This window comes from Streptomyces nanshensis, from assembly GCF_001751255.1.
Classification (GTDB): Bacteria; Actinomycetota; Actinomycetes; order Streptomycetales; family Streptomycetaceae; genus Streptomyces; species Streptomyces nanshensis_A.
Genome location: NZ_LJGW01000520.1, coordinates 1 through 44,810 on the forward strand (window position 1 = coordinate 1; position 44,810 = coordinate 44,810).

At 67.7% G+C, this 44,810-nt stretch carries 29 protein-coding genes and 2 pseudogenes; 15 read left to right on the forward strand and 16 right to left on the reverse strand.

What is annotated here, in order from left to right; genetic code table 11:
- From AN218_RS29335 to AN218_RS29345, 3 genes are all read left to right on the forward strand, one after another.
- The coding region (locus tag AN218_RS29335) for an SDR family NAD(P)-dependent oxidoreductase (RefSeq protein WP_141747739.1) at nt 1–4,283 on the forward strand (4,283 nt) is incomplete at its 5' end.
- A 1-nt stretch (nt 4,284) separates the two neighbouring features.
- Nucleotides 4,285–6,609: an ACP S-malonyltransferase gene (gene fabD, locus AN218_RS29340; protein ID WP_070020113.1), complete on the forward strand. Its 2,325-nt coding sequence runs from the start codon at nt 4,285–4,287 to the stop codon at nt 6,607–6,609.
- A gap of 208 nt (nt 6,610–6,817) precedes the next feature.
- Nucleotides 6,818–8,059 carry a cytochrome P450 gene (locus AN218_RS29345; RefSeq protein WP_171908837.1) on the forward strand — a complete coding sequence of 414 codons (1,242 nt, stop codon included), beginning with the start codon at nt 6,818–6,820 and terminating at the stop codon, nt 8,057–8,059.
- Nucleotides 8,060–8,185: 126 nt separating this feature from the next.
- Here the strand turns inward: AN218_RS29345 and AN218_RS29350 are convergent, their stop codons facing one another.
- Nucleotides 8,186–8,917 (reverse strand): 4'-phosphopantetheinyl transferase family protein, encoded by a 732-nt coding sequence (locus AN218_RS29350; RefSeq protein ID WP_070020114.1) that lies wholly within the window; start codon nt 8,915–8,917, stop codon nt 8,186–8,188.
- A 232-nt stretch (nt 8,918–9,149) separates the two neighbouring features.
- Nucleotides 9,150–10,088: an AraC family transcriptional regulator gene (locus tag AN218_RS29355; protein ID WP_070020115.1), complete on the reverse strand. Its 939-nt coding sequence runs from the start codon at nt 10,086–10,088 to the stop codon at nt 9,150–9,152.
- Nucleotides 10,089–10,182: 94 nt separating this feature from the next.
- Here AN218_RS29355 and AN218_RS29360 point away from each other — a divergent pair, with 94 nt between their 5' ends.
- Complete coding sequence (locus tag AN218_RS29360; protein ID WP_070020116.1) at nt 10,183–10,854, forward strand: SDR family oxidoreductase; 672 nt, start codon at nt 10,183–10,185, stop codon at nt 10,852–10,854.
- 134 nt (nt 10,855–10,988) lie between these two features.
- Here the strand turns inward: AN218_RS29360 and AN218_RS29365 are convergent, their stop codons facing one another.
- Together AN218_RS29365 and AN218_RS29370 are read right to left on the reverse strand one after the other, a co-directional pair.
- The gene (locus AN218_RS29365) at nt 10,989–11,204 is read right to left on the reverse strand and encodes a hypothetical protein (protein ID WP_070020117.1); all 216 of its coding nucleotides are present in this window, start codon (nt 11,202–11,204) and stop codon (nt 10,989–10,991) included.
- A 64-nt stretch (nt 11,205–11,268) separates the two neighbouring features.
- Nucleotides 11,269–11,472, reverse strand: coding sequence for an aromatic-ring hydroxylase C-terminal domain-containing protein (locus tag AN218_RS29370; protein WP_141747740.1), 204 nt, complete (start codon nt 11,470–11,472; stop codon nt 11,269–11,271).
- A 44-nt stretch (nt 11,473–11,516) separates the two neighbouring features.
- Here AN218_RS29370 and AN218_RS29375 point away from each other — a divergent pair, with 44 nt between their 5' ends.
- The gene (locus AN218_RS29375) at nt 11,517–12,026 is read left to right on the forward strand and encodes a hypothetical protein (RefSeq protein ID WP_070020119.1); all 510 of its coding nucleotides are present in this window, start codon (nt 11,517–11,519) and stop codon (nt 12,024–12,026) included.
- A 706-nt stretch (nt 12,027–12,732) separates the two neighbouring features.
- Here the strand turns inward: AN218_RS29375 and AN218_RS29380 are convergent.
- Entirely contained in the window at nt 12,733–13,794 is a 1,062-nt protein-coding gene (locus AN218_RS29380; RefSeq protein ID WP_141747741.1) for a hypothetical protein, read from the reverse strand.
- Nucleotides 13,795–14,257: 463 nt separating this feature from the next.
- Between AN218_RS29380 and AN218_RS29385 the strand changes: the two genes are divergently transcribed.
- From AN218_RS29385 to AN218_RS29410, 5 genes are all read left to right on the forward strand, one after another.
- A complete protein-coding gene (locus AN218_RS29385; RefSeq protein ID WP_070020121.1) occupies nt 14,258–15,412 on the forward strand; it encodes a hypothetical protein in 1,155 nt (384 codons plus the stop codon).
- A gap of 490 nt (nt 15,413–15,902) precedes the next feature.
- Nucleotides 15,903–17,558 carry a hypothetical protein gene (locus AN218_RS29390; protein ID WP_070020122.1) on the forward strand — a complete coding sequence of 552 codons (1,656 nt, stop codon included), beginning with the start codon at nt 15,903–15,905 and terminating at the stop codon, nt 17,556–17,558.
- A gap of 127 nt (nt 17,559–17,685) precedes the next feature.
- The gene (locus tag AN218_RS38570; protein ID WP_244900818.1) at nt 17,686–20,967 is read left to right on the forward strand and encodes a PDDEXK family nuclease; all 3,282 of its coding nucleotides are present in this window, start codon (nt 17,686–17,688) and stop codon (nt 20,965–20,967) included.
- A 1,021-nt stretch (nt 20,968–21,988) separates the two neighbouring features.
- A complete protein-coding gene (locus tag AN218_RS29405; protein ID WP_070020125.1) occupies nt 21,989–22,645 on the forward strand; it encodes a hypothetical protein in 657 nt (218 codons plus the stop codon).
- Nucleotides 22,646–22,858: 213 nt separating this feature from the next.
- The gene (locus tag AN218_RS29410) at nt 22,859–23,053 is read left to right on the forward strand and encodes a hypothetical protein (protein ID WP_070020126.1); all 195 of its coding nucleotides are present in this window, start codon (nt 22,859–22,861) and stop codon (nt 23,051–23,053) included.
- Here AN218_RS29410 and AN218_RS35765 read toward each other — a convergent pair.
- From AN218_RS35765 to AN218_RS39120, 7 genes and pseudogenes are all read right to left on the reverse strand, one after another.
- A complete protein-coding gene (locus tag AN218_RS35765) occupies nt 23,043–26,171 on the reverse strand; it encodes a tetratricopeptide repeat protein (protein ID WP_171908838.1) in 3,129 nt (1,042 codons plus the stop codon). The genes AN218_RS29410 and AN218_RS35765 overlap by 11 nt on opposite strands.
- Nucleotides 26,172–26,203: 32 nt before the next feature.
- Nucleotides 26,204–26,542, reverse strand: coding sequence for a trypco2 family protein (locus tag AN218_RS29425; protein WP_070020129.1), 339 nt, complete (start codon nt 26,540–26,542; stop codon nt 26,204–26,206).
- A gap of 103 nt (nt 26,543–26,645) precedes the next feature.
- Nucleotides 26,646–29,126 carry a trypsin-like peptidase domain-containing protein gene (locus tag AN218_RS29430; protein WP_141747742.1) on the reverse strand — a complete coding sequence of 827 codons (2,481 nt, stop codon included), beginning with the start codon at nt 29,124–29,126 and terminating at the stop codon, nt 26,646–26,648.
- Nucleotides 29,127–29,139: 13 nt separating this feature from the next.
- Complete coding sequence (locus tag AN218_RS29435; RefSeq protein ID WP_070020131.1) at nt 29,140–29,448, reverse strand: trypco2 family protein; 309 nt, start codon at nt 29,446–29,448, stop codon at nt 29,140–29,142.
- A 195-nt stretch (nt 29,449–29,643) separates the two neighbouring features.
- On the reverse strand, nt 29,644–30,018 hold the full coding sequence (locus AN218_RS29440) for a GDP-mannose 4,6-dehydratase (RefSeq protein WP_107421604.1): 375 nt from the start codon (nt 30,016–30,018) through the stop codon (nt 29,644–29,646).
- A 71-nt stretch (nt 30,019–30,089) separates the two neighbouring features.
- Nucleotides 30,090–30,774 (reverse strand): annotated as a pseudogene (locus AN218_RS29445) (hydroxymethylbilane synthase).
- Nucleotides 30,775–30,991: 217 nt separating this feature from the next.
- Nucleotides 30,992–31,228: pseudogene (locus AN218_RS39120) on the reverse strand (NUDIX domain-containing protein); the annotation flags it as partial.
- Here AN218_RS39120 and AN218_RS38575 point away from each other — a divergent pair.
- Nucleotides 31,223–32,602 carry a hypothetical protein gene (locus tag AN218_RS38575; RefSeq protein ID WP_070020133.1) on the forward strand — a complete coding sequence of 460 codons (1,380 nt, stop codon included), beginning with the start codon at nt 31,223–31,225 and terminating at the stop codon, nt 32,600–32,602. The pseudogene AN218_RS39120 and the gene AN218_RS38575 sit on opposite strands and share 6 nt — an antisense overlap.
- Nucleotides 32,603–32,976: 374 nt before the next feature.
- On the opposite strand, the gene AN218_RS29455 is transcribed toward AN218_RS38575, so the two are convergent.
- Nucleotides 32,977–34,470 (reverse strand): 5'-methylthioadenosine/S-adenosylhomocysteine nucleosidase family protein, encoded by a 1,494-nt coding sequence (locus tag AN218_RS29455; protein ID WP_070020134.1) that lies wholly within the window; start codon nt 34,468–34,470, stop codon nt 32,977–32,979.
- A gap of 154 nt (nt 34,471–34,624) precedes the next feature.
- Here AN218_RS29455 and AN218_RS29460 point away from each other — a divergent pair, with 154 nt between their 5' ends.
- The 4 genes from AN218_RS29460 (at nt 34,625) to AN218_RS38585 (ending at nt 37,964) form a co-directional block, all read left to right on the forward strand.
- Nucleotides 34,625–35,161: a hypothetical protein gene (locus tag AN218_RS29460; protein ID WP_070020135.1), complete on the forward strand. Its 537-nt coding sequence runs from the start codon at nt 34,625–34,627 to the stop codon at nt 35,159–35,161.
- 164 nt (nt 35,162–35,325) lie between these two features.
- Complete coding sequence (locus AN218_RS38580) at nt 35,326–35,601, forward strand: helix-turn-helix domain-containing protein (RefSeq protein WP_244900820.1); 276 nt, start codon at nt 35,326–35,328, stop codon at nt 35,599–35,601.
- A 176-nt stretch (nt 35,602–35,777) separates the two neighbouring features.
- Nucleotides 35,778–37,559: a serine/threonine-protein kinase gene (locus AN218_RS29470; RefSeq protein WP_079132714.1), complete on the forward strand. Its 1,782-nt coding sequence runs from the start codon at nt 35,778–35,780 to the stop codon at nt 37,557–37,559.
- 156 nt (nt 37,560–37,715) lie between these two features.
- The gene (locus AN218_RS38585) at nt 37,716–37,964 is read left to right on the forward strand and encodes a helix-turn-helix domain-containing protein (protein ID WP_244900823.1); all 249 of its coding nucleotides are present in this window, start codon (nt 37,716–37,718) and stop codon (nt 37,962–37,964) included.
- Nucleotides 37,965–38,272: 308 nt separating this feature from the next.
- Here AN218_RS38585 and fxlM read toward each other — a convergent pair whose 3' ends face one another.
- From fxlM to AN218_RS29485, 3 genes are all read right to left on the reverse strand, one after another.
- Nucleotides 38,273–40,351: a methyltransferase, FxLD system gene (fxlM, locus tag AN218_RS29475; protein ID WP_070020137.1), complete on the reverse strand. Its 2,079-nt coding sequence runs from the start codon at nt 40,349–40,351 to the stop codon at nt 38,273–38,275.
- Between the two features lie 16 nt (nt 40,352–40,367).
- Nucleotides 40,368–41,645, reverse strand: coding sequence for a lanthionine synthetase C family protein (locus AN218_RS29480; RefSeq protein ID WP_244900821.1), 1,278 nt, complete (start codon nt 41,643–41,645; stop codon nt 40,368–40,370).
- The coding region (locus AN218_RS29485; RefSeq protein WP_216311820.1) for a lantibiotic dehydratase at nt 41,642–44,810 on the reverse strand (3,169 nt) is incomplete at its 5' end. The genes AN218_RS29485 and AN218_RS29480, both read right to left, overlap by 4 nt.

Consider the following 44,810-nt stretch of genomic DNA (forward strand, 5'->3'; position numbering starts at 1 on the left):
TGAGTTCCTTCGGTTTCGGCGGCGCCAACGCCCATATCGTCCTGGAGGAATACCAGCCCCCGGCCGGTACGCAGACCGATACCGACACCGATCCCTCAACCACCGCCCACAACAGCCCTGTTGCCGTCCTGCTCTCCGCGCGTGAGCCCGAGACGCTGCGCGCCCGCGCACGGCAGCTCGTCGACTGGCTCGACAAGGGCGAGGCCACCGAGGCCGATCTGCCGCGGATCTCCTACACCCTCCAGGTCGGCCGGGTCGCGATGCCGGAACGACTGGCCTGTGTGACGGAGTCACTGGCCGAACTGCGCGCCCAGCTCCAGGAGTTCCTCGACGGCGAACGGCCCCGTGGCGTACGGACCGGGCGTGCCGAGCGGCGCGGCATCTGGAACGACCTGGCCGACGACGAGGACATCACCGCCGCGGTCGACAACTGGATGGCCAAGGGCAAGCTCGACCGGCTGCTCAAACTCTGGGTCGCGGGCGCCGAGTTCGACTGGCGGCGGCTGTGGGGCGAACACCCCCCGCGGCGTATCCCGCTGCCCGCCTACCCCTTCCGGCTCCAGCGCTACTGGATCGCCGACGGCACAAGCGGCCGGTCCACACGGCGGCCGTCGACCGCGCGCGAGGGAACGCCGTACGAAGGCACCCCGCGGGACGCGGAGTACCGCGAACTGCTGCGCGGCGACGAGTACTTCCTGCGTGACCACCGTGTGGGCGGCGTGCCCACGCTGCCCGGTGCCGCCTGTCTGGAACTGGTCCGCGCGGCCTGGGCCCACGCCGACCGTGCCCCCGACACCGCCCCGCTGCGGCTGCGCGACGTGCTGTGGCTGCGTCCGCTCCAGGTCACCGCGCCCCGTACCGTCGCCGTCGCCCTCGACCCGGCCGACGGCACGTACGAGGTGCGCGCCGTGGACGGCGACGAGCGCGAGGTGTACGCACGCGGCACCGTCACCGCCGACGGCCCCGACACCGCCGGCAGCGACCGCCCGGACGGGACCGCCGAACCGGCGGAGCCCGTACCGGCACACGACATCGCCGCCCTGCGCGACCGCTGCCTCCACCGTCTCGACGCCGACGGCTGCTACGACCGGTTCGCGGACCTGGGCCTCGCCTACGGCCCGGCCCTGCGCGCCGTCGAGACGCTGCACTACGGCGCGGACCTGGCGCTGGCCCGTCTGGTGCTGCCGGAGGCGGCGGCCGGGGAACGGGCGCTCAACCCGAGCATGCTGGACGCCGCCTTCCAGACCACCCTCGGCGTGCTCCTCGGCGAGCAGGCCCAGGCCCAGGCCCAGGCGGTGGACGGCGGCCCCGCCGGTGCGGACGGTACGAAGGACGTCGCGGCGCTGCCGTTCGCCGTGCGCGAGGTACGCATCCTCGCCCCCACCCCCGCCGAGGGCTGGGCCGTGGCACGCGCCGCGGAGGGCGACCGGCCCGGCGGGACGGTACGCACCCTGGACATCGACCTGTGCGACACCTCCGGGCGGGTCTGCGTACGCCTCACGGGGTTCAGCACCCGTACGGTCCCCGAGGACGGTGCGCCCCAACTCCCCGGGGAGCCGCCCGTGTTGATGATCGAGCCCGCCTGGCGCGAGGCGGAGGCGGCCTCCGTGGCGGCCATGCCGGAGGACCACCGGGTCGTGCTGTGCGAACTGCCCGGCGTGGACGCGGCCGAGCTGGCCGGCTCCCTCGGCGGCGACTGCGAGACCTGGCAGGCCGAGGGGGACGTCGCCGCCCGCTACACCGAGTACGCCCGGCGGCTGCTGGAACTCCTCCAGGAGGAGGCCCGCAGCCCGGCCCCGGCCCCGGCCCCCGGCGGGGTTCCCGGCGGGCGGCTCGTCCAGCTCGTCACCCCGTCCTCGGCACCCTGGCTCGGCGGTCTGAGCGGCATGGTGCGCACCGCCCGCCAGGAGCACCCCAAGCTCCTCGTCCAGTGGATCGAGGCCGAAGACGACTGCTCCGCCCACGAGTTGGCGGTGCTGCTGCGCGGCGACGGCGCCGACCCCGCCGAGGTGGCGGTACGGCACGGCGGCGGACGGCGCAGGGTCTCGCGGTGGCGGGAGACGCCGCCGCCCGCGCCCCGCGTCCCCTGGCGCGACGGCGGGGTCTATCTCGTCACCGGCGGCTCGGGCGGTCTCGCCGCGCTGTTCGCCAAGGACGTGGCCCGTCGCGTACGGCGGCCGTCGCTGGTCCTCTGCGGACGCGGCGCGGCCGGTCCCGAACAGCGGGAGCTGGTCGCGGAGTTGGAGGCGCTGGGCGCCCGCGCGGAGTACCGCGTACTGGACGTCTCCGACGCCGGGGCCGTCAGCGCGGCGGTCCGGGAGGTGGTCGCCGCACACGGCGCCCTGCACGGCGTCGTCCACGCGGCGGGCGTGCTGCGGGACGGCTTCCTCGCGCGCAAGAGCGCCGAGGAGTTGCGGCAGGTCTTCGCGGGGAAGGTCGCCGGGCTGCGCCATCTCGACGAGGCCACGGCGGACGTGGAGTTGGACTTCCTCATCGCCTTCTCGTCGATGGCCGCCTTCGGCAACGCCGGGCAGGCCGACTACGCCGCCGCCAACGCGTTCCTCGACGGCTACGCCCAGCACCGCGAAGCGCTCCGCGCGCGCGGCGAGCGCCACGGGCGGACCCTCTCGGTGAACTGGCCGCTGTGGGAGAAGGGCGGCATGCGCGGCGGCGCGGGCACCGAGGCCGTGCTCCAGGGCGTGGGCATGCGCCCGATGCGGGCGGAGACGGGGCTCGACGCCCTGTACCGGGCGTGGGCGTGCGGTCTGACGTCCGTCCTGGTGCTGGAGGGCGACCACGAGCGGATGCGCTCCCGGCTGCTGCCGGAGCAGCCCCCGCTGCCCGAGGCCCCGCACCGGCCGGATGCACAGAAGCCGCTGGACGCACAGAAGCCCCTGGACGCACCGGAGTTGCCGGACGCGGCGAGGGCGGGCGGCGGCGTGCCGGTGCGCTCCGGCTCCGCGGACGTCGCCCGTCGGGTCACCGCCGTCCTGGCGGACCTGCTGGAGATCGACGCGGAGTCCCTGCGGCCTGACGTGCCGCTGCGCGAGTACGGACTCGACTCGATCTTCCTCACCCAGTTCCTCGGCACGGCGCGCAAGGAGTTCGACCCGGCGCTCACGCTCGACGTCATAGCGGGCTGCGAGACGCTGACGGACTTCATCGACGCGATCGAGCGCGCCGCCGCCCCGCCGGCCGCCACGCCTCCGGCGCCCGCATCCGCGTCCGCACCCTCACCCTCGTCCGGTACGGAAGGGAAACCGTCAACGCGCCCCGCCCCGGAGCCGGATGGCGTACCGGTGGTGCGTCCCGTCGCCAAGGCACCCGAGGAGTTCCCCGAGCTGATCCCCATGAACGCCGTACGGGAGGGCCGCCCGGTCTTCTGGGTCCACCACGGCAACGGCGGAGTCGAGTCGTACGCGGCGGTGGCCGAGCGCTGCGGACGCCCCTTCTACGGCATCCAGCCCCGCGGCTGGACGGGCTCGGAGGACATCCTCACCGGCCAGGAGGCCATGGCCGCCTATTACGTGGACATCATCCGCGCCGTCCAGCCGGAGGGCCCGTACGACGTCGGCGGCTTCTCCCTCGGCGGTCTGTTCGCCTACGAGGTCGTACGCCAACTCCAGCTCCAGGACGCCACGGTGGACACCCTGGTGATGCTGGACACCCTCGACGCCGCCTCGACCAACCTGGCCAACTCCCTGATGACGGGCGGCCGTCAGGACGACGCCGACGTGGTGGCGAAGGTCAGCGCCTTCCGCGCCGTCAATCTGATGCTGGGCAACGACAGCCTCGACGCGCGCGAGGGCACCTCGTCCGTCCTGCACCGGGACGAGGTGGACACCGCGCTCGACCCGGACGCCTTCCTGGACTACCTCGTGGAGGCCGCCGTCGCCCGCGGCATCCACAAGACCCCGGCCCAACTGCGGACGCGCGTACGGCAGTTGGCGCGGTACTTCGACGCGGTGCACGGCGAGCGGCACGTGGTGCACCCGCTGCCGCGGCGCGAGGAGGTGCGCTGCTACTACCTGCGCAACGCGGGCGGGCAGTTCTTCGGCCCCTTCGAGGAGTACATGGTCCTCTTCCCCGAACCGGACCTCCCGGCGGTGGACGGCACCCCGTACTGGCGCGAATGGGCCGACGCCGTCGACGACTTCTTCGTCATCGACGTCGACACGGAGACCCACGCGCAGGTGATGACGGAGCCCGCGGCGCTGAAGAAGGTGCTGCGGCTGTGCGACCGGCTGTACGCGCCGGAGCAGCACGCGCAGGGAGGCCGGTGAGATGGAGGCGGTCGTCTTTCCCGGGCAGGGCGCGCAGCGCCGCGGCATGGGCCGCGAGCTGTTCGACGCCTTTCCCTCGCTCACCGAGCAGGCGTCCGACGTCCTCGGGTACTGCGTACGCGAGTTGTGCGTGGCGGACCCCGAGCGCCGGCTGCGCAGCACCGAGTACACCCAGCCCGCGCTGTTCGTCGTCGGCACCCTCGCGCACCTCAAGTGGCAGGAGGAGACGGGGCGTTCGGCCGCGTACTTCGCCGGGCACAGCGTGGGGGAGTACACCGCGCTGCACGCCGCGGGCGCCTTCGGCTTCGAGACCGGGCTGCGCCTGGTGCAGCGGCGCGGTCTCCTCATGTCGCAGGCGGAGGGCGGCGGCATGGCGGCCGTACTCGGCCTCGGCGCCGGGGAGTTGACGGAGCTGCTCCGCGAGGGCGGCTTCGTCTCCCTCGCCCTCGCCAACGACAACACGCCCGATCAGCAGGTCGTCTCCGGCGCCGCGCACGAGATCGACGCCCTGGAGGCGTATCTGTCCGCACGCGGCGTGCGGGGTGTGCGGCTGAACGTCTCGGGCGCCTTCCACTCGCCGCTGATGCTGCCCGCGCAGGAGGAGTTCGCCGCGTACGTACGGGACTTCACGCTCGGCGACCCGGAGACGCCGGTGATCTCCAACGTCACCGCGCGGCCCCATCCGCCGGGCGGTACGGCCGAGTTGCTCGTACGGCAGATCTCCAGCCCCGTGCGGTGGACGGAGAGCGTGCGCCATCTGCTCGACCTCGGCGTGGAGGAGTTCACCGAACTCGGCGGCAGCGTGGTCGCGAAGCTCGTACGGCAGATCCGTGAGGCGCACCGCAGGGACGCGGACGCCTCCGGCCCGGCGCCCGCAGCGCCCGCAGCGCCTGCGGCTCCCGTACGGCCCGAACCCGCCGCACCCGCCGCACGGTCCGCGCTCGGCAGCGCGGTCTTCCGCGAGCGGCTGGGGCTGCGCCATTCCTATGCAGCGGGCGGCATGTACCGGGGCATCGCCTCCCCGGCCATGGTGGTGCGCCTCGCCCGCGCCGGGATGCTCGGCTTCCTCGGCACGGGCGGCCTGACGCCCGAGGCCGTCGAGGAGCGCATCCTCCAGGTCCGGCGGGAGCTGCGCGAGGGCGAGCCGTTCGGCGTCAACTTCCTTGCCGACCACGACGATCCGGCCGCCGAACGCCGCGTCGCCGAGATGCTGATGCGCCGCGGCGTGACCGTCGTCGAGGCGGCGGCCTTCATCGGCATGACCCCGGCCCTCGTCCTCTACCGCGCGCGCGGCATGCACCGCGGACCGGACGGCGCCCCGCGCTGCGCCCACCGCATCGTCGCCAAGGTCTCCCGCCCCGAGGTGGCCGGCGCCTTCATGGCACCGCCGCCCGGGAAGGTGGTCGACGGCCTGCTCCGGGAGGGCGCGATCACCGGCGAGCAGGCCGAACTCGTACGGCAGGTCCCCATGAGCCACGACATCACCGTCGAGGCGGACTCCGGCGGCCACACCGACGGGGGCATCGCCACCGTCATGCTGCCCGCGATGCTCGGCCTCCGGCGGCAGGCCCAGCGCAGCCACGACTACGCGGAGCCGCTGTGCATGGGGCTCGCCGGCGGCCTCGGCACCCCGGAGGCCGTCGCCGCGGCCTTCATGCTGGGCGCCGACTACGTCCTGACGGGCTCCGTCAACCAGTGCACCGTCGAGGCGGACACCAGCGACGCCGTCAAGGACATGCTCCAGACCATCGACATCCAGGACACGGGCTACGCGCCCGCGGGCGACATGTTCGAGATGGGAGCCCGGGTCCAAGTGCTGCGCAAGGGCGTCTTCTTCCCGACCCGGGCCAACAAGCTGTACGCGCTCTACCAGCACCACGACGGCCTCGACGACCTGCCCACGAAGACCCGTGCCCTGCTGGAAAGGTCGTACTTCCACCGCACCTTCGACGAGATCTGGACGGAGGTACGCGAGCACTACCGCGCCAAGGGACAGCCCGAGGTCACCGACAAGGCGGAGCGGCAGCCGAAGGTGAAGATGGCGCTGGTCTTCCGCTGGTACTTCGCCTACTCGGCACGGCTGGCACTGACCGGGCAGGACGGCGACAAGGTCAACTTCCAGATCCACACGGGGCCCGCGCTCGGCGCCTTCAACCAGTGGGTCAAGGGCACGGCCTGCGAGTCCTGGCGCGCCCGGCACGCCGACGCCATCGGGCTGATGCTCATGGAGGGCGCGGCCGAACACGTCGCGGCGGCCTGCGAGTCGTGGGGCGGTACCTCCCGCTTCGCCCCCGCGGAGGAACGCGCCCTGGCCGCCCGCACCTGACCCCGTACCGGCCTCGACGGCGGAAGCCCGACCACCCGCACCGGACCGTCCGGACCACGTACCCCGGCCACGGCCCACGGCCCACGTACCACGGCCCACGGCGTGAAGTCCGCGTCGGCGCAGGCCGGTTCACGTTCATGACAGCCCCCGCACACGCACCACCACCGCACCGGATACCGCGCCGCACGGCGCCATGAGAGGACACGCAGTGACCACCCACCTCACCACCGACATCGACGAGATCGTCACGGACGTCTTCCAGTCCACCGAGGGGAAGAAGAACCCCTACCCCCTGTACCGGCGCCTCCAGGAGCTGGGCCAGGTGCACCGCTCCGAGCAACTGGGCTGGGTCGCCACGGGATACGACGTGTGCAGCGCCGCGCTGCGCGACCCCCGCGTCATCAAGGGCCCCGAGCAGATCCAGCCGGGCCGCCCCGACCCCGCCGAGCACTCCGCCGAGGCGTTGCTGCGCGGCACGATGCACCGGCTCGACCCGCCGGACCACACCCGGCTGCGCCGCCTCGTCAACGGCGCCTTCACACCGCGCAGCGTCGCCGCGCTGGAGCCGGACATCCAGGAACTGATCGACGACCTGATCACACCGGCCGTCAAGAAGGCGGAGGCGGGCGAGCCCGTCGACATGATGAGCGGCTTCGCCTTCCCGCTCTCCGTCGCCGTGATCGGCCGCATGCTCGGCGTGCCCGCGTCCGACTGGCACCGCTTCCACGACGTCGTGCTCGACCTGTCCTCCATGGTCGAACTCGGCTTCACCGGCGACGAGTTGCCCAAGGCCGACGCCGCCGCGGACGAACTGATCGCCTACTTCCGCAAGTTGGGCGCCGAGCGCATGCGCAACCCCGCCGACGACCTGACCTCCACGCTCGCCAACGCGACCGAGGCCGGTGACCGCCTCACCGAGCAGGAACTCGTCACCATGCTGATCCTGCTGTTCATGGCCGGTTTCGAGACGACGACCCACTCCATGGGCAACGGCATGTTCGCCCTGCTGGAGAACCCGGAGCAGACGCAGTGGCTGCGCCGCAACATGGACGCCATGCCCGCGGCCGTCGAGGAGCTGATCCGCTACGACTCCCCGGTGCAGTTCATCGCCGGCTACACCAAGGAGCCCGTGGAACTGGCGGACGGCACCGCCGTCCCCGCGGACGAGTATCTGTTCCTGATGATCGGCGCGGCCAACCGCGACCCGCGCGTCTTCTCCGACCCCGAACTGCTGCGTCTGGACCGCGGTGAGGCCGCGCCGATGAGCTTCGGCGGCGGCATCCACTACTGCCTCGGCGCGGGCCTGGCCCGGCTGGAGATCCGGAAGATCTTCACCTCGCTGCTCACCCGCTTCTCCGCGATCGAACTGGCCGAGCCCGAACCGGAACGCCGCAGCGGACTCGCCCTGCGCGGCTACGCCCGCATCCCGATGTGGCTCACCCCGGCGTAACCCGCCCCGCCCGTGACCGTACGAAGGCTCCCCGCCCCGTTCCGCCTCTCCCGCGGAACGGGGCGGACGCGTACGGGACCGGGAACGGTGAGGTGACGCGAGCGGCAGGCGGCGCGGCCGGAAGCGTCAGGCGCCAGGCGGTAGATGAGCGGCCGTCCCGGCCCCTGTCCCGGTGCTGTCGCCCGTCGCCGGACGCGTCCCCAGAAGGACGGCGGTGGCCAGCAGCCCCCGCCGTGCCGCCCAGCGGCCGGTGAAACCGCGCAACCGCTCGCCGCCGAGCACCGGCCCCTCCACCAGGAGCCGAGCGGAGAACGTGCCCGCGTCCGCGTCGATGGTGATCTCGGCCTCGGAGAAGTCGAGTTCGCGTGAGGTGAGCGGATACCAGACCTTGAAGACGCTCTCCTTCGCGCTGAACAGCAGGCGGTCCCAGGCCACTTGGGGATGCGCCGCCGCCAGCGCGCGCAGGTGTTCCCGTTCGGTGGGCAGGGAGATCACGCCCAGAACGCCGTCCGGCGTCGGCTCTGCGGGTTCGGCGTCGATGCCGATGCCGACCGCGTCGGTGCCGCGCGCGACGGCCGCCGCCCGGTAGCCGTCGCAGTGCGTCATGCTGCCGACGACACCCTCCGGCCACTGCGGGGCCCCCCGGTGCCCCGGCACCAGCGGCACGGGCGCCACACCCAGCCGCCCCAGTGCACTCCGCGCACACGCCCGTACGTCCGCGAACTCCCGCTGCCGCTTGGGCACCGCCCGGGCCACGGCGACCCGCTCCTCGGGAAAGAGCCCACTCAGCGTGTCCTCCTGCCCACTGACGAAGATCTCCTCGGTGCTCACCCACCCCGGCAACATCCGCCCGATCACCGCCGGCCCCCACCGGCGACGCCCCGTCCCTGCTCCATCAACTCGCCTTCTCCCACGGCCGTTTGAGCCACGCCGTACGGCTACGGCCACTCGCGCGGCACAGTACACGGCACGAACACGGGAGCCTGCGGCCTGTAACAGACCATGGGCGACCGAGCCGTGGCTGGCGCCTGGATCGCTTGACCAAGAAAGCGAGTTGCTCGTCGTGGTGGCATTCCTGGGTGACGGGACGCTAGACGTTCAGGCGAGCCGCGGCAGTGCGGGATGTGGCGCGGAACCGGCCGGGCGGTATGCCTCGTGCGCGGCTGAAGGCGCGACTGAAGGCGTACACCGAGGTGTAGCCGACCTCCTGGGCGATCTGCTCGAGGGAGTCGTCGGTGTCGCGGAGGCGTCGTGCTGAGAGGTCGAGGCGTCGTCGGGTGAGGTAGGCGGCGGGTGTCTCGCCCAGGGCTGCGGGGAAGCGGCGGGCCAGAGTCGCGCGCGAGACGTCGGTCGCGCGGGCGAGTTCCGTGGTCGTCCAGCCGCGGCCGGGCTCCCCGTCGATCAAGGCCATCGCCGTGCTGACGACGGGGTCGCGGAGGGCGTGCAGCGGGGACGCCGAGCTGTCGTCGTCGCGTTCGAGCCAGTCGCGCAGCGCCTGCACCAGCAGGACGTCGACGAGGCGGGCGAGGACGACCTGGCTCCCCGGCCGTGGCGAGGTCAGCTCGCGCCCCACGAGGCGGACCGTCTCGGCGAGTCCGCCGCCGTCACCTCGGCTGCGGAGCAGCACGGTCTCGGGCAGCGCCGCCAGAAGGGACGCGGAGGCCGTGGGATCGTGCGTGTAGTGCGCGCAGAGGATGTGCGTGTGCACCGGCCCGTGTCCCATCTGCACCGTGCCGTCGCCGGCGATCGTGTAGGTGTCGGAACGCCCGGGCGAGGTGCGGGCGATCGCCTCGGGGCCGCTTGCGAGCGCGTGTGCGTGGCCGCCCGGGAGCAGGAGGACATCGCCGGCCAGGAGTTGCAGCGGATCGGAGCCCTCGGGGGCGATCCACACCGTGCCCGAGGTCACCGCGTGGAACGCGGCCCCGGGCCCCTGCGCCGACCACCACCCCCAGTCGTCCCCGGCGGCGATCCGAGCGCCGAGGACGCCGCGCACCGCCTGCGCGTCGATGAGTCCAGTCAGAGCATCCATGCTCTCAGCATGCCTCCCAAGTGAGCGGTATGGATATGGAATTGAGTCAATGTGTCATTGAGACTCGCATTATGCGCGCCCTACGGTAGCTGCCATGAACATCGAAGGAAGCGTTGCACTCGTCACCGGCGGCAACCGCGGCATCGGCCGGCACTTCGTCCAGCAGTTGCTGGAGCGGGGTGCGGCGACGGTGTACGCCGCCGCCCGGAACCCACAGACAGTCGACGTGCCCGGCGCGATTCCGCTGGCACTCGACATCACCGACCCCGACTCGGTGACCGCTGCTGCGGCCGTCGCCGCCGACGTGACCCTGTTGGTCAACAACGCCGGCACCGCCACGGGAAGCGACCTCGTCACCGGTGACCTTCCCGCGATCAAGCGGGAACTCGACACGAACTTCTACGGCCCGCTTGCGATGATCCGCACGTTCGCGCCGGTCCTTGCCCGCAACGGCGGTGGCGGCATCCTCAACGTGAACTCGCGTATGTCGTGGCTCTCCTACCCGGGAGCCAACGCCTACGCCGCCTCGAAGGCCGCCGCATGGAGCATGACCAACGGGGCGCGCCTGGAACTGGCCCGGCAAGGCACCCAGGTCACCGGCCTCTACCTCAGTTCGACCGACACCGACATGATGGCCGCCTGGGACGTCCCCAAGAACGATCCGGCCGACGTCGTGACCGTCGCGCTCGACGGCCTGGAAGCCGGCGCGCCGGAGGTGCTCGCCGACCAGGAGACCAAGGAGACCAAGGCGTCTCTCGCCACGTGAACCGATGCCGGACGCCGTAAGAGCAACGACAGCCCTCACGCGAAGGGTTGATACGACTGTGCCTCGTGCGCCACTGCACACGGCGCTTGTCACCGGGCCGACGAGCGGCATCGGTCGAGCGACCGCGCTCGCGCTCAGCAGGGCCGGCCTGCACGTCGTCGTGCGAGGCAGAAGACCGCATTGGCCGGCTCGACGTACAGGTCGACAACGCGTTCCCGTCGCAGCAATACGTGCCCGGCGCGCAGAACGTGGGAGCCGACCTCGACCGGTCCGTCGCTGTGACGGGCCGAGCGCTTCTTCGGCGTGCACTCGCCCTCCTGGCGCACACGGCCGACGAGACTCAGACTCATGCCGGGCCGGCAGAGGACTCTTGATCGAGCTTGGCCGGTGGCAGTCGCCGGGGCCGGCGGCCCGTCAGGCGGCGACGAATGTGCCGAGGGCCGCGGGCAGGGCGGTGGTGTCCTGGTCCGTGCCGGCCCAGGCGACGTGTCCGTCGGGGCGGATCAGGGCGGCGCGGACCTCGCGCCGGGCGGCTGGGGCCTGGTGGTTGTCGAGGGCTGCGCGTGGTGATCTCTCCGCCCGTGGCGCACCCGCCACCCGCCGACAGAAGCGGGTCATCGCGCTCTGAATCGTCTGGAGGCACCCGCAGGTAAGGTCCCCCTATGTGGCTGACCCACTTCACCGTCATCGCGCTGCCTCTGCTACTGATCCCCACAGCAGCGCTGCTCGCCTGTGCCAAGTGGGGGATCGCAGCCCTCGCCGGCGGAGTTCCCGCTGATGTGAAGGCTTTGCTGCCCGAGTTCACCGCTGCGGAGCGCCGACGCGGTGCCGTCTTCTCCGCGATCTTCCTGGTCACGCTGCTCGGCGCGGTGTTCGTCGCCACCTACACCTGGATCGACGGCGCCGACGCGTCGGGGCTCTTGCAAGCGTTCGGGATGGCGTTCGCCACGTTCTTCGCGTTCTGCCTGATCGACCTGGTGGTCATCGACTGGGGCCTGGTGTGCTGGTGGCGACCGTCCTGGATCGTGATCCGCGGAACCGAACAGGCCGAAGGGTGGGGCGACTACATGTTCCACGTCCGGGAGCAACTGAGCCCGAAAGGCTTGGCGGCGATGTTCGGACTGCCCGCCGTGATCGCCGGCGCAGCAACGGTGACCCGCCTCCTGCTGTAGTGCGCAAGCGGCTCCTCCGCCACCTGGAAAGCGTCGACGGGCCCGACGCGGACTTGGTCCGCGACATCGACGAACGACGGGCCGAACTCCGCGCGGAACGCGACAGACTGCAACGGCAACTCGACGCGCTCCAAGAGACGACCGATGCAGTGGCACAGACGAGCCGAGGTGCAGCGGTCACCTCACTGGACTCTCGAAGGCCGGCCAAGATCACAAAGGAGGACGAGATGAAGCCTGCTGCTGAGACCTCACCGCGTCATCCTTCTGTGTGGTGCCCCCGGCAGGATTCGAACCTGCGACACCCGCTTTAGGAGTGGGATCAAATCCATGCTGACGGGTGCCTGTTGATGCTGGGTGATTCTGTCTGTGCAGGTCAGCTTCATCCAGCATTTCTCCTGATCCGGCTCGTGATGGTCAGTGCTCGACCGTCCGCTCACGCGTCGCTCACGCACAATTCGCCCCCACGCAGGGGCGACCACCGAGTACACGATCTTGCTACCCCTCGCAAGAGGCGATGAGGACCGGCCAATCCCGGCATAACTGCTGCGCGCGGGCATGCGGCCCTACGACGGACCTGGCACGGCACGCTGAGGCGGCTGGCTCGGAGCCGCCTGTGGCGGCGAAGTGGTGCGAGACGCGCGGCTTTCACGCCGCGTGGCCGCGTCCAACTCCCCTCCGGCCGAAGGCGGCAGCAGAGAGTCGCTCCTCAGCCCTGAGAAGGCTTCCTGTCAGAGGTTTGGTGGTGCATGCGTCGGCGCCGCACCTCGCGGAGCACCTCCTCGCGGGGGGCTGAAAGCCCAATGACATGGACTACGTCGTCGTCCACAGCGACTTCCTCAATGGTCACAAAGCCTGCGGCTTCTTCCACGGTGATCGGCTCGTGCGCGAAGAACGACTCCAGACGCTCCAAGCGGTCGAAGCCCGGAGCGTTGCTCTGGCTCAGCGACTGGACGACTTCGGACAGGGCAACACCTGGGGCGGAGTCGTGCCAGGTTTCGGTCCAACCCCCTTGCGGGAGATGCCGGGCGGTGGCCCCCTGCCGGTATCCAGACATCTGATCCAGAACGTGCCGCTCGACGGTAAGAGCTGCCTCACGGTTCGGGACAATCACCGTTTCGATCAAGGAGCCGCCCCGAGCCAGGTGCGCCTTGATCCTGTCGTGGCGACGGCCCTCGGTGTTGGTGATCCCAACCTTGGTCAGCTCCAACTCTGCGAAGTGGATGAGGTACACGAGGTGGGGAAGGTCGGGGTCAACCGCCTCGGCGCACCGTGGGCACGGCGACGCATTCTGGGCCAGTGCCGAGAGGGAGACCTTCCGTTCCGTTCCACAGCCCAGGCAGACGGCCGGGACTGGTTGCGTGAGCTTCGCGTAGCCGTCGAAGTTTCTCGCTAGGCCGTGAGCGGCGAAATACTCGGTGTGCTGGCGGACGAGACCCGCCCAGTCCAGGTGAGGGCAATGGTCCCCACCGCGCCATGAACTGGCCAGCACATGAACGACGCTTCGCCGAAACTGCTCGCCACAGGTTGCGCAGCGCACGTCCACCATGTCCCACACGTCCGTGAGCATGGCCGCAGCCGCTTCCCCGCCCACCGTCTCACCGGCCGTGCCCATCATGGTGTAGCCGGCCTCGCGGAGCACCGCTACGGCGTCCTGCGTTGTTGTCACCCAACGCTCCGGATCGTGTTGCAGGCCTGCCTCGTAGACCTCTCTGAGTGAACACGGCTCGCAGGCCGAATAGCTTTGATTGCGAATCTGGTTGTATGCCACCGATCCTGTCCGCCCGCACGCCAGGCATCGGTACTCGCGCAGGGCTGTCGGGGATTGGTGAGGCTCGCACGGCCGGACGCCGACGCGTCGGAACTGCTCATCAATGCACTCGCGGCAGGGGCCGGGCTTGCCCATCCGGTTGGCACTCTCGTTCCGGCCACATTTCGAGCAAGCGCGCATGGCAGCCACAGCAGTTCTCCGTGAGGTCATCATGGTCAGCGACGAGCCTAAGGCTGGCCACTGACAAGCCCCGAGGCCGAGCAGCGGACGCGCTCGTAGAGTTTGTCGTGGAAGGTCAGAGCGCCTCCACAGAGGAGGTACGCGCGTCCCGTTGAGCCCCACCATGAGCGCTCACGCATGGGGGCAGGCACCGCCACCGCTGGTACGCGTGTGCCTGCCCTGTGCTCCGAGGCTGATTGGCCCTGCTGCCGCATTGGGTGGCTCGTGCTGGAAGGCTTGGTGCGTGACGTACGCGGTGACAGTGGACACGAGCATCCCGAGCGGTGCTCCCCAGATGGATGAGTTGCAACGGGCCGGTGCCGGGGCTCTGTTGGAAGAAGGTCTCAGCGCGATCGAGTCGCTCGAAGGGCCGGACGGGGTCGAGGTGGAAGTCGACGACACGTTCGTGGGTGTCTATCCCGGTGGGGCCCTGCTGAAGGTGTTCGTGGATGCGTCGGCGCTGGAGTTCGCCGAGCAAGCGGTCCGTTCGCTGGTGGAGGAGGTCCTCGAACGTTCGGAGCCTCTTGCCGATTGGACAGTGGAGCGGTGCGAGGTCGAACTGCACCCGGAGTTGGCGAAGGAGAGCCTTGAGGCAGCTGATGGTCCGGCGGCACCCCCGGTCGATATCGCTGCCCGGCGTGCCCAGCTGGCTGAGTCGGCTGCCGGAACCCCCGCCGACCCTGCCCGCATAGCTGCCGAGTCGAAGGCAGCGGAGACCAGGATGCGCGCCATGGCTGCCCAGTTGCGGGCTTTCGGACCAGGGATGTTCGGCGCAGTCGACGAGGAAGACGAAGACTACGACCCGGAACCCTCCTATTCTGCGGTGTCGCCCGAGGATGCGGAACTGGCCGCCGGGGCGCTGGTCTGGGCCTCGGATGTCCTTCTGGATGAGCTTTTCCAGGACGCTTTCACCTTGGCCCAGCGGAAGACCAATGTCGCTGAGTGCGAGGAGCCCCTGTGGCTGCTTGAGGACTTGCCTCCGCGCTATGCGCTAAAGTACGACGCTCGTTTCGCCCGCAGGTTTTTGGTGACGGCCGTCGCCCTCACCACACGTTTCACCGAGGGCAGCTTCGAGCAGCTGAGCTGCGTCGCGGAGGAGCTGACCTTGAGGCTGCTGCTGACCACGACCGAGGTCACGTTGGAGACGTTCGGGCTGCTTGATCCGGGGGTCGCGGAGGCGTTGGTGTGCTTCTCCGACCTGATCTACGAGGACATGGACCACGAGTGGCTGTACGACGACTCGAAGGACGGCATCGAGGAGAGTCCGGTGGGTGAGTATCTCGGTGTCGCGCCCATGGGCCTAGAGAGTTGGTTCAAGCCGTTCAACGAGGGCCGGTACGTCCATCCGTACGCTGCCGACGAACTGCGCGACGATCCGGACGGACAGTCGGCCACCTGACGTCGCTTCGCCCGCCCAGGCGTACCGGCCCTCTGAACCCCTCGCGAATTCGCGGAGCTCGACCGGGAGGCGGGGCGTGATGCTGGGACGGCGATGCCGAGTATCTCACCAGCCGGCCCGCAGGTCGGCGCGGCGGACATGCGACATCAGGTAAGGGTTGAGACCGGTCGGGGGAGCAGCAGTGCACGAATCGAACGCTCGTGGCCGCGACGTATAGGACTCCGCCCTCGACGAAGGGCTCCCCTGGATCGCCTGATCCAGCGCAGCTCTGCCTGCAACAGCTACTTCCCCGTTTCCGCGTCCCACTCGAGAAGGACGGCACTGACCGCGCTGCCCACCGCGAACCCGCGTGGCTGTGAAGGCACCCCTCCCGGACCTGTGAGGCCATTGGGCGGTCAGTCGCCGTCGCCAACTGCTTCTGCAACCAGCTCAGAGGAGTCTGCTCGACAGGAAAGTCCCACTCCCGTCGCCATGGGAAGGAAAGGATCATATGCAGATGGAGCAGGGGCAGAGTCGCGGGGATGTACTGGTCACCGTCCGGGTGGAGGCCGCGCTCACAGGACCCGTCGAACACCGGACAACCGCCCAAGCATCGTTCGAGCAAATGGGTTGGGAAGTACTGCACGCTGAAGAGACGGACCCGGCGCTTCGCACCCCGGGCGGAGTTCTCCCGGACGAGGCGATCCACATCTCGTTCTACACGCTTGACATACCCGTCGGCCGTGATGCCCGTCGACCGGAGCGGTGGGCGGTCCAAGAGGTTAAGGACCTCGCAGACAATGCCCACCTGGACCTACGACCGGTGAGCGCGCGGATGCTACGCAGACAGCGTCGCCAGGAACCCCACTGGTTTGTTTGTACACCGCGCAGTACGCACTCGTATCCGTGGGTCCGGTGGCTGTTCAATCTGGAGCGGAGCATGGGGTTCCACGACACCGGGACAGTGCTGTTCGGTCCCTACGAGGAGGCTCAGCGACGCGCAGGTGAGGGACGGGTGCGTCCCCCGTTTCCGCGACGGGTGCAGGCCCATGACGAGTTGCGCCGGACCAGGGTTGGGGAAGGCCGCAGGCGGGTGCTGAGGGCAGTGGCGCTGAGCTGGGCGGCGGGCATACTCGGCCTCCCAGTGGCGGCGGGCCCCTGGTGGCTGGCTCTGCCTGCGCTGGCGACCTGGGCGTTGCTTACTTGGTGGTGCGCCACCGTCATGCTTCCCCTCGCCCGCCAACGTCACACGGTCCAACGTCGCCGTACCGACTCTCCGGCGCTGGATAGTGGTCGCACGACAACCGGGGACGGGAACCTTGCCCAGCCGGACGAGGACGAAGAAGTAATTGTCTACCGGCACCAGCGGGCGCGCGCATGGCTGGCAGCGGTGGCAGTCAGCGGAGTGTTCTTCGCGGTCACCGCCTGGATGACCTGGAATACGAATCCAGCGAGCGCTGTCGCTTGGCACCTACTCCTGGCAGGCACGGTATTCGTAACGCCTGGCATCCGACACCTGGCTCGCGCCGGCAGCCGGAGGCCGTTTCTCGTGGCGTTTCTCGTGGCGCTGCTCCCGGTGGCCGTTCCAGCACTTGGCGGGCTCAGCCCTGTCCTCTTCACGTTCTATGGCGCCGCGTTTCATACCCGTGCCGAGGAGATAGACGTTTCTAACGTTTGGCAGTTCCTGGCCTCGACGTACGTGCTCGGCATCTCTACAACGCTGAGTCTCGTCTTCCTCGCCAGTTGGGGCTACCTGCGACCGCTGTTTCGCGACCGTACGCTGCGCCCATTCCTTCCAATCGTCGCCATCACCGGGGCCATGGCACTCACCCTGGCCTGGGCAACGACCGTACTGGATACTGCCTCGGCGGCCGGCGATAAAGCGGTTCGGCAATGGCGATCCGGCCAAGTACCAGACCACTATTACGGCGCCAACCCCCAACCAGTCTGTGTGACTCCGATCGGTCCCTTGGACGAACTCCCCCTGGACGGACACCAGCTTGACCCTGAACAGGTGTACGGCAGCTTTGGTGCAGTCGGTGGTCAGGTAAATCTGTGGGATCCCACGTCGGGTGACGCCTTCCCGGTGCCTTCCGATGCGGTGCAGGTGCTCCCAGCCGGGGACAGCGAGCCCGGTGGTTCGATACCCCGAGCTTGCCCCTCCTGAGCTGACGTAGATCTCCCAGCGATGTGGCCAGAGAGGCCACCGGCCACTCGGTCAGCGTTCACTACGGTCTGCGCCAGGTCGCACTCGAACCTAACAATCCGGTGCGTACGCCGACATAATGTGGAGTATGACTCATTCCGGCTCGGATTGTCCCGATCCCTTGAGGCCTTCGCAGGCGACTGGCGACGAGGTTGGCTTGGTGACAGATGCGTGGGCGGCATACTCGGCCGATCCGCAGCTGCGGCAGCCGCCCGACCCAGGCTCGCCCGGGAATCAACCGCCGGGGGAAGACCTGAACTTGAACATCGGCTGGGAACGCTTCGAGAAGCTGCTGCTTGCGGTTTCGCGTAGTGTTCTTGGTCTTCGAGGTATCAAGTTCCGTCGCTACGGCATCCAGGGGCAGGAGCAACACGGGATTGACCTCGCCGGACGTGAGGCGGACGGCCGCTACACCGTGATCCAATGCAAGGACTATCAACAGTTCACCGCCGGAAACCTACGGGCAGCTGTCGAGAAATTCACCACCGGACTTCGGCCCTTCAACGCCTATCGCCTGATCATCGCGACCTCGGCCTCTGCCCAACCCACGCAACTCGCCGATGAGTTGGCCAAGCTTCAGGACGAGAATCCTGATCTTGAACTGGACCTTTGGGGCTCCGAGAAGATCAACCAGCACCTCCGCTACCACGGCGATGTCGTTGCTCAGTTCTGGACCCGCGAGACAGCCAAGGTGTTCTGTACTGGGGCACCTCTCCCAGGGGTACCAGCACCGCTTCCGGATCGCCACGAGCAGGCGGAGCGAATCCTCATCGGTCCCCTCAAGACCGCTGATGTGAAGCCGATCTTGCGCGAGGCGGACTCCAAGCGGGCAGGGGCTCCGGCAGAGTCCGCCGTTCTGTATGGCGACCTGGCGGTCCGGTTGCAGGAAGCTGGCCATCGCGGACATGCGATTGTGCTGCGTCACAGACAACTCGATGCCCTACGGGAGGCCGGGCTCTTCGATGAAGCAGCGGGACTCGCGGCTCTTCTGGCTGTGACTGCGCTTTACCACGGTGATCGGTACGAACCGCGGAAGCTAGTTCGCCTGCTCGGGGAGTTGGCACGTGATGCCGAGTCGACGGGTACCGAGGAGGCTGCGACAACCAGGCGGCATGCCGAACTTGTCCGAGCGGCTGTAGACAACGCTCTGCACCCACTTGGCGCCGGCAAGCCCGACCTCCAGCTGGCGGAGAGCGATGTGGACTTGGGGTATTGGCCCCTGCTGGTCCTGATTCTCGCTGAGTATCGGCTGGCCACAGATCCGCACCAGCTTGAGGAACTGGATCACCTCATCAGCGTTGCGGTCACAGAAGCAGACGAGCGGCCGATCGCAGGCCTCGGAGAAGACCTCGCCATACGCCTGCGACTCGTGCGTGCCGAGTACAACTCCCTCGTAAGAGAGGAACTCCTGAGAGCAGCGAGGCGACACCTGGTCCATGGCCGACACTCGGCACTGATCAGCGCGCGCGAAGCTCGGCGATGCTGTCTCGAAGATCGGGCCGAGGAAGCGTTGGAAAGCTGGAGGGATGCCGTTCAAGACGCTATCCACGCCGGATTGGCTGAGGACGCCGCCGACTGGCTCTACGCCATCCGGTCACTGAATGTTCAGTACGGCCCCTGGTCCACAGAACTCGACGACGAGCATCACCTTGCCCAGGCTCTCGGCGCAACAGGAACGGGCCGATTGTTGGATCGCATTCGGGACCCAAGGGCGCAGGCGATGTCAGCTGTGCTGCGCAAGAAGCCCATCGAAGCCGTGCTGTCAGCTCGACGTTGGCTCACTGACAGTGTCGTGACGGGAAGCTGGGCCGATGAGAATGAGGCACTCAGCTTCCTTGGAGACCTGTACCGCGACAACAACGAGCCCGCCCTAGCCTCCACGTACTACCAACGCGCGGGGAACGCCAAGAGACTCGAAGAACTTTCCACGAGTGTCGGCGACCTCTTGTTGCCGGTGGGGCAACTCAGGGACGAACCATGGTGGGTCCTCCGCGCCCGAGCGACGCTCATCTCAGCGCAGGCAGATCTGATCGAAGACCACACGGTGGGCACGCTGCTCAGCGATCTCACAGATTTGGCTGCGCGAGGCAGGGCAGGTGAGCTCAGTGACTCACCAACACAGGCCCTCACCCTGCAAGCCACAAAGAGCGCCTGCACGCTGGCGTCAAGGGGAACTCCCGAACAGGCTGGCACCCTCCTTGAGCTGCTGGCCTCCGACGTGGTTCGTGAGCCCAACCACTACCGGCACACCGACGATGAACATGCGGCCGCATGCGTCGAGATCGCCTTTGCACACCCGGACCTCACCATGGCTGCCCTAACCAGGCTGTTCGACCTCGCAGAGTACGACACCCACAAGGCGCTTGAGCTCCTGGCAAGTCACAGGGTGCTCGAACTACTGGCGGCACGGGAACATCGCAAAGACCGTCTCGGTAAACCAGGCGACGCCGGAATGCTGACCGACGACGAACAGACCACACTTCGCGCTCGGGCGATCCAATTGGCGCAGCAGGGAGGTTACTTGAGCGACGTCATGTGCTCCGAAATTCACCCCATCCATCCTTCAGTACGCGACCGCGCGGAACAAGCTCGTGATCGAATCCTGAACCGACCCGCCCCTAAACCTGGGCACGCTGAACTCGGGACCGCCATGGTTACCGACTCATATCTGGCAAGCAGTCTGGCCGATGAAGACCAGGAGGCCTGCCTTAGGAAACTTCTGGATGTCGCTGGTGACCCACGTGAGGTGGCCTCGACCCGGCAGGACGCGCTCATCGGGGCCAGCAATCTAGTGCTTGAACAATCCCCGGACGTGAAACACGAAACCTTCCAAAAGAGCAGGGCATTTGTGCTCGGCGAACAAGACGGTAGCCATCTTGACGATGAGCTGACCGGCGATTCTCATCCACTCAGCTCATTCAGGATCAACGGTGGACCTGCCTCGCTCTGTGGTCACGGACTACGCCTGGCCGCAGCTTCGGCCACGACGATCGAGGAACAAGAGTGGGTGCGAGATCAGGCGCTTGGTTTCCTACGCAGCGACGAGCGCTCCATCCTCCAGACCGCCGCCAGGACACTCAACCAACTCCCACGAGAGGTCACCAGCAACATAGACACCAGTCTCCTGGCCACGCACAACCATGTCGGTGTCCGCCAACTCAGCGCCGTGCTGTGTATGCAGAACCCTGAACGCTGTCTGGATACGGCCATGCGCCTCGCCGGCGACAGTGACGGCCGTGTGCGACGCACGCTGGCCGAAGCAGCGGCCTACCTTGCGCCGGACCCTCCCGAATCAGCCACCGCGATCCTGGAAGCCCTCGCTCAGGACCCACGCCACAGCGTCCGTGTAGCAACGCACCTCCACACCTAGCCTGAGCGTGCTTACCTCTTCGAGCGGTACCTAGAGGTGTCGCCGCCTGTCCGCACCTGCTCAGTCATCTATCGGTGCAGTGTCGGGCGTACGGCAGGGCTAATGCGTGTTTCAGCTGACTCGCTGACAGCACGTAGTAGCTCATCCCAGTCGGTGTAAAGAAGCCACTCTTTCCCCATGAGATGGGCTGTCCACAGCACGAGGTCTGCCCAGCTTCGACAGCGATGGACCTCTATGGCGTACGCGTTGGCGTCAGGAGCCGAGTCGCAGGAGGCGTGGTCAACGCGCCAGCGCGCAGGAGTGGGATACGAAAGGAGGCTCCCACCCGAGAACGTCACGGCCCCACCCTCCTGAGGCTCAGATTCGAGCTGTTCCCACGCACGTTCGTTCACAGTGACCTGCTCAACTTCCGCCATGTCCACCCACAGATTGCCCTCGCCATCGGCCACGACTCGCTTGCAAACATCGCATATCGCTACAAGCTCATGCATGCCCGCTCCTTTAGATCAAGCCCAGTGAGATAGGTGTTACTTGCCAACCATGTCTTGCCGAGGCACCGGACGTGTGCTCCAGGGGCCGCCACCCACGTCCAGAATCGCGGCGGGGGAAGGTCGGTGCGTCCAGTAGCAATCCCATCGTCGCGCCGACGGCTTGGGCAACGAATCCAGCCGGGCTTCTGCCCAAGACGCGCGTCCCGGCTTCACTTACCTGCAGTTTCGCGTTCCCATCCGCGAGGTCTTGCCGGTCGAGGACTGTCGGCACGTATGCGTGGCAGGCCGTGTTGAAGAACACGGCAGAGGTACCGCAGGCCATCGCCCGCGATGAAGAGGTGTGCGATCGTCAGTCGAGCCAGCCCGCGACCGGCACAGAGGTCTGCCCGAGTCGGACAGGGCTATAGCTGCTCGCTGGCCTTGGCGGGCAGCTCACTTGGAGAGATGCACTCGATCGTGTGTAGTCTCCGTCCCGAGCGCCTTCTGCCGCCGGCCCTGCCTAGCCTCGCACCGTGTCTAAGAAGTCTCCCGTGGGATCGAAGATCTACAAGGTGCTTGCCGAGGCCCGCACAGTTGAGCCGTACCCAGTTTGGATGACCTGGGAGGGCGTTGCTCGCCAGGTCTACGGCTACTCGTTCGAGACTCGAAACGCGCAGCAATGCGTGGGTCGTCTGTCCTCGGTCGGCGTGCTGCGGTACAGCAATGGTCGTACGGCGGGGCCGAGGATCTGGCCCACGCCTGCCGAGTCTTGGATGCTACGGCAGACGGGGAAGGTGTTCTCCGACGTCATGCTTCCCGTGGATAGCCCGAAGTACCGGCCACCGACGCGCGAAGAGGTCGTGGAAGCCTTCGTCAACGGCATCCATGACCCCAAGGTGCCGCTGAATCTCGGTGAGGTCGCTGCCCTGGTCAATCAGTACTGCAAGACGTCGTTCGACGTCGCCGAAGTGATGTGGTGGCGCCTGGGCCTGGAGAGGCGTCGTGCACAGCAGCGAGAAGTCTGCCTTACCCGGCTCGGTGTCGCGATGGGCAGACTCCTGGCGGCAAGGGACCGGCAGGAGATTGAAGCGCGCAAGGTGTGGCTCGGCCCATGGCGGGTCGATCCCGAGCAGTTGACCGAGTGCCCCTGTTGCCAGCAGGAGATCGTGTCGGCTTCGGTGCTCTCGCAGGGCGTACGAACTGGATGAGGCGGCGCCCAGCAGACTGAGCGGGGGGAGGACGGGAACAGGATCTGATGTTCCTGTCCTCTTTGCTCGTCGCATCGTGTGGCGGCAGCTCGGTTGCCGGAACACGGCCGCGCGACCTCCTTCCCGCTAGTCACCGTGCGGGGAGATATCAGGCGTTTACTCCGGTAGGACCCGCAGTATGAACTGTTCGACAACGGCTGCGCCCACGGCGCCATGTTCTCCATCATCGAGAAGGCGCTGTGCTGCCGTGCAAACTGCCAGCACCGTGTTCTGCTCGTCACGCCGGGGCAGGGGCGCCAGGTTGTTGTGGAGGTCCCGCAGACGCCCAGCGTCTGCGGCGTGGGCCTGGTGTTTGGGGGTGGGGCGTGGACCGAGCACCTGTCGTCTGACGGGCTCCTCACCTCGTGAGCGGCAGCCAAGCCACGGCGACGTTGGGTGCTCGTAGGGCGTAGTCCAACGAGTCAGGAGTGACTGACGAATCCGGCAGCCCCGAGGAGAGCACGATCGGCACCCCGCCTTGCTGCGCGATCTCAACTCGTACCTGCTCGGTCACGGGAGCTTCCCACTCCTCGATGCCGAGCCTCAAGGTCAACACTCTTGCACTCAGAACTGCGGTCCCCTGAGCGGCGCGGATAGGTTCATCACGAGGCACGAGGCCAAGGTCTCGGCGATAGTCGGTGACGCCCACCCACCAACCGTCCCGGTCACGATTCGGAGGCACGAAGTCGATGGACTCAAGGTGTGGATTGACCAGGATGGCCACGGGAGTTCGATCGTCTATGCGGAGCAGGCTGGTCTTGACCGCGATCGCGCGCCAGCTGGCCAGCGCGCGCGAAGTACCAATGACCGTCATCACCCCGTGCCGTCGGTCTCCGGCCGGTCCGTCGGTGTCTACCCAATCGGGATAGCGGCACATGCCCAGATGGTTCAAGGTTGCAGTCGCCTTGCCGGGCTGCTCGAACACCCGCAGCGCGGGAACTCCATCGTCAAGAGAACCCCCGCAGTACTGGCAGTCAATCGGCCACAACAAGGCCATTGCTTTCTCGAGTTGCCCTGGAGCTAGGTGACGTTCGGTGCTCCCACTGACTGCGACGGCTGACAGGCCCGGCTGCCCCTCTGCCGCATGGACGATCCGCCAGTCCGGCATCAGCATTGGGGCGCGCTGCCGAGCTCGGCGTAGCCAGAGCTGAGCGATATCGAGCTGGCCACGCAGAGCCAGGACAGTGCCCAGCGTGATCATGGCATCGGGGTCGCCGGACTCCGCACGCAATAGCGCGCCGTCGTGGGCCCGCTGGATATACAACGTTGCTTCGTCCGGGAGTTCGCCGAACGCCAACGTCCCAGCATAAGCAAGAGCCGCAGCAGGCAGTCCGTGATCAGCTGCGCTCACCAGCCACTGGGCGCGGTTGCCCATGAGGTTCATGTTCCGCCGTAGCCAGTCGCCATACCTGACGGCACATTCGGCGTCTCCCCACTCAGCTCCTCTGAGCCAGAACTCCCGAGCCGCCTCCTCATCCTCATCATCCAGAGCAAGGTCACCGAGCACCCGCAACGCGCGTGCCTCACCCGCCCGCACCGCCGCCTCAAGCCACCTTTGGGCTCTCTCGCCGTCCTCCGCTTCGGCAAGCAGTGCACCTAGGTGGCACATAGCCGCACCATCGCCTCGATTGGCTGCGTCGCGCAGCCACCGCTCCCCCTCCTGCCGGCTCGATACTTCCCCTTGGTCGATGAGCAGGCCCGCGAGCTCTGTCATCGCAGCGGTATCCCCCGCCTGTGCCGCCGGACGGAGTGCCCTGAGTGCGATATCAGGACGATCTGCCAACTGAGCGTTCCAGGCGAGCAGTGAGAGGTTTGGCCCATCGACGAGTCGCACGGCCTCCTCCCATGCCGCATCGGCCACTGGAGTCACGCCAGCCGCCCACGAGTCTTCAGCCACCAGATAATCGAAGGGTTGCCAGCCGCACTCATCGTCTGGCACGAGGAGGCTTGTCGCTCCGAGTAGAACCTCCGAGGCCCAGGCCCACGCCTCCTCCAGGGACTCCGGCCGCAGTTTGGCGCCGCCCGCACGCTTGAGGTAGGCGTGATGCAGCCGCTCCAATGCTGCGCCCGGCAGTGGTCCCGCAAGGCCAGTTCTGGCCAGGTCGATCCCCGCGGTCACTAGAGCCGCCCCACGGGGATGCCCTCCATCCACTCCGAGCGACCCAACGGCCGCACGCAGCCGCTCCATCAACTGGGGTCCCCCCGCGAGGTATTCCGGCAGGCCGTAGTCGTCACCGGCCGCAAGTGCTTCGACCAGACGGGGGTCACCGGAGCCAGCAGCGGCCGCACGTTCCCCATCGCTCCAGATCCGGTCGACGGGGACGAGCGCAGCGCGCCGAAGCACAGCCTCGGCAAAAGTCGGCCCGTCGAGCGCCTCGCCTGCGCCGCGCCGGGCGCTTCGGTTCACGTACCGGTCATACAGTTGAGAACGCAAGGTGGCGAGGACAACCGTCCCGCTCCTCTGCAGCCCGGTCAGCAGTTCACCGGTAAGCCCTTTGGGATGCAGATGGCGCTCTAGATCATCCAGCCAGACCACCCGGTACCTGCCTGGTTCCCGACAGTCGTCTGTAAGCCCACTGAGATCGGTCGCTGGATCAGGGCAGCAGACCTGCCACTCACCGAGCGTCCGCCGCATCGCCTCAAATGCGGAACGCGTTTTTCCTACCCCCGAATTTCCCGTCATCAAAACGAAGCCGCCCTGGCGCGCCGCCGCCCGCAGGCGTCCGTCGAGCCTTTCGTCAAGATCCCGCGAAACGTACGGCACAGTTTCAGGCAGGCCATCGACCTCACGCACAGGATGGGTACCGTAACCAACCGCCTCCGCCCCAGCGACCGCCTCCCACGCAAAGCGCCGTTTGCGTCGGATCCGCTCCAGGGCTGGCCGCACTCCGGTGTGCCGCTCCACGAGTTCGAGAAATTCCTCGTTGGCGAGGAGCGTCCTTGCCGGAACCGCCTCCAGGCGACCGTGCGCCCAGCCATTCGGATCATCGACTGCCACCCCGACCAGGTAGTCCCCCAGGAAAGCGGCTGCGCCAGACATTCCCCGCCATGGCGAGCCGTCTCGCGATGTCTGCGGGGCCGAGTGCGCACTGTCGATCACATAGCGCCCGCGCAGTACTGACGAGCCGGGCTTGAGTGTGCCGACCAGCTGCTCAGAATCAGGCCGACGGCCCGTCCGCTGGGCGTGGGGAAACCCGATGACCTCGCAACCGGACCAGACCGACGAACCTTCCAGCTCACCCCAGCGCACCGGCGGGGTCGCCTCCGGCTCAATTAGGTCGGCATCCGCCAGCAGCAGCGCCGCGTCGCACGCCTCGCCCACACCCCGCCAGAGAACTTTGCAGTCCTGGAGCCCGGAGCCACCCGGGACACCAGCCCGTGCGTCACTGGCACTGACCACATGACGGGCAGTCAGGATCAGCCGTGCGCTCAGTAGCCAGCCGCTGCCCTGCGTACTTCCCTCGACAATCACGATGCGCCACCGCATAGCCTCCCCCATGTCATAGCCCCCCGGCGACGTCAGTCCCGCATGTTCCCGAAGTCGTCCAGTTCAGCTGGGTCCGGGTTACCGATCAGCCAACTCGTGCTGTCCGATGAGCGCCTGGGTTCCAAGGTCAGCGCAATCCGGTGGGCCTTGTGCTGCGCGGCAGCGGCACTGACGTCCCCGGACACAACCCAGGCTTTGAAACCCGCCTTAGCCTGAGCGTCCCTGCGGAGCTCTACGGAGAACTCAAGGGTGATATCCCGGACATCGAACCGCAGTTCCTCGCCATCGCCCGCGACGGCGGCGTCGAGGAGCTGCTGCCTCACGGCCGCCACGGCCTGTGTGAGTTCGATCTCATGAAACGCGTCCGTCACGTCGCCCCCCCGCAACCGCAGACTGGAACTAGCAAGGATAGGAAGGCCGCCACGCGCCCGGCATGGGGGTCGCGCTCACTGTAGTTGTCCCCGCCGGGTTGCGTCAGGTCCCGGGCCACCAGACAAGCAGGGCGCAGGTCATCAGGGCGATGGGGACAGCGGTGATGAGGAAATACTTCTGGAGTTCGTGAGCCTCCAGGTAGTCATGCAGAACTTCCCATTGCCGGCGTACCACTCTTCCCCCGCCCGATGCTCTCGGCACCGGTGGTTCATTGGTCAACCGTCGTGCCGTGGCCCTCCCGTGGTGGCTGGAGACAACGGATGCCGGCAGCGTCATGTCATCCGGGCCAGAGGCGTGCGATGCGGTAGCGGTCGGCTCTGACGGAAGGACAGCCGATGGGAGGGGTGCCTCCCCGTCTTCGTGTGGTGGGGGTTCCCCGGGGCTGTCGGCCGGCTGTGGCTTGAGTTCACCGGCTACCTGCACCAAGTCGCCTAGCAGTGCTGAATCTTCGCGGAGCTCGACCTCCGCGTTCTCGATGGTGGCGAGCCACACTTCCCGTTCTGCAGCAGGAAGTTGCTCGGCGACTACGGCGGCGGTCTCCTTCAGCATGCCTGGGTGGGAGGCGATCACACCTGCAGCACTGTCCGCCAGAAGGTCTTGGGTGGGGGCAGCGCGGGTGAGGATCGTCAGGCAGCGTCGCCGCTGGCTGCCTGTGAGCGCGGGGGAGGTGAGAACCTGCTCAAGGAACTCTTCACCACTGGAGGTATTCAACTCGTCGATGAGCGCTGCATTTAGGGCGTCGGGGCCAAGACCGCCGAAGTAACCCTCGTCAAGGGCCGGGTAGAGGTCTCGGAGTAAGCGCCGCAGCGTCAGGATGGTGTCGGGTGGCAGCGGCGGAGGGACCTCGAACTCGCGGTAGTAGAAAAGCCAGGCGGCGGTAATGACCCCCTTGGCGTCGTCCTTGTGGGCGGCACCAGCCATGCTCTGCACAGCAACGAGGGCACGTAGCAGATCCGGGTCGACGTCCAGACGCTCGGCGTCGACACCGCGCTGGCAGTACTTCATCTCATGCTCCAGCAGCACTGCGGTGGCCGCTGGCTTCTCGTCGAGCGCCTGGCGGGAGTGGAGCAGCACGTCGGCGAGTGCGTCCATGTGGACGGTTAGGGGATGATCAGGGTAGGGGAGCTCCGACAACCATTCCTGGTCGATCTCGCCGTCTTCCTCCAGGCGCTCGGCCGCCTCGTCAGGGTTCCAGTCATCAGGTACGCCAGCCCGGTGGAGAGCGGCTATCTGCCGATTGAAGGCGAGTGCGGCGACCTCCTGTACCTGGGCCCGGGTCAGCTGCCGGTAGAGCGCCTCGGGGACAAGCTGAATTATCTCCCCTCTGGTCGCGGCAGCGTGCCGGATGCGCAGCCGTTCCCACCACTCACGGGTGGAGCGTGCCAGCAGCAGGAGGCGCACCGGGCGGCCGGGCGGCCGGTGTGCCGCCAGCGCATTGAGCACCTGTTCGACCTGCTGGGTGCGTGACTCGGCGTAATCGATGATGATCAGTACGGGCCGGACGAGGTGACAGAAGTCGGCATACGCCTCGGAACGCTGCTCGGGGACGTCGGAGAGGAATCCGGCGCACCAGGGTATGTCCGGGTTCTGCGGGAGGTGCTCGGCGTCGGGGCGTCGTTCAGAAAGGCGGCGTGCCAGCTCCACGGCCAGCCGGGTCTTTCCGATTCCGCCGGGGCCCTGCACGACAGCGGAGTCCACGGTCCGCCCGCTGGCGCACCAATCGAGCAACGTGGTCAACTCGGCGTCGAGACCAGTGAAGTCCACGATCTCCGAGCGAGGTGAGAGCAGGTAGGACGCTGCGGCCGCGGGCTGCGGCGGACAGTCGAAGAGCCGTGCGAGATCGGCAGCCTCCAGCCGTGGCCGCGCCTGTGAAGCCTGCTCCACCAGGTCGCAGAATCCCCGGTCATCCAGCAGCCGCCGCACCGGAAGGGCTTCCAGACGGCCACTGTTCCACCCTGCAGGCTCATCTGTGATCACGCCCAGCAGCAGGTCCTGACAGAACACCCCCGCTCCAGACATTCCGCTCCACGGGGAACCGGTTGTTCCGCTGGAGGACTGTGGGGGTTCCCCAGCTACCTGCAAACTGTAGGTGCGAGAGGCGTTGTCAATGACGTTGATGCGGCCGACCGCCACATGGGGCGCACGGTATTCCCAACGATCATCGGCAGCGACATCAGATCCTCGCCGTACTGCTGCGCGAGGAAGTCCCACGGCAGTGCATTCGGGGGCCGAAGTAGGCCTGGTGCAGGTGAGTTCGCCCCACCGCACTGGCGCAAACGCCTCTTTCAGATCTTGAGGCCGGCACCGCAGCAGCGCTGCATCCCCACGGCGCCACGCAAGATCTGCGACCACCTGGGGGCCCTGCACTCCGTCGTTGAGTAATCGGACGAGGCGAGGCGCATCTCCAAAGCCAACTGCCACTTCCACCAGGTGGTAGGCCGTCAGGATCAGGCCAGGTGCGACCACAGTGCCCGCGCCTACGCGTCCCGCGTACTCCACTGAGGCAGCACGATTCCATCCCATCCCAGCCCCCTGCCTAGGCGAACGGGCGCCCGCCCGGGGTCTCGCCCAAGTGGCCCTGATCACTGATCGGCCTCAGACTGGCTCCCTCCAACTCCAAACTGACGGTCATGCGGTGCGTCTGTGCAGTGGAGCGCTCTCCGCGCGCTTCACCAGAGACGACGAACGCCTTCATGCTGCCGCCGGCCGAACTTGTCTTGCGCAGCTCGATTCCCAGGTCCAAGACGACATCCTTCACCCTGAACCGAAGATCCGAGCCTGCACCGTCTCGCTGCGCGGCCTCCAGGCCCTCCCGTACGGCTTTGATTGCTTCGGACAGCTCCATACCGTCCAATCCATTACCCCCTCAAGTCATCATCGTGGCAAGACAGTTGGGCATGCCTCCGCTCACGATAAGGCTCTGCACTTCGCCAGTTCCGAGAGGTCCGCTGTCCTGGCCTGTTCTCACCTCCTGCGCGCAGACTCTTCACGGCAAGAGAGTGGTTCACAGGTCATTTGCGGGCGGGAGACGGGCGGGAGATCAGACGGTGGCCCGTTGGGCTGACGCAGTCAAAGCCTGCAACTGTGCGTGCATGCCGGTGGCGAGATCCACTGTGGGCTGCCATTCGAGGGTCGACTGAGCTCGGCGAGAGTCGGCACGGGTGGTCAGAACATCGCCGTTGCGTGCGGTGGCCGCCTGAAGCTGGATCTCGCGACCCGTAAGGCTGTTGGCGATGTTGATGACGTCGATCAGTGACGCGTTGGTGCCACCGCCCACGTTCACGATGCTGGTGTCGGGCGGGGCACCTGCGGCGGCGATGGTGGCTGCCACTGCGTGATCGATGTAGGTGAAGTCCCGGCGTTGGTGACCGTCACCGAAGAGGCGCAACGGGTCACCCCTCAGAGCGGAGTGCAGGGCGGTCGCAGGAGCCGCCGCAGTTGCCTGCTATGTCTCCAAGTCAGAGCACCAGCCGCATGCCCTCTGGTTCAGTGGGGGATGCCTTCGATGATGTCGCGGGCGTCCTGGCGGAGGAGTTCGGCGCACACTCGGCTGCCGAGTGTGGCGGGGTCGTTGGAGGTCTCGTCCCAGATGTGGGCGTGGGCGAACTTCGAGCCGTCGCGGGAGAAGACCATGCCGCGCAGGGAGAGTTGGCCGTCCGGTTCGGTGGTGCAGTATCCGGCGATCGGTGAGTTGCAGTGGCCTCGCAGGCCGTGGAGCATCACACGCTCGGCGGTGGCCTCGGTCTGGGTCTTGGGGTGGTTGAGGCGTTCCAGCAGTGCGGCCACCGGGGCGTCGTCGCGGCGGCACTCCAGGGCGAGGACGCCGGCGCCGACGGCGGGCAGCATCTCGTGCACGGTGAACTCGGCAACGATGCGGTGGGTCAGGCCGAGGCGTTCCAGGCCGGCGCGGGGCAGCATCCCGGCGAAGATCAAACCCTGCGACATGGGCTGGTCGCCGGGGACGTCCTTGAGGCAGTGAATCGCCGCGTCGATGTCGCCGCGCTGCAACTGCTGGTCGATGGCTTTGACGAACGGTCCCTTCCCGCCCAACTGGGCAAGGTCGCCTTGCCCAGTTGTCGGCTTCGGTGACGGTGGGCACGGCCTCGACCTTGAGGGACGGCTCCAGCTCGTGCAGCAGGGCGGTGACGTGCTCGGTCTGCGCGAGTGCCATGGGCGAGTTGCGGGTGCCGATGCGAAGGGTCCGGTCGGCGAAGTCGGTCAGGCTCACGGGACGGTGGTCCTCTCCTCGGTGCGGATCTCACGGTCGACGGGCAAGCGGGGGCTTCGTGTCGCGGCGTCGAGGCGGGCGCGATAACCGGATGCAGCAGCTCGTGAGCCTGCACGGGAGGGGCCCAGAGGAGCGCGTCAAGTTCTGTGCGTTGAAGCCGGAAGTCGTAGCAGTCGTCGTCCAGTTCGGGCCCCGTGAAGAGGAAGACGAACCGGTCACGGTGTCGTGGGCGGGTTGCTTGCAGCCACTCCACAGCCAGTAGATCCGGCGGGCGGACGGCGAGGGCCAGGCCCAGCTCCTCGCGTACTTCGCGCTCCGCCGCCGCGGCCGGTGATTCGCCCGCTTCGATCAGCCCGCCGGGAAGCTGCCACGGCGCGTCGTCCTTGGCGGGGTGCACGATCAGGACGTCGCCGCGATGGTCTGTGATCAGTACCTGGGAGTTGCGGGGTGCCCGTACGCGATCTTCTCCTGGGACACAGGCACGCTTCGGAGGGCGGCAGCCGGTCAAGTGGGCGCCAACATCCCCCAGGTGGGTGAAACTTTGCGGGTGGTTCCTGACTGGAAAGTAAAGCTGATCACGTGCGCGGTGCTGGCCGCCCTCTGTGCCCTGCTCGTCGCTATGCGCTTCGTATGGCTCCGGTACGTCTGGCCGTTCGTTCGGAGACATGTCGTCCTGCGAGTGCGTCACGAGTTTCGGCGGTTGACGAGCCGGTTGACCGCTCGCGTGGTTGCCCCGATGCACTCTGTCTTGCCCGGCATCGTGACCGGCCTGCCGCCGCACAGGGGCCTAGCCGACCTCTGCGTCTCGCGGTGGGCCCGAACCTTCCTGAGGGGCATACCGGTACGGGCATTTTTGCTGGCCGCACTGGTAATTGCGGTATGGAACGAGGCCGTCATCCGAAGGGAGTGGACTGAGACGAATCCCGCGCCGCAGTCCGCCGATCCTCTCGAAGCTTTGATCGGCGGATGCGTGGATGCAGCGCAGTGGACCATTTTCATACTCCCCTTGGAACTCCCCGGGACGGCGGTCCGGATCTGGGAGCATCCGACGGAGGTGGTCGGGTTGCTGCGAACCCCTATCGTCGCGGTGCTCCTGTGCTGGGCAGTCCTCATGTTGCTTCCCGGCTTCCTCGTGCTCGTGGGGCTTCGTCCCCTTCTGCCTCGGACGGACCAGCGGCGCATCGAAGCCGAATCCGAGACGCGGAACTGGCCGGTCGTGCTTCTGATGCTGTCCGCGGTTCACTGTGGGCGCACTGTTGCCCAGCTCCAGGAGCTGGGACCGCTCGACCTGCCGGGGCTGTCTGTGCGCAGGGCGGAGCGGGTGATCCGCCGGGCGTGGAAGACGCGACACGGGAAGGTGCGTCGGTATCAGCAGCCGGAGCTGAAGACCCATGCCGCGCGGGTTATCAGTGCGCTGCGCAGGGCGGAGGCCCGGCAGTACGAGGATCCCGAAGAGGCGTTGCGGACCATGGCAACCCTGTTGGCCACAGTGGCTCACCGGTACGCGGAGGGGCGCACGCTTCAGCTCTTGGACGAACACCAGATGACGGGGGCTGAGCCTGTCGCGGATCGCTCGTGGCTGCGCCTGGCGGTGTCCGGGGTCGTGATCGTCGGTGTGTTGGTGGCGCTCTCACGGGTCGATCTACCTGAGATGGCGACCGGCCCGGCTGTTGCGCTGATCATCACGGCTGTGTTCGCGGGGGTCTATCGCGGGCGCCTCCCCGGCTATCACGACCTCATCGACATCTTCCGCGGCGCCGACCGGCGGTGAGGGCGAGCATCGCAGGCGTTTACCCACCGAGTTTTCCGTGCGGGAGGAAATCCCCGCTCTACCGCTCCGCCATCAAGTACGGCCCAGTGGTCGTGCGGGGTCGTGGGTCAAGGAGCTGGGGCGGCCGGGGTGCCGGCGGGCAGGTCGATGAACTTCGGATACGAGAATCGAACTCGTGAGGGGTTGCCCCCAACACGCTTTCCAAATGTTCGTCTCGGCGTTCGGGGGTGGGCGGGGGCGTTCTGACCTGCGGTCGGGCTTGCGTCGGTGCGGTGCCTGAACGGCGCTGCACGGGGGTGAATGCAACCAGAACTGCAACCGCGAATGTCATGCGAGTACCGGCGCGGAGCGCTCCGGACGGTCTGAGAGTCCGGTCAGAACCGTTGCTGATCGTGAGGATTCCGGAAGCAGTGCATGAGCCTCAGCGTGAGTTCCTCGGCGATGTTCGGCACCGCACCTTCGATGGTTGTGGCGTCCCAAGTCTCGTCGGGCAGGAGCTGCACCGGACCACCCCGTCCGCCGCGTGCCAGCGGGAAGCTGTTGGAGGTCTTGGCAGAGTCCAAGCTCATCACGGTCAGGATCTCGGCGGGGTCGATGGCCAGCGCGGGAGCGAAGCGGGTTTGCGGGACGTCGTGGAGACGTAGCAGCAGCCAAAGCAAGTCAGCGATGCGTGCCTGGGCGAACTCTGGATCGAGAACCGGCATGAACATGTGACTGGAACGGGGTAGCGACTCCCAACAGCTCCGTTGGCCGGACCGCTTAATCGCCAGACCGATACTGCGACCTTGCCGCGCGTCGCGGACGTACGCAGCAGTGAAGTCGTCACCGATCACGCTCGATACTTCTTCGGTGGCTGTGAAGAACGACGCTGACCGCCCCAGGGACACGAGGTCCTCCTTGAGCTGATTCATCTGGCGCATGGACAGCCGGGGGCTTTCCTCCGGCAGCAGATGAAGCTCAATCGTCGCACTTTCGCTTGACCACGGGGGTAGCAGCTCCCTGCGCCAAGCAACTGGCAACGGCTCGTTGAGCTGCTGACCGGCGACAGCACTGGCCATGACAGAGGTGCCGACGGTCTCGGGGCGTGCGGACGGTTGCTCAGTCTTCACTGTTCCGGGGAAGGTCAGCGATTTGATGACGGCGATGGTGAGGGCTGCGGCGTTGTCAGCGGCAAGCAGCTGGAAGCCGCCGGTGTCTGTCTGCTGCTTACTGCCGTCAGCTCGGTCGCTGATGCCACGGATGACCAAGGCCGAAACCTGCTCAGCCATGGAAGCGGCGCCTGAGAAGCCTGCTCCTTCCGTTTCGATGGCGGCAACACCATTGTAGTGCTCGTCCAGAAGGTCCTGCAGCGTGGACGCCTGGGCGTTCACAACCACCTCGCCGGCCGCGATCGGTTTGAAGTGGACTTCGGGGATCTCACGGCCTGTGGGAAATAGAGACTCCGCCCACTGCGGATCCAGCACGGCGAAACGGGCTGTCTGCTCAAGCCGGTGTGATGCTGACCAAGTCACGGGCCGGGTCTTGAATGTCTGTTCCTGCTTTCCCCCGTGGTAGGAGAAAACTTGCGTGGCAACGACGACGTCGCCGAGAGCTACGTCGCGTTTCATGCCTCCAGCAATGCCCGTGAAGAAGACAGCGTCCGGGCCGATCATTTGGATGGCGCGCTCAGTAAGGACGGCTGCGCCCTGGTTCCCTTGACCGACCTGAGCGAGGTACACCTCCCAGTTGGTTCCCGGGATTCGGCCGACCTCGAAAATTGTCCCTGCCGCGTGGTCGACCCGTTGTGGGTCCGCGACCAGCGCCCGTACCGCTCGATACTCCAGTGGTAGCGCGGCGAAGATGATGATCTTTCCGCTGGACGGACGCATGTAGCACCTCGCGAAAACCGGCTTGTCTACCCGAGCGACCGTGATGCGCAGGGGCGTGAGTCACAGGCTAGCCCTGGGGTCGGACAACGCGGTTCAGCTGCATGGTAGTTGAGTGCACCCCCCGCTCCAGAACGATCTTTCGAAGGGGAATTTCGTGGCCGCTGCTGAGGATGTTACTGAGAGCAAAATACTGCTGGCCGAGTACGATCGCATCAAGGAGGAGCAGAGGGCTCGGATCGGATTCCGAGACAACCTGCTCTACTTCACTCTCGCTGCGTCTACCGCGGTCCTGGCGATCACCTTCCAGAACAGGCACGCTCAACTATTGCTCGCTCTTCCCGCCATCTGCCTCGTCCTGGGATGGACGTACTTGACCAACGACGAGAAGATCTCGGCGATCGGCCGTTACATCCGAGACCAGCTGGGGCCGAGGCTGGCTGAGCTCAGTGGTACTTCCCCTAGCGCCATATTTGGTTGGGAGGTCTACCACCGTGACGACGCCAGTCGCGCTACGCGTAAGCGTCTGCAAACCGCAGTCGATCTGTTCACATACTTGGTGTTGCCGACGACGTGTGTGATCACGTTCTGGACCTCTCGCGCTGTCCAACCTTTCCCCTTGATCGTCTCCGTCACAGAGACGCTCGCCCTAGCCGCACTAGGCTGGCAGTTCTTGCATTACGCCGAGCGCTAGTGTCCTGAGTCGTTAGTTTGCTTGAGGTTGTAGGGCGGGGTGATGCCTGGTCCGAAGCCGTTGTCGCTGGAGTTGTCCGATCACGAAGGCCGGGTGCTGCGCGGCTCGTTGCGCAAGCAGTCAGCGTCTCAAGCACTGGTGCTGCGGTCGAAGATCGTGCTGGCGTGCGCGGAGGGCTGCCGAACGCGCGGGTCGCGGACGATCTGGGCGTCTCGCGAGAGACGGTACGCAAGTGGCGGTCCCGGTTCGCCGCGAACCGGCTGGAAAGCCTGGCGGACCGACCGCGTTCGGGGCCACCGCGAAGGATCACCGACGAGCCGGTCGAAGCCCTGGTCGTCAGGACGCTCGGCCAGGCGCCACCGACGGGTGATTCGCACTGGTCAACACGTTCGACGGCCGAGGCGGAGGGCATGTCGCAGTCGGCCGTCTCGCGGATGTGACGGGCGTTCGGCCTCAAGCCGCACATCGTGGAGACCTGGAAGCTGTCGACCGACCCGCAGTTCGTGACCAAGGTCCGCGACGTGGTGGGCATCTACCTCGCCCCGTCGGAGAGCGCTCTGGTCCTGGCGGCAATTGACCGACGTCACCGCCCTGAGGAGGTCAGTAGGGTGGGTTCATGCCGAAGCACGAACCGTTCATCATCGACGGAGTCACTTACGAGCGCGATTCAGCTCCGGGAGAGGGCGGATCAGCCGTGGTGTGGAGGGCCCGCCGTAAGCCCGACGGTCAGGTGTTCGCAGTCAAACGGATTAACAAGGACCGCAACGCGGACTCCGCTCGCAACAAGCGTTTCAAGCAGGAGATCGAGTACGGACAGACATCGAGCCACCCGAACGTCGTGAGTATCCACGCGCGCTCAGAGGACGCGAACTTCTTCTACTACGTCATGGACTTCTACCCGATGACGCTGCGAAACGTGATCAACGACGAAACCAATGCTGACGTGCTTCTCGATTACGCGCGCCAGCTCTGCGATGCGCTCGCGTACGTGCACGGCGACGGCATAGTGCATCGCGACATCAAACCTGAGAATGTCCTCGTCGACCCTGATGCGCGCCGGCTCGTCCTGGCCGACTTCGGCATCGCGCATTTTAAGGACTCCTCGCTCACGAATCGCGGGGACCTCTTAGTGAACCGGAACTACCTCGCTCCCGAGCAGATGGTGAGGAACAACGCCCTCGATATCGGCAAGCCCGCGGACATCTTTGCGCTCGGCCTCGTCATAACCGAGATGTTCACGAAACAGAACGCCCGAGGGCGACGACACGCGCTTGTGCGCGACCGCTACCCCTTCCTGGCCGACCTCGACCCGATCATTGAACAGATGCTGCTCCAAGACGAGGCGCAGCGGTTCCGCATCGACACCGTACGCGGCATGCTTCGGGTAACCCTTCAGCGGCTCGACTCGACAATCGAGGAGATCTCCGATGATCTGCGCCCCAACGAAGCGTCCGCCGACAGCTCGTCCGGCGAGGTGGAGTGGATCCTCGGCCGTGCCGCGAGGGACGTGCTGTCGGCGAAGCATGTCTTCGAGCGGGTCGCCGACGGAGAGCTCGACCGATTCAACCTCAACTATCACTGCGAGGTTGCGTACCGGGTGAGCACGGAGCTGTTCAATACGTGTGCTCAAGCCGTTGTATATGCCTCGTGCAAGGCGAAGTTCGACTATGAGGCCGCCGGGCGGTGGGACGAGAACGACGACGCTCTCGTGTTGTCGGCCGCCAAGCCGGGGCTCCAACGCGAGCTGGAGACGATTCTGGCTGATTTCCCCCTCCCTCAGTCTTCGCGCTGGAACGGTCTGCCACGGCGATCGGCTCACTTGTTCCGGTTCTGCAAGGACTACCACTGCGAAGAGCTGCTGACGAGCATCCGCGAATCTGTCTACGGTGAAGGCAATGGCTCGTTGCGGGCGAATCTGATCAGCGCCCCGATCCTCTGGATCACCGGCTGGATGCGTGCGTATCTGGACACCGACTACCTGGAGTTCGACAAAACCGTTCGCGAGGACATCGGTTTCGAGCGCCACCTCTCGGTGCTCTGGGACAAGACGCTTCCGTTGGATTCGGCCCGAGAAGCGGTGGGAGTGGATCTGTTGACCGAGCCGCTCAACGCCGACCGCGTCGCCAGCACACTGCAGGCGCTTGAAGCGAAGTGGGATGTGTCCGTGGGAGAGCTCGTAGACGGTGAGTACTCGGTCATGTTCCGGTCACGCAACACGTACCGCTGCTTCCACGACGAGGCGCTCGACCTCGCAGAACCGGGCTCAGTATTCGAAGCCGACGTCCTCAATCTGCTCCGCCCTGAGGCGGAGTTCGACGACCTCGTCGCACTCACATGGGATCGGGACTTCGACGTGGCCGTCACGCTCGGGAAAATCCTCGGCACCCCCACGCGCTAGTGTCCGGAGTCCAAAGATCAAGGGCGGTCATAGGACGGGGTGGTGCCTGCTCCGAAGCCGTTGTCGTTGGAGTTGTCCGATCACGAAGGCCGGGTGCTGCGTGGCTGGTTGCGTAAGCGCACGGCGTCTCAGGCGTTGGTGTTGCGGTCGAGGATCGTGCTGGCGTGTGCGGAGGGCCTGCCGAACGCGCAGGTCGCGCTCGATCTGGGTGTCTCGCGGGAGATGGTGCGCAAGTGGTGGGCCCGATTCTTGGCGGATCGGCTGGAGGGTCTGGTGGACCGGCCGCGTTCGGGTCGCCGCGGAAGATCACGGACGAGCAGGTCGAGGTACTGGTTGCCAGGTCACTGGACCAGGCGTGACGTTAGAAGCGCCGACCAGATCGAGGTTGCCTCGCTCCGTCGATGAGGTCCTGTCGCCGCCCACGGTCACACATGCCTGTGGGGGCCACGAGCTGGCCGAGTAGGGCGGCTTGTAGGCGCTGGCTGCGCCAGTCTCAAGGATGTTGTGCCCAGGCGTTGCGCCCCGTTGTTCCAGTTGAGTGGCGACCACCACCGACGGGTTGGAGATGCAGGACAGCGTCTCGCCCGCTCGCCCTCTTGGTGGGTACCACGTCGCTGGGGTACGAGGGGAGAAGGGCCATGGAGGCGTGACGGTGAAGTCACCGCCAGGGCTCCATGGCTCAGCTCGGGTCGACGGCTGCCGGGTGGGGGCAACTACCAGTCGATTGTCAGGCGGGTGTCGGGTCGCGCGATCTGGGCGCCGGCTTCGATCTGGTCGTCGTCGGTGGCGGCGGGGTAGGCGGTAATGAGGGGTTGGGCGGGGCGTTCCTGGCTCCAGCGGTGTAGGAGGTCACTGACCTGTGCGGTGAGCTTGTTGGCGTCGGGGCCGTGGGTGGTGATGCCCAGTTCGTCGGCGTCGTCGCTGACGGGACGGGCGGTGAGGTAGGCGAAGGTGCCGCCGTCGTACAGGGCGGCGCCGGACCAGCGGAGGGCGGGGGCGGCCAGGCCGAGGTCGCGGGCGGCTGGGCCGATGGACAGCTTGCCGAAGCTCAGGTCGGACTCGATGGTGGCGAGCCAGAGGTCGAGGTGGGCTGCGGGCTCGTCATGGCGCACGTGGATGCCGGTCCATTGCTGGTGGGCGGGGTAGGTGAGGACGTCTGCCAGTGCGGCTTGGTCCGGCTGGTCGTCGGCGTCGACCTTGAGGATTGCGTTCTCGGCGAGACGGACATGGATCTCGCCCATCTCGGCCGCACCGCGCAGGGGGACGAACCCGCACACCGCTGCGTTGGTGCTGACCATGCGGTCGTCTTCGGTGCGGGTGAAGGCGATGGACCGGGTCAGGCCGCTGCCGTGCAGTCGCAGGGGGACGACGATCCGTCCGCCGGACGCGAGTTGGGACCACCAGGCGGCCGGGATGTCCCAGGCCCCGGCGGTGACGATGATCCGGTCGTACGGTGCGCGGTCGGGGTCTCCGAGGGCGCCGTCCCGGCACAGCACGGTGACGCGCTCGTACCCGGCTTCGGTCAGGTGGGTGCGGGCGCCTTCGGTGAGGTCGTCGTCGAGTTCGATAGTGACCACTCGCCCGCTCTCGCCGACGAGTTCGGCCAGCAGGGCGGCGTTGATGCCGGTGGCTGCGCCGATCTCCAAGACCCCTTGTCCGGGTGCGGCTTCGAGCTGTTCGAGCATCGTGGCGACGATGTTCGGGCTGGAGGCGGAGGAGATCGCGGTGCTGTCGGCCGCGCGCTTGGTGACTACCTGCTTGGGTGCGTAGGCCGTAGCGAGGTCCACCTCGGGGAGGAAGACGTGCCTCGGGATGGTGCGGAAGGCGTTCTTCACGGCTTCGGTGCGGAAGGTGCCGAGGCTGTCGATCTTGGCCACGAGGGCGTCGCGAAGGGCGCGGGGATCAGCGGTCGGCGTAGAGGTGGTGTCCATGGTCACTGGCCTGACTGTAGTGGGCTGAGCGGGGGTGCCCTCGGAGCTTCGCGGGGCCGTGCTGTGGCTGGGCTGGCGGTGAAAGATGATGCGGCTCGCTGCGCGGGCGATTGCGGCCTGGTGCTCCGCGCTGATGCCGAGGCGGTTGAAGGCGAACAGCAGATGGTCGGTGAGGACGGCGCGTATGCCGCGGGTCAGGGATCCGCCGCCGGCGAGTTCGGCGAGGGCTTTTCCGGCGTCCTCGTAGGCCGTGGGCCATGCGGGAGTCTGGCTGAGGGGGCTGCCAGGGATATCGTCGGCTGCGGTGATGAGCATCTGAACGCCGGCGAGGGGCGGTGCGGAAGGCTCCGCGGCGTCAGCGGCGCGGTGTTCGGCGACGGCCGTCCAGATGTCGCCTTGCTCGTAGAAGTCCTGGCCGGCCGCCTGCATCATGCGGGTGGCCAGCCGCAGGCCGATCTCGCGCCGGTGATCCGGCCCGCCGCGGGCGCGGGCGAGGTGCGTGAGGATGTGGCGGCTGTCGGCGTGGAAGAGGCGGTGGGCGATCTCCATGGCGGGTTCGCCGCCGAAGCGGTAGGTCTCCTGCTCGTACACCACGTCGCAGGCGTGAGCGCGCAGTTCGGGAGCTTCGGTCATCTGCGTGAAGAGGGCGGCGGTGTCCTCGTCGCGTCCCGGGGCGGGCTGGAGGCGCAGGCGCCAGGTTTCCCGCTTGCGGATGAACCACCACGAGGAGATCGCTCCATCGTCCTCGGCTTGGGCCAGCAGCGGCAGATGATTGCGGACGGCCAAGTCCTCGGCGGCCTGCCAGGTGTCGCTGGACAGATTGATCTGCCGCCAGGCGGGGATGGGTTCGTCGCGTGTCACAGGCGTTTCCCTCGGGCTAGTTGATCAACAGGCAGGTGGGCCAGCCGCCGGTGGTACCGGTGGCGATGCTGTGCAGGGTCAGGGCGGTGCCCGCGCTGCCCTCGATGAGTCCGGGTGCTTGGTCGCGGGCAGTGTCGCGGGCGTGGTCGAGGAGGCGGACCAGCAGCCGGTCCAGGCTGTGGTCGAGGCTGGTGGTGGCGTCGGCTGCGGCGTGCCAGGCCGTGGCGACGATTCCGGCCCAGCCGTGGCAGAGGGCGGGGTCGGTGATGCGGGCGAGCTGGACGGGATCGGCCAGGCAGCAGGCGAGGGCGTGCTCGGCCGCCTGCTGTCTGGCGGTGTCGCCCAGTGCGAGGGCGGCGAGTTGCTGGGCGCGGGCGATGCCGGGGGTGCCGTAGCACCAGGAGGGGCGGGCAGGTCCGTTCCGGTGGGGGCGGCCGTCTTCCATTTCGTCAAGGGTGATCCGCTCGGGCCACCATGGGCCGGCGACGGACGGTTGTCTCCAGACGTCCAGGTGGAGGCTGATGGTCTCGATGGCGTCGGCGTGCCCGTCGACGGTGATGCCCTCGCGCATCGCGAGGGCGAGCAGGGCCAGGGGGCCGGTGATGCCGTGGGCCATGCCGAGGTTGGCATGCCCGTGCGCGAACGCAGAGTCGCGCGAGCTGGCGGGGATGTCGGCGGTCCACCAGCCTGGTGCGCGGCTTCCGGCGGCGTCGTCGGCCGGGAGGGGCCGGGTGAGGCGAACCATGTAGGCGAGGACGCGGCGGAGCAGGTCACCGCCGGGGTCGCGCTTGAGCAGGTAGGCGCCGAGCCCGGCGAGCCCGCGGGTGACGTCGAACTCGTACTGCGAGGGCCGCAGTGCGGCATCCATCCGCTCGGCGGCAGGCGTCAGCCGGGTGTGGACGAGTTGGGCGACAGCGGCGTCCAGGCGGGCAAGGGCGCCTTCGTAGCGCCCGGGGGCGGCCAGGTGGAGGGCGAAGCCGACGGCCGGGGCGCCGAACCAGAGACCGGCCCCTGGCCCGGCGGTCAGGTCGTCGCGGGTGGCGCGGGCGAGCCATGCGTGCATCGCCTCGGTGCCGCCGAGGCCGTGCTGGGCGCGCAGCCCGTGCAGAACTGCGACGCCTGCGGCGCCTTTGGACAGGGACTGGTCGCGCCAGCGTGGGCTGTCGGGCCGGACGTCGTCGCCGTAGTTCACGTCCGGCGGGGTGGTCAGGGCGTCGGCGAGTTCGGCGGCGACGGTAGCGGCGTGTTCGCGCAGGGCTGCTGCCGTGGTTGTCGTGGTCTCCCGCACGCTCACTGTGCGCCCGCTCCCTTGTGTTGTCGATCGGGGTGGCGTGCGGAGCTGGCGAGGGCGATAGCTCGGGCCAGCTTGTAGGTCGTCGCCTCGGAGGTTCCTCCGGGGGAGTGGGCGCGGACGTGGTGCAGGTGCAGCAGCGAGCCGAGCACCGTCGCCGGAGCGGGGAGCCCGCCGGGGGCGGTGAGGCAGGCGGTGTACTTGGTTGCCGCCCGGGTGCGGGCTGCCCAGGCGGCAGCGAGGTCGCTGCCGCAGGGCAAGGTCTCCAGCCTCCCGTCGCGGGCGAGTTGGAGGGTGTGGTGGCGCGTCTGGTGGTCCTGGGCGCCGGCCCCGTCGGCGTACTGGGGGTGGTCGAGCAGCCAGTCCAGCCCTGCCTGTCGGCTGCCGATGACGGCGGCAGTGAAGTCGGCCATGCTCGCGGCGGTCAGCGCCTGCGGCGGGACCTCCTGGTGAGCGGCCAGGAAGGCGAACTGGGCGAGGACAGCTGCGGAGTCGGTGGCGAATAGGTGCTCGGCAGCCTCCATGGCATCACCCGTGCCGTACCGGCCGGTCTCCGGCCTGTAGGTGTCGAAAGTGATCTCCCCGGCCAGTCCCGCCTGCCGCAACTTGCCTGCCCAGGCGGCGAGGTGACCTGCGGCCCGCGCGGTGTCGGCGTCCCGCACCCGCAGCCGCAGGTGAGGGCGGGGGTGCCGGTAGCGGACGAACCACCACGGCGGCGGCTCGGCCCAGCGGGCCAGGAGTGCGGGCAGGTGCCGGGTGAGGATGTCGTCGATCGTTTCGCTCGGGCCGTACAGCTTCGCGAACACCACTGCGTCCCCAGCCCGGCTGTCGGCCGCAGGTGGCGGGACGCGGGTGAGGAAGGACGGCGCCGCCGCGGGTGGAGCTGTCGCGATCAGGGGGATGATGATCTCGTGGGCTCGGCCGCCGCACCATCCGTATTCCGCGCCGCTGGGCGCCTCAGTCACGGTGACCGGCCCGTCGGCGGCGTGCAGGTGGTGGCGCAGCACCGCCAGGTCCATGGCCTCATCCAGGTTCAGCCGTAGACGGCGGTCGCCGTCCCCGACCGCGACGGTGGCGGGCAGATGGCGGCGGCCGCGGAGCGTCTGCCAGGCCGCCGTCCACTGCCTCGTGGGGGTCTTCGGCCCGGGAAGGTCGGCGGGGTCGATTCGCCACTGGGCGGGGGCGAGGATGCTGCGGCCGTAGCGCACGCGCGGCAGGTGGGGCAGGCAGGCGGCGGCGCCCCAGTCGAACGCTGTGACTGCTGGGTGGGTGGAGCGTGGAATCTCGAACAGCAGCCTCGCCAGATCCGGCATGGTGTGCCGGGCTCCGGCGTGCGGCAGCATCGGCTCCACGACCCGCCGTTGCGAGCGGGAGACGACGTACAGGCGCGTGGAGTCCGCGGCGACGGCCAGGTCCGTCAGCGGGATATGCCCGTCGCTGTGGCGGTGTTCGGCCAGCGAGATGACGTGCGGCAGTACGGGCGTCACGCGCAGGACGTTCTCGCTGCCCACGTGCCTCGGAGGGTACGAGAGCTGTGCGGCCAGGCCGCCGGCCATCCCGGTCGGTGCCACCGGATGCAGGCCGGTGGTTTCATCCCGGTCTCCGTCGTCCAGTACATCGAGGAAGCGCCCGGTAGTGGCCCCGGCGCGGCCGAACCCGCTCACGACAAGGGTGAACTCTCCTTCGTCGAGGGCTGCTTGGGAGGAGGCGCGAATTTCCGCCGAGAGGTCCGCCGCTGACACGGGCGCCGCGCTGTCGCGGGCGGGGCCGATCTGTTCCAGCTCGGTCTCCTTGAGGACGATCTCGCTCACGCGGTCGAGGGCGGCCTGTTGGGCGAGGGCGAGGAGGACTTCGTCCCGTCGTGTGATCTCCCGTCCGGAGGTCGGGGCGGTGAAGTGGCGGGGGTAGCCGAGCCCGCCGGCGGAGTCGGTCAGCTCGGTGACCGGAACGGGGGTTGCGGGTCCGTATCGGGCCAGGAAGTCGCGGTGGTACTCGCGCCACGATGTGCTTGCTGATGGCTGCGGAGTGAGCCGGATCAGGGCTTGGGCTGCTTCGGCGGCTTCCATGGCCACCGAGTGGGGCAGCACGAGGTCGGCGTTCAACGAGAGGTCCACGGCCAAGGGCTGGTCGGTGACGCTCGACAGGACCCGCATTCGGTCCGTGACCAGGCGCCGGTCCGGCTCGCTACTCCAGGCTTCGGCCTGGCCAAGGCTGCTCATCTGGTGGTGAAGGGCGCGGAGTTCTGTGTGCACCGCCGTCACGTCGGGCATGGCGTCGGCGCCCGCCTCGTCCAGGGCGCCCAGTAACCATCCGAGGGGGTCAGTGCAGGTGCCTGGGGCGCGGAGGCTGCTGATCAGCACGCCGGAGGCCATCAGTTGGTCCATCACACCCATCAGCGCGTCGCGCGACGCGCCGGGATGCTCGGCGGCGGCCTTGTCGGCCAAGGCGCCGGCCGGGACGGGAGTGCGGGCTGCCTGGCAGATGGTGCGCACGACCGGAACTCGTCGTACGGTCACCTCCGCCACGTCCTCGCCCACGATGCGGACGGCGGCGGCCAAGTGGGGCTGCCAGGGCACCACCAGCTTCTCTCCGCGCTCGACGGCCACGTTGTTGACGACGACAGGTAGCTGCTCGCGCAGGGACGGGGACGCTTCGAGGCGGGCGATGATGTCGGCGAGCCAAACGGCGTCGGCCCTCGCACGGGGCCGGTGGTCGTCGTTCCACGACAGACGGGTTCTGTCGTCGAAGTGGAGGGGGCCGACTCCGGCGAAGGTGCCGAAGGGGGTGGCCCGGCCGCGTAGGCGGATCAGGTACCGGGCCAGGGAAGTGGCCATGTGCCGCAGGTCGGTGACAGCGTGTTCGCGCCCGCCAAGGGTCTGCTCGATCCGGTCGGCCAGGGCTGGGCTGGCCAGCGTGACGGCTTCGGCGAGAGGGCTGGTCGCCCACACTCTCGCGAGCCAGGACCGCCATGAGACAGCGTCGGCCGCCTCGCCGGGCCAGGGTGGCAAGTGCCTGTCCGGTCCGTAGGTGCTCGCCCGCCACATCGCCGCCGTCAGCGGCCGGTAGTACGGCGTGTACTCGATCGCTGTCACCATCAACTGCCTCTCCGCTGTGGCCTGGAGGTTCGGGCGGGGCCCCGGGGTGTCCGCGGCGAGGCTCCTCGCCGCG

Coding starts and splice junctions, on each gene's coding strand:
- fabD (WP_070020113.1), top strand. CDS start 4,285: ATGGAGGCGGTCGTCTTTCCCGGGCAGGGCGCGCAGCGCCGCGGCATG.
- AN218_RS29355 (WP_070020115.1), bottom strand. CDS start 10,088: ATGGATGCTCTGACTGGACTCATCGACGCGCAGGCGGTGCGCGGCGTC.
- AN218_RS29360 (WP_070020116.1), top strand. CDS start 10,183: ATGAACATCGAAGGAAGCGTTGCACTCGTCACCGGCGGCAACCGCGGC.
- AN218_RS29365 (WP_070020117.1), bottom strand. CDS start 11,204: ATGAGTCTGAGTCTCGTCGGCCGTGTGCGCCAGGAGGGCGAGTGCACG.
- AN218_RS29370 (WP_141747740.1), bottom strand. CDS start 11,472: ATGACCCGCTTCTGTCGGCGGGTGGCGGGTGCGCCACGGGCGGAGAGA.
- AN218_RS29375 (WP_070020119.1), top strand. CDS start 11,517: ATGTGGCTGACCCACTTCACCGTCATCGCGCTGCCTCTGCTACTGATC.
- AN218_RS29390 (WP_070020122.1), top strand. CDS start 15,903: ATGCAGATGGAGCAGGGGCAGAGTCGCGGGGATGTACTGGTCACCGTC.
- AN218_RS38570 (WP_244900818.1), top strand. CDS start 17,686: ATGACTCATTCCGGCTCGGATTGTCCCGATCCCTTGAGGCCTTCGCAG.
- AN218_RS29410 (WP_070020126.1), top strand. CDS start 22,859: ATGTTCTCCATCATCGAGAAGGCGCTGTGCTGCCGTGCAAACTGCCAG.
- AN218_RS35765 (WP_171908838.1), bottom strand. CDS start 26,171: ATGCGGTGGCGCATCGTGATTGTCGAGGGAAGTACGCAGGGCAGCGGC.
- AN218_RS29430 (WP_141747742.1), bottom strand. CDS start 29,126: ATGGGATGGAATCGTGCTGCCTCAGTGGAGTACGCGGGACGCGTAGGC.
- AN218_RS29435 (WP_070020131.1), bottom strand. CDS start 29,448: ATGGAGCTGTCCGAAGCAATCAAAGCCGTACGGGAGGGCCTGGAGGCC.
- AN218_RS29455 (WP_070020134.1), bottom strand. CDS start 34,470: ATGCGTCCGTCCAGCGGAAAGATCATCATCTTCGCCGCGCTACCACTG.
- AN218_RS29470 (WP_079132714.1), top strand. CDS start 35,778: ATGCCGAAGCACGAACCGTTCATCATCGACGGAGTCACTTACGAGCGC.